This window comes from Streptomyces sp. KL109B (assembly GCF_030766935.1).
Taxonomy (GTDB): Bacteria; Actinomycetota; Actinomycetes; order Streptomycetales; family Streptomycetaceae; genus Streptomyces.
In genome coordinates, this window is the sequence record NZ_JASERL010000003.1 from 620,756 (window position 1) to 675,587 (window position 54,832).

General features: G+C 70.2%; 53 protein-coding genes, 8 tRNA genes and 2 pseudogenes (2 of these 63 cut by a window edge). 33 read left to right on the forward strand and 30 right to left on the reverse strand.

The features are described 5' to 3' along the window. Both RBJ65_RS14230 and RBJ65_RS14235 read left to right on the forward strand, forming a co-directional pair. A protein-coding gene (locus RBJ65_RS14230) for a N,N-dimethylformamidase beta subunit family domain-containing protein (protein ID WP_306324158.1) crosses the window boundary here: on the forward strand, window positions 1-769 show its end. It extends 779 nt beyond the left edge of the window; 769 of the gene's 1,548 nt are visible here — the last part of the coding sequence; the start codon falls outside the window, past its left edge; its stop codon occupies window positions 767-769. A 102-nt stretch (window positions 770-871) separates the two neighbouring features. Continuing rightward, window positions 872-1,786, forward strand: a complete 915-nt coding sequence (locus RBJ65_RS14235) for a phosphoribosylaminoimidazolesuccinocarboxamide synthase (protein ID WP_306324159.1) — start codon at window positions 872-874, stop codon at window positions 1,784-1,786. 59 nt (window positions 1,787-1,845) lie between these two features. Here the strand turns inward: RBJ65_RS14235 and RBJ65_RS14240 are convergent. The 8 genes from RBJ65_RS14240 to RBJ65_RS14275 form a co-directional block, all read right to left on the reverse strand. Beyond that, window positions 1,846-1,921 (reverse strand) — tRNA-Gly (locus RBJ65_RS14240). Window positions 1,922-1,967: 46 nt separating this feature from the next. Then, window positions 1,968-2,576: a response regulator transcription factor gene (locus RBJ65_RS14245; protein WP_306324160.1), complete on the reverse strand. Its 609-nt coding sequence runs from the start codon at window positions 2,574-2,576 to the stop codon at window positions 1,968-1,970. Then, a complete protein-coding gene (locus RBJ65_RS14250) occupies window positions 2,573-3,808 on the reverse strand; it encodes a sensor histidine kinase (protein WP_306324161.1) in 1,236 nt (411 codons plus the stop codon). Before RBJ65_RS14250 ends, RBJ65_RS14245 begins: the two co-directional genes overlap by 4 nt. An 11-nt stretch (window positions 3,809-3,819) precedes the next feature. Continuing rightward, window positions 3,820-4,629, reverse strand: coding sequence for an ABC transporter permease (locus tag RBJ65_RS14255; RefSeq protein WP_306324162.1), 810 nt, complete (start codon window positions 4,627-4,629; stop codon window positions 3,820-3,822). Next, window positions 4,626-5,603, reverse strand: coding sequence for an ABC transporter ATP-binding protein (locus tag RBJ65_RS14260; protein ID WP_306324163.1), 978 nt, complete (start codon window positions 5,601-5,603; stop codon window positions 4,626-4,628). Before RBJ65_RS14260 ends, RBJ65_RS14255 begins: the two co-directional genes overlap by 4 nt. A 129-nt stretch (window positions 5,604-5,732) precedes the next feature. Beyond that, window positions 5,733-5,805 (reverse strand) — tRNA-Gly (locus tag RBJ65_RS14265). A 52-nt stretch (window positions 5,806-5,857) separates the two neighbouring features. Next, a tRNA-Gly gene (locus RBJ65_RS14270) sits at window positions 5,858-5,929 on the reverse strand. 145 nt (window positions 5,930-6,074) lie between these two features. After that, the gene (locus RBJ65_RS14275) at window positions 6,075-6,395 is read right to left on the reverse strand and encodes an Lsr2 family protein (RefSeq protein WP_306324164.1); all 321 of its coding nucleotides are present in this window, start codon (window positions 6,393-6,395) and stop codon (window positions 6,075-6,077) included. A gap of 347 nt (window positions 6,396-6,742) precedes the next feature. On the opposite strand from RBJ65_RS14275, the gene purS reads away from it, so the two are divergent. From purS to RBJ65_RS14300, 5 genes are all read left to right on the forward strand, one after another. Then, a complete protein-coding gene (purS, locus tag RBJ65_RS14280) occupies window positions 6,743-7,021 on the forward strand; it encodes a phosphoribosylformylglycinamidine synthase subunit PurS (RefSeq protein ID WP_306324165.1) in 279 nt (92 codons plus the stop codon). Further along, a complete protein-coding gene (gene purQ, locus RBJ65_RS14285; protein ID WP_306324166.1) occupies window positions 7,018-7,701 on the forward strand; it encodes a phosphoribosylformylglycinamidine synthase subunit PurQ in 684 nt (227 codons plus the stop codon). Before purS ends, purQ begins: the two co-directional genes overlap by 4 nt. Next, window positions 7,698-9,947 (forward strand): phosphoribosylformylglycinamidine synthase subunit PurL, encoded by a 2,250-nt coding sequence (gene purL, locus RBJ65_RS14290; RefSeq protein ID WP_306324167.1) that lies wholly within the window; start codon window positions 7,698-7,700, stop codon window positions 9,945-9,947. Before purQ ends, purL begins: the two co-directional genes overlap by 4 nt. A gap of 515 nt (window positions 9,948-10,462) precedes the next feature. Next, a complete protein-coding gene (locus RBJ65_RS14295; protein ID WP_306324168.1) occupies window positions 10,463-11,260 on the forward strand; it encodes a maleylpyruvate isomerase family mycothiol-dependent enzyme in 798 nt (265 codons plus the stop codon). A gap of 58 nt (window positions 11,261-11,318) precedes the next feature. Then, complete coding sequence (locus tag RBJ65_RS14300; RefSeq protein ID WP_306324169.1) at window positions 11,319-12,161, forward strand: META domain-containing protein; 843 nt, start codon at window positions 11,319-11,321, stop codon at window positions 12,159-12,161. Window positions 12,162-12,195: 34 nt separating this feature from the next. On the opposite strand, the gene RBJ65_RS14305 is transcribed toward RBJ65_RS14300, so the two are convergent. Next, window positions 12,196-13,617, reverse strand: coding sequence for a sulfatase (locus tag RBJ65_RS14305; protein WP_306324170.1), 1,422 nt, complete (start codon window positions 13,615-13,617; stop codon window positions 12,196-12,198). A 144-nt stretch (window positions 13,618-13,761) separates the two neighbouring features. Next, window positions 13,762-13,854, reverse strand: coding sequence for a putative leader peptide (locus RBJ65_RS42090; RefSeq protein WP_372341466.1), 93 nt, complete (start codon window positions 13,852-13,854; stop codon window positions 13,762-13,764). 177 nt (window positions 13,855-14,031) lie between these two features. On the opposite strand from RBJ65_RS42090, the gene purF reads away from it, so the two are divergent. Beyond that, window positions 14,032-15,558 carry an amidophosphoribosyltransferase gene (gene purF / locus RBJ65_RS14310; RefSeq protein WP_306324171.1) on the forward strand — a complete coding sequence of 509 codons (1,527 nt, stop codon included), beginning with the start codon at window positions 14,032-14,034 and terminating at the stop codon, window positions 15,556-15,558. A gap of 35 nt (window positions 15,559-15,593) precedes the next feature. Beyond that, the gene (purM, locus tag RBJ65_RS14315; protein WP_306324172.1) at window positions 15,594-16,664 is read left to right on the forward strand and encodes a phosphoribosylformylglycinamidine cyclo-ligase; all 1,071 of its coding nucleotides are present in this window, start codon (window positions 15,594-15,596) and stop codon (window positions 16,662-16,664) included. Window positions 16,665-16,778: 114 nt separating this feature from the next. Here purM and RBJ65_RS14320 read toward each other — a convergent pair whose 3' ends face one another. After that, window positions 16,779-17,042 carry a DUF3073 domain-containing protein gene (locus tag RBJ65_RS14320; protein WP_306324173.1) on the reverse strand — a complete coding sequence of 88 codons (264 nt, stop codon included), beginning with the start codon at window positions 17,040-17,042 and terminating at the stop codon, window positions 16,779-16,781. Between the two features lie 262 nt (window positions 17,043-17,304). Beyond that, on the reverse strand, window positions 17,305-18,390 hold the full coding sequence (locus RBJ65_RS14325; RefSeq protein WP_306324174.1) for a Glu/Leu/Phe/Val dehydrogenase: 1,086 nt from the start codon (window positions 18,388-18,390) through the stop codon (window positions 17,305-17,307). 212 nt (window positions 18,391-18,602) lie between these two features. Here RBJ65_RS14325 and RBJ65_RS14330 point away from each other — a divergent pair, with 212 nt between their 5' ends. Continuing rightward, on the forward strand, window positions 18,603-19,472 hold the full coding sequence (locus tag RBJ65_RS14330; RefSeq protein WP_306324175.1) for a hypothetical protein: 870 nt from the start codon (window positions 18,603-18,605) through the stop codon (window positions 19,470-19,472). 475 nt (window positions 19,473-19,947) lie between these two features. Next, window positions 19,948-20,154 (forward strand): developmental transcriptional regulator BldC, encoded by a 207-nt coding sequence (gene bldC, locus RBJ65_RS14335; RefSeq protein ID WP_003949541.1) that lies wholly within the window; start codon window positions 19,948-19,950, stop codon window positions 20,152-20,154. 513 nt (window positions 20,155-20,667) lie between these two features. On the opposite strand, the gene RBJ65_RS14340 is transcribed toward bldC, so the two are convergent. From RBJ65_RS14340 to hrpA, 3 genes are all read right to left on the reverse strand, one after another. Further along, complete coding sequence (locus RBJ65_RS14340) at window positions 20,668-20,838, reverse strand: DUF6274 family protein (protein WP_306324176.1); 171 nt, start codon at window positions 20,836-20,838, stop codon at window positions 20,668-20,670. A gap of 125 nt (window positions 20,839-20,963) precedes the next feature. Next, window positions 20,964-21,038: transfer RNA gene (locus RBJ65_RS14345), tRNA-Asp, on the reverse strand. 94 nt (window positions 21,039-21,132) lie between these two features. After that, entirely contained in the window at window positions 21,133-25,170 is a 4,038-nt protein-coding gene (gene hrpA / locus RBJ65_RS14350) for an ATP-dependent RNA helicase HrpA (protein ID WP_306324177.1), read from the reverse strand. Window positions 25,171-25,317: 147 nt separating this feature from the next. Here hrpA and RBJ65_RS14355 point away from each other — a divergent pair, with 147 nt between their 5' ends. Continuing rightward, complete coding sequence (locus RBJ65_RS14355; RefSeq protein WP_306324178.1) at window positions 25,318-26,415, forward strand: ABC transporter permease; 1,098 nt, start codon at window positions 25,318-25,320, stop codon at window positions 26,413-26,415. 11 nt (window positions 26,416-26,426) lie between these two features. Here the strand turns inward: RBJ65_RS14355 and RBJ65_RS14360 are convergent, their stop codons facing one another. Next, window positions 26,427-26,768, reverse strand: coding sequence for a helix-turn-helix transcriptional regulator (locus RBJ65_RS14360; RefSeq protein WP_306324179.1), 342 nt, complete (start codon window positions 26,766-26,768; stop codon window positions 26,427-26,429). A gap of 96 nt (window positions 26,769-26,864) precedes the next feature. On the opposite strand from RBJ65_RS14360, the gene RBJ65_RS14365 reads away from it, so the two are divergent. After that, complete coding sequence (locus tag RBJ65_RS14365) at window positions 26,865-27,599, forward strand: SDR family oxidoreductase (protein WP_306324180.1); 735 nt, start codon at window positions 26,865-26,867, stop codon at window positions 27,597-27,599. Window positions 27,600-27,683: 84 nt separating this feature from the next. On the opposite strand, the gene RBJ65_RS14370 is transcribed toward RBJ65_RS14365, so the two are convergent. The 4 genes from RBJ65_RS14370 to RBJ65_RS14385 form a co-directional block, all read right to left on the reverse strand. Then, window positions 27,684-27,757: transfer RNA gene (locus RBJ65_RS14370), tRNA-Phe, on the reverse strand. A gap of 23 nt (window positions 27,758-27,780) precedes the next feature. After that, window positions 27,781-27,855: transfer RNA gene (locus RBJ65_RS14375), tRNA-Asp, on the reverse strand. Between the two features lie 49 nt (window positions 27,856-27,904). Continuing rightward, window positions 27,905-27,977: transfer RNA gene (locus RBJ65_RS14380), tRNA-Glu, on the reverse strand. 80 nt (window positions 27,978-28,057) lie between these two features. Next, window positions 28,058-29,659 (reverse strand): metallophosphoesterase, encoded by a 1,602-nt coding sequence (locus RBJ65_RS14385; RefSeq protein ID WP_306324181.1) that lies wholly within the window; start codon window positions 29,657-29,659, stop codon window positions 28,058-28,060. A gap of 58 nt (window positions 29,660-29,717) precedes the next feature. On the opposite strand from RBJ65_RS14385, the gene RBJ65_RS14390 reads away from it, so the two are divergent. The 7 genes from RBJ65_RS14390 (at window position 29,718) to RBJ65_RS14420 (ending at window position 38,932) form a co-directional block, all read left to right on the forward strand. Further along, on the forward strand, window positions 29,718-30,068 hold the full coding sequence (locus RBJ65_RS14390) for a metallopeptidase family protein (protein ID WP_306324182.1): 351 nt from the start codon (window positions 29,718-29,720) through the stop codon (window positions 30,066-30,068). 178 nt (window positions 30,069-30,246) lie between these two features. Next, complete coding sequence (locus RBJ65_RS14395; protein ID WP_306332136.1) at window positions 30,247-30,801, forward strand: hypothetical protein; 555 nt, start codon at window positions 30,247-30,249, stop codon at window positions 30,799-30,801. A 234-nt stretch (window positions 30,802-31,035) separates the two neighbouring features. Continuing rightward, complete coding sequence (locus RBJ65_RS14400; RefSeq protein ID WP_306323733.1) at window positions 31,036-33,312, forward strand: DEAD/DEAH box helicase; 2,277 nt, start codon at window positions 31,036-31,038, stop codon at window positions 33,310-33,312. A gap of 243 nt (window positions 33,313-33,555) precedes the next feature. Further along, window positions 33,556-36,600, forward strand: coding sequence for an FG-GAP-like repeat-containing protein (locus RBJ65_RS14405; RefSeq protein ID WP_306332137.1), 3,045 nt, complete (start codon window positions 33,556-33,558; stop codon window positions 36,598-36,600). A gap of 70 nt (window positions 36,601-36,670) precedes the next feature. Continuing rightward, the gene (locus RBJ65_RS14410) at window positions 36,671-38,218 is read left to right on the forward strand and encodes an amino acid permease (protein WP_306323731.1); all 1,548 of its coding nucleotides are present in this window, start codon (window positions 36,671-36,673) and stop codon (window positions 38,216-38,218) included. Between the two features lie 121 nt (window positions 38,219-38,339). Beyond that, window positions 38,340-38,412, forward strand: a tRNA-Lys gene (locus tag RBJ65_RS14415). Between the two features lie 286 nt (window positions 38,413-38,698). Continuing rightward, complete coding sequence (locus RBJ65_RS14420; protein ID WP_306323730.1) at window positions 38,699-38,932, forward strand: helix-turn-helix transcriptional regulator; 234 nt, start codon at window positions 38,699-38,701, stop codon at window positions 38,930-38,932. Window positions 38,933-39,288: 356 nt separating this feature from the next. Here RBJ65_RS14420 and RBJ65_RS14425 read toward each other — a convergent pair whose 3' ends face one another. Next, on the reverse strand, window positions 39,289-39,633 hold the full coding sequence (locus tag RBJ65_RS14425; RefSeq protein ID WP_306323729.1) for a DUF6415 family natural product biosynthesis protein: 345 nt from the start codon (window positions 39,631-39,633) through the stop codon (window positions 39,289-39,291). A 217-nt stretch (window positions 39,634-39,850) separates the two neighbouring features. Here RBJ65_RS14425 and RBJ65_RS14430 point away from each other — a divergent pair, with 217 nt between their 5' ends. From RBJ65_RS14430 to RBJ65_RS14440, 3 genes are read left to right on the forward strand one after another with little or no spacing between them, the layout of a single operon-like run. Next, window positions 39,851-40,114: a hypothetical protein gene (locus tag RBJ65_RS14430; protein ID WP_306323728.1), complete on the forward strand. Its 264-nt coding sequence runs from the start codon at window positions 39,851-39,853 to the stop codon at window positions 40,112-40,114. Then, entirely contained in the window at window positions 40,083-40,613 is a 531-nt protein-coding gene (locus tag RBJ65_RS14435; protein WP_306323727.1) for a DUF6879 family protein, read from the forward strand. Before RBJ65_RS14430 ends, RBJ65_RS14435 begins: the two co-directional genes overlap by 32 nt. Before the next feature lie 24 nt (window positions 40,614-40,637). Then, entirely contained in the window at window positions 40,638-41,504 is an 867-nt protein-coding gene (locus RBJ65_RS14440; protein ID WP_306323726.1) for a helix-turn-helix transcriptional regulator, read from the forward strand. A gap of 40 nt (window positions 41,505-41,544) precedes the next feature. Here RBJ65_RS14440 and RBJ65_RS14445 read toward each other — a convergent pair whose 3' ends face one another. After that, window positions 41,545-41,817 (reverse strand): hypothetical protein, encoded by a 273-nt coding sequence (locus RBJ65_RS14445; protein WP_306323725.1) that lies wholly within the window; start codon window positions 41,815-41,817, stop codon window positions 41,545-41,547. 152 nt (window positions 41,818-41,969) lie between these two features. Continuing rightward, window positions 41,970-42,696 (reverse strand): annotated as a pseudogene (locus tag RBJ65_RS14450) (helix-turn-helix domain-containing protein); the annotation flags it as partial. Window positions 42,697-42,833: 137 nt separating this feature from the next. Between RBJ65_RS14450 and RBJ65_RS14455 the strand changes: the two are divergent. The 3 genes from RBJ65_RS14455 (at window position 42,834) to RBJ65_RS14465 (ending at window position 45,262) form a co-directional block, all read left to right on the forward strand. After that, window positions 42,834-43,373 carry a flavoprotein gene (locus RBJ65_RS14455; RefSeq protein WP_306323724.1) on the forward strand — a complete coding sequence of 180 codons (540 nt, stop codon included), beginning with the start codon at window positions 42,834-42,836 and terminating at the stop codon, window positions 43,371-43,373. Window positions 43,374-43,869: 496 nt separating this feature from the next. Further along, complete coding sequence (locus RBJ65_RS14460; protein WP_306323723.1) at window positions 43,870-44,577, forward strand: hypothetical protein; 708 nt, start codon at window positions 43,870-43,872, stop codon at window positions 44,575-44,577. Between the two features lie 205 nt (window positions 44,578-44,782). Further along, a complete protein-coding gene (locus RBJ65_RS14465) occupies window positions 44,783-45,262 on the forward strand; it encodes a hypothetical protein (RefSeq protein ID WP_306323722.1) in 480 nt (159 codons plus the stop codon). Between the two features lie 206 nt (window positions 45,263-45,468). Here RBJ65_RS14465 and RBJ65_RS14470 read toward each other — a convergent pair whose 3' ends face one another. The 3 genes from RBJ65_RS14470 to RBJ65_RS14480 all read right to left on the reverse strand — a co-directional run bounded on the left by RBJ65_RS14470 (window position 45,469) and on the right by RBJ65_RS14480 (window position 47,445). After that, entirely contained in the window at window positions 45,469-46,260 is a 792-nt protein-coding gene (locus tag RBJ65_RS14470; protein WP_306323721.1) for a hypothetical protein, read from the reverse strand. A 107-nt stretch (window positions 46,261-46,367) separates the two neighbouring features. Beyond that, a complete protein-coding gene (locus tag RBJ65_RS14475; RefSeq protein ID WP_306323720.1) occupies window positions 46,368-46,697 on the reverse strand; it encodes a branched-chain amino acid transporter permease in 330 nt (109 codons plus the stop codon). Beyond that, window positions 46,690-47,445, reverse strand: a complete 756-nt coding sequence (locus RBJ65_RS14480) for an AzlC family ABC transporter permease (protein ID WP_306323719.1) — start codon at window positions 47,443-47,445, stop codon at window positions 46,690-46,692. The genes RBJ65_RS14475 and RBJ65_RS14480 overlap by 8 nt, the downstream gene beginning before the upstream one ends. A 75-nt stretch (window positions 47,446-47,520) precedes the next feature. On the opposite strand from RBJ65_RS14480, the gene RBJ65_RS14485 reads away from it, so the two are divergent. Continuing rightward, window positions 47,521-47,967 carry an Lrp/AsnC family transcriptional regulator gene (locus RBJ65_RS14485; protein WP_306323739.1) on the forward strand — a complete coding sequence of 149 codons (447 nt, stop codon included), beginning with the start codon at window positions 47,521-47,523 and terminating at the stop codon, window positions 47,965-47,967. A gap of 28 nt (window positions 47,968-47,995) precedes the next feature. Here the strand turns inward: RBJ65_RS14485 and RBJ65_RS14490 are convergent. After that, a pseudogene (locus RBJ65_RS14490) lies at window positions 47,996-48,340 on the reverse strand (hypothetical protein); the annotation flags it as partial. On the opposite strand from RBJ65_RS14490, the gene RBJ65_RS14495 reads away from it, so the two are divergent. After that, window positions 48,304-48,771: an ANTAR domain-containing protein gene (locus RBJ65_RS14495; RefSeq protein ID WP_306323718.1), complete on the forward strand. Its 468-nt coding sequence runs from the start codon at window positions 48,304-48,306 to the stop codon at window positions 48,769-48,771. The pseudogene RBJ65_RS14490 and the gene RBJ65_RS14495 overlap by 37 nt on opposite strands. A gap of 96 nt (window positions 48,772-48,867) precedes the next feature. On the opposite strand, the gene RBJ65_RS14500 is transcribed toward RBJ65_RS14495, so the two are convergent. Both RBJ65_RS14500 and RBJ65_RS14505 read right to left on the reverse strand, forming a co-directional pair. Next, window positions 48,868-49,308 carry a hypothetical protein gene (locus RBJ65_RS14500; RefSeq protein ID WP_306323717.1) on the reverse strand — a complete coding sequence of 147 codons (441 nt, stop codon included), beginning with the start codon at window positions 49,306-49,308 and terminating at the stop codon, window positions 48,868-48,870. Window positions 49,309-49,372: 64 nt separating this feature from the next. Beyond that, a complete protein-coding gene (locus tag RBJ65_RS14505; RefSeq protein WP_306323716.1) occupies window positions 49,373-49,792 on the reverse strand; it encodes a hypothetical protein in 420 nt (139 codons plus the stop codon). Window positions 49,793-50,046: 254 nt separating this feature from the next. Here RBJ65_RS14505 and RBJ65_RS14510 point away from each other — a divergent pair, with 254 nt between their 5' ends. Both RBJ65_RS14510 and RBJ65_RS14515 read left to right on the forward strand, forming a co-directional pair. Then, window positions 50,047-50,691 (forward strand): Chromate resistance protein ChrB, encoded by a 645-nt coding sequence (locus RBJ65_RS14510; RefSeq protein ID WP_306323715.1) that lies wholly within the window; start codon window positions 50,047-50,049, stop codon window positions 50,689-50,691. A 23-nt stretch (window positions 50,692-50,714) separates the two neighbouring features. After that, entirely contained in the window at window positions 50,715-51,125 is a 411-nt protein-coding gene (locus tag RBJ65_RS14515; RefSeq protein WP_306323714.1) for a YkvA family protein, read from the forward strand. A gap of 95 nt (window positions 51,126-51,220) precedes the next feature. On the opposite strand, the gene RBJ65_RS14520 is transcribed toward RBJ65_RS14515, so the two are convergent. Beyond that, window positions 51,221-51,571, reverse strand: coding sequence for a hypothetical protein (locus tag RBJ65_RS14520; RefSeq protein WP_306323713.1), 351 nt, complete (start codon window positions 51,569-51,571; stop codon window positions 51,221-51,223). Window positions 51,572-51,607: 36 nt separating this feature from the next. On the opposite strand from RBJ65_RS14520, the gene RBJ65_RS14525 reads away from it, so the two are divergent. From RBJ65_RS14525 to RBJ65_RS14535, 3 genes are all read left to right on the forward strand, one after another. Beyond that, on the forward strand, window positions 51,608-52,492 hold the full coding sequence (locus RBJ65_RS14525; RefSeq protein WP_306323712.1) for a helix-turn-helix transcriptional regulator: 885 nt from the start codon (window positions 51,608-51,610) through the stop codon (window positions 52,490-52,492). Window positions 52,493-52,584: 92 nt separating this feature from the next. Next, window positions 52,585-53,343, forward strand: coding sequence for an SDR family NAD(P)-dependent oxidoreductase (locus RBJ65_RS14530; RefSeq protein WP_306323711.1), 759 nt, complete (start codon window positions 52,585-52,587; stop codon window positions 53,341-53,343). 113 nt (window positions 53,344-53,456) lie between these two features. After that, window positions 53,457-54,832, forward strand: partial view of an MFS transporter gene (locus tag RBJ65_RS14535; RefSeq protein ID WP_306323709.1) — the 5' portion only. It continues 151 nt past the right edge of the window; only the first 1,376 of its 1,527 coding nucleotides appear in the window; its start codon is at window positions 53,457-53,459; its stop codon lies off the right edge, out of view.

The window sequence follows — 54,832 nt, forward strand, 5'->3', positions numbered from 1 at the left end:
CGACCGCCCGTACGCGGGCGCGGGCCTGCCCCTGCATGTCGGCCACGCCTACGACTTCATCCGCTGGGCGGAGCGGTACGGCTACGACCTCGCGTACGCCGACGCCCGCGATCTGCACGCCGGCCGCATCGACCCGACCCGCTACCGGGGCCTCGTCTTCCCCGGGCACGACGAGTACTGGTCGGCGAACATGCGCCGCACGACGGAGCTCGCGCGCGAGAACGGGACGTCACTCGTCTTCCTCTCCGCCAACACCATGTACTGGCAAGTGGAGTTGGGCCCGGCCCCCTCCGGCGTACCGGACCGGCTGCTGACCTGCCGCAAGCGCAGAGGCCCCGGAAGGCCCACGCTGTGGCGGGAGATCGACAAGCCGGAGCAGCAGCTCATGGGCATCCAGTACGCGGGCCGCGTCCCCGAGCCGCACCCCCTGATCGTGCGGAACGCGAAGCACTGGCTGTGGGAGGCGACCGGGGCGCACGAGGGGGACGAGATAGAAGGGCTGGTCGCCGGAGAGGCCGACCGCTACTTCCCACGCACCTCGCTGCCCGAGCACCAGGACCGCATCCTGCTCGCGCACTCCCCGTACCGCGACAGCGACAAGACCCGCCGCCACCAGGAGACCTCCCTGTACCGCTCCCCGTCCGGAGCGCTGGTCTTCGCTTCCGGGACGTTCGCCTGGTCCCCGGCCCTGGACCGCCCCGGCCACGTAGACCCCCGCATCCAGCGCGCGACGGCGAACCTCCTCGACCGCATCTGCAAACGAGACTGACAACGAGACCGAGCACACAGCCGCGTACGACACCCGTGGCGAAAACCCGCCCCCATGTACGGGAGAATCGAAGGTACTCGTACAGAACCACGGGGAGGAACCGTGTCCGGATTCGTCGAAAAGCCCGAGCCGGTGCAGGTGCCGGGCCTGGTGCACCTGCACACAGGCAAGGTGCGCGACCTGTACCGCAGTGAGTCGGGGGACCTGATCATGGTCGCCACCGACCGCATCTCGGCCTACGACTGGGTGCTGCCCACGCCGATCCCGGACAAGGGCAAGGTCCTCACACAGCTCTCCCTGTGGTGGTTCGACCAGCTCCAGGACCTGATCCCGAACCACGTGATCTCCCAGGACCTCCCCGAGGGCGTCCCCGCCGACTGGGCGGGCCGCACCCTCGTCTGCAAGAACCTCGACATGGTCCCGGTCGAGGCCGTGGCCCGCGGCTACCTCACCGGCTCCGGACTCGTCGAGTACAACGAGACCCGTACGGTCTGCGGCCTCGCCCTCCCCGAGGGCCTGGAGGACGGCTCCGAGCTCCCGGCGCCCATCTTCACCCCGGCCACCAAGGCCGAGGTCGGCGAGCATGACGAGAACGTCAGCTACGAGGAGATGGCCCGCCAGGTCGGCGCCGACACGGCCGCCCAGCTGCGCCAGGCCACCCTCGCCGTCTACAGCCGGGCCCGGGACATCGCGCGCGAGCGCGGCATCATCCTGGCCGACACGAAGTTCGAGTTCGGCTTCGACAAGGCGGGCGACGGTGAGCCCACGCTGGTCCTCGCTGACGAGGTCCTGACCCCGGACTCCTCGCGCTTCTGGCCGGCCGAACAGTGGCAGCCGGGCCGCGCCCAGCCGTCGTACGACAAGCAGTACGTGCGGGACTGGCTGACCTCGCCTGCCTCCGGCTGGGACCGTAAGAGCGAGCAGCCGCCGCCGGCGCTCCCGGAGGAGGTCGTGGCCGCGACCCGCGCCAAGTACATCGAGGCGTACGAACTGCTGACCGGCACCCCCTGGTCGTAGCCGCAAGAGAAGCCGCAAGAGAAAAGGCCCCCGGTCCGAGGACCGGGGGCCTTTCCTTCTGGAGCGAACGACGAGGTTCGAACTCGCGACCTCAACCTTGGCAAGGTTGCGCTCTACCAACTGAGCTACGTTCGCGGGGCGCCGCTTGCGCGGTGCTCGCTGCGCCGTGGCGCGACGCCAACTATACCCAACCTCGTTCGCGCGCGAGACGCACCGCCGTGTGCCGGTTCTCGGCGCCGAGCTTCGATACGGCCGACGACAGATAGTTCCGGACCGTGCCCTGGGACAGCGCGGCCCGCTCGGCGATCTCCGCGACGGGCGCGCCGTCGGCCGCGAGTTCGAGCACCTCGGCCTCGCGCGCGGTCAGCGGCGAGTCCCCGGAGGAGATCGCGTCGGCGGCCAACTCCGGGTCCACATAACGGTTTCCGGCGTGCACGGTGCGGATGATCTCGGCGAGCCGCTGCGCGCTCACTGTCTTCGGTACGAAGCCGCGCACGCCCGCGGCGAGGGCCCGTTTCAGGTGCCCGGGGCGACCGTGACTGGTCACGATCATGGTGCGGCAGCCGGGCAGTTCGTCCCGGATCGATGTGGCCACACTCACACCGTCGGCGCCCGGCATCTGCAGGTCGAGCACGGCGACGTCCGGCTTGTGCGCCCGCGCCATGGCCAGCGCCTCGGGCCCGCTCGCCGCCTCGGCGACGACCACGAGATCGTCCTCCAGCGCGAGCAGCGCGGCGAGCGCGCCACGGATGAGGTGCTCGTCGTCGGCGAGCAGTACGCGCACGGTCACCGGACGACCTCCGCCGACTCCCGTACGTCCGCCGGCGCCACCGGCACCTTCGCCACCACCCGGAACACTCCCGCCCGCACCTCTCCAGCCTCCAACGTCCCCGCCACGGCGGCCAGTCGTTCCCGCAGCCCGGTCAGGCCAGAGCCCTGCCCGCCGCCGGTCCCGGCGCCCGCCCCGTCGTTCTCCACCGTCAGTACGACCTCCTCCGCCCCGGTCACCAGCTCCACCCGGCAGGCCTTCGCGTCGCCGTGCCGCAGCACGTTCGTCGAGGCCTCCCGCACCACCCAGCCGAGCGCCGACTGCGCCTCGTCCGGAAGCCCGGCCGCGGACCCGGTGACCGTGCACTCGATCCCGGCGGCGCCCAACACGCCCTTTGCCCCGGCGAGTTCGGCGCCGAGGTCGGCCTCCCGGTATCCGCGTACGACCTCCCGGACCTCCCGCTGCGACTCCTGCGCGATCCGCTGTACCTCCGTCATCTGCGCCACCGCGTCCTCGGTCCGCCCGCGCCGCGCCAGCTGCACCGCGAGCTCGCTCTTGAGCGCGACGACGGACAGGTTGCGCCCCATCACATCGTGCAGGTCGCGCCCGAACCGCAGCCGCTCCTCGGCGACGGCGAGCCGGGCCTCGACCTCCCGGGAGTGCTCGGAGTCCCACATGACGGAGAGCGACCAGGCGGAGCAACGGAAGGTCAGCAGCGCGAGCACGGTGGACAGCGTCAGGAGCAGCGCCACCACCACGAGCCCACCGGGCGAGGTCCCGACGGCCGCGGCGACGGCGACGGCGACCACGATCGCGACGGCGGCCTGCCGCACGAACGCCCGCAGCGGCACCGTCAGCGCGTACGCGCAGCCGAACGGCATCGGCGCGAACACCAGCGGCATCGCGATCAGCCCGTCCCGCACGCTGTCGGTGACGGTCAGCAGGGCGAGCACCCCGAGTGCGACGAGGGCCAGCGCGCCGCTCGCGACCGTCAGGCTCCGGGGCACCCGGCCGCGGCCCAGGTACTGGTCGAGGGCGCTCAGCGCGTGCCGGTTGCCGACCAGGCACTGCACCAGGTTCACGGCGAGCAGCGAGCCCCCGAGGACGTACGGGACGGTGCTGTGCAGCAGGCTCCCGGCCAGGCCGGAGACCGACCAGGCCAGGAAGAACATCCAGTTGACGGCGCGCAGCGTGACCCGGGTCTGCCACTCGACCCGCTCGACCTTGCTCCGGTCGCGCCAGCGAACCCGCACGTCGTCCCCTCTCAGCGCCGCGGCTCCCAGCGGAACCACCGTCGTACAGCAAACACCGCGAGCACCAGCCAGGCCACCGCGGTGACCAGAGCCTGCGCCGTGTCGCCGCCGGACAGGTTGCCGCTCCAGCCGCCCCTGATCAGGGTGAGCACGGGCGTCAGCGGCAGCGCCTCGCACACGGAGGCCAGCGTGTCCGGCAGCACTTCCAGCGGCACGATGGTGCCCGACCCGAGCATCGTGACGAGCAGCAGCGGCATCGCGGCGACCTGCGCGCTCTCCACGCTACGGCTGAACACGGTGGTCAGCGCGGCGAGCGCGACACACAGCGGAATCGCCAACACAAGCCCTGCCAGGGCGAGTTGGGGCGCCTCGGGGGCGCCCGCGTCGAGCAGGAACGCGCAGGCCGTCGCCAGGACGACGATCTGTACGAGGCCGAGCAGCACGGACGGCATCGCGGCGCCCGCCAGGATCTCGGTGTCGCGCAGCTCCCCGGTGCGCAGCCGCTTGAGGACGAGTTCCTCGCGCCGCGCCGCGTACACGCTGACCAGGGCGCTGTAGATCGCGAACAGCAGCGAGAAGGAGATCGCGGAGGACAGCACGACGGTGCCCGAGCTGAGGCCGGTCCCCGCCAGGCGGTCCTCGGTCGCCGAGGCCTTGACGCTGAACGGCAGCACCAGCGGCACGAACATCGCCGTGAACAGGACGCCCTTGCTCCGCCCGATGAGCGTCAGCTCGGCCCGCGCGAGCGCCCGCAGCCGCCCCAGGGACGTGGTCGTGCCCCCGGTCGCCGGGGCCGGTGCGGCCATGGTCGTCGTACTCATACCGCCATCTCCTTCGCCCGCTCCGGCTCCCTGGCGGAACCCTTCGCCTCCTGCGCGATCCGCAGGAACGCCTCCTCCAGCGACGCGCCCCGCACATCGAGCCGCCGCAGTTCGACGCCCGCGTCCCGCGCCCACACGAGCAGCCCCGTGGCGGCCCGCTGCAGATCTCCGGTACGCAGCCGGACAAGCCGGCCCTCGACCTCGTGCCCGTCGACGCCGAGCGCGCCCAGCGGCGGCAGGTCCCCGACGAAGTAGCCGTCGGGCAGCTCGAAGGAGACCTGCGCGGGCTGCGCGGCGACGACCTCGTCGACGGTGCCCTCGGCCGCGATCCGCCCCTCGTGCAGGATCGCGAGCCGGTCGGCGAGCGACTCGGCCTCTTCCAGGTAGTGCGTGGTCAGCAGCACGGTGGTGCCCTCGGCGCGCAGCCGGCGCACCAACTCCCAGGTGTCGCGGCGCCCTTCGGCGTCGAGCCCGGTGGTCGGTTCGTCGAGGAAGAGCACCTCGGGCCGTCCGAGCAGCGCGAGCGCGAGGTCGAGCCGCCGCTTCTCGCCGCCGGACAGCTGCTTGACCCGCACCTTCCCGCGCCGCTGGAGCCCGACGGCCTCAAGGGCCTCCCCGACGGGCCGGGCCCCGCTGGTGCACCCGGCCCACATTCGTACGGTCTCGGTGACGGTCAGCTCGTTCGGGAAGCCGCCGTCCTGCAGCATCACCCCGATCCGCGGCCGCACCCGGTCCCGCTCGGTGTACGGGTCGTGCCCGAGCACCCGCACTCGACCACCGGCCGGGGCCGCGAGTCCTTCGATGACTTCGACGGTGGAGGTCTTTCCGGCGCCGTTCGTGCCGAGGAGGGCGAAGAGCTCGCCGCGGCCCACGGAGAAGCCGACTCCGCGCACCGCCTCGTAGGACCCTTTTGTGCCGTCCCCGTACACGCGGCGCAGATCAGTGACGTCGATCACGCGCTCGTTGCTGGTCATACGTCCAGCCTTCCGCCCGGGAAGGGAGGCGGGCAGTGCGCGCTGTCATCGGCCCGCATGACAAATGTCAGAAGGCCCGCAGCAACGACGAAGGCCCCGGTCCAGGAGGACCGGGGCCTTCGTTCTCTGAGCGAACGACGAGGTTCGAACTCGCGACCTCAACCTTGGCAAGGTTGCGCTCTACCAACTGAGCTACGTTCGCACTGCTTGCATCAGCCTACCGCACTCACCGAAGCGATCGGTACGCGATGCAGAGCGGGTGACAGGAATTGCACACTGCGCCTTCCCCCTGGAAGGGGGATGTTCTGCTACTGAACTACACCCGCATGTACTCCGTGAGGTCCGGCCCGTCGGCCTCGCCCCTCGGCGTGCTCCAGACTTTAGCCGACCGCTGGGGGTGCAACGCAAGTCGGTTGCCGAGGGGGCTTCCTGACGCGGGGGCCGGCACGGCTCAGTCGGCCGCGGGCGCGCTCAGTTGGCTTCCGCGAAAGCTTCGTAGACCCGCTTCGGGATGCGGCCGCGCGGCGGTACGTCGAAGTGGTTCGAGCGGGCCCAGGCGCGGACGGCGGCCGGGTCGGGGCTCAGGTCGGTGCGCTTGTACGCCTTGCCGGTCTTGATCGACCGCTTGCGGCCCGCCTCCAGGTACGGGGCCAGGGCCTCGCGGAGCTGATGGGCGTTGGCCTTATTGAGGTCGATCTCGTACGACGAGCCGTCGAGACCGAATGCGACCGTTTCCGTCGCTTCCCCGCCGTCGATGTCGTCAAAGAGGGTGACCACGACACGCTGCGCCACGAATATCGGTCCCTTCGTCCGGCACCCCGCTTTGACGTGCGGTGATGCAGACTGTCCAGCTGTTGTCAGGCAATGCTCGGGCAATGCGGCAACCCGAGTTCAGGCCGAGTGCCTGTATCTGCCAATTCCTTTTTACCCTGTCCGGCAATGCAGTGGGAAGACCAGTTAAAAGCCTCGGTGTGTCTCGCGGGGCGGATATCCGGAGTCTTTCCCTTAATTTTCCGTGGGGATCTCATGTCGTTGCCATAACGTGATCCGCATCTCGTAGCTTCCTACTGTCTACGCGAGTAGAAAATTTGGGCAGGTACGCTGAACGGACCAGCTCAACCCACACACCGGGAGTGCCAGTGGCACGCGTCGTAGTCGACGTCATGCTCAAGCCGGAGATCCTCGACCCCCAGGGCCAGGCGGTGCAGCGTGCGCTGCCGCGCCTCGGTTTCGACGGCATCTCCGACGTACGTCAGGGAAAGCGTTTCGAGCTCGAAGTGGACGGGCCGGTGGATGACGCCGCCCTCGCCCGTATCCAGGAGCTGGCGGAAACCTTCCTCGCCAACACCGTGATCGAAAACTTCACCGTCAAGGTGGAAGAGCCTGCGCAAGAGTCCGCGGTGGGGGCCGAAAAGTGACCGCTCGTATTGGCGTCGTCACCTTTCCCGGTTCCCTCGATGATCGCGACACTCAGCGCGCGATCCGGCTTGCCGGTGCCGAGCCCGTCGCGCTCTGGCACAAGGACAAGGACCTGAAGCAGGTCGACGCGGTTGTCCTGCCCGGCGGTTTCTCCTACGGCGATTACCTGCGCGCGGGCGCCATTTCGCGCTTTTCGCCGGTCATGGGGACGCTGATCGAGCAGGCGAAGGCGGGCCTCCCGGTCCTCGGGATCTGCAACGGATTCCAGGTCCTCACCGAGGCCCACCTCCTCCCCGGCGCGATGCTCGGCAACGACCATCTGCACTTCATCTGCCGCGACCAGAAGCTGCGGGTGGAGAACGCGGACACCGCCTGGACCGCCGACTACGAGGCGGGCCAGGAGATCCACATCCCGCTGAAGAACATGGACGGCCGCTACGTCGCCGACGAGCGCACGCTCGACATGTTGGAGGCGGAGGGCCGGGTCGCCTTCCGGTATGTGGACTTCAACCCCAACGGCAGCCTCCGTGACATCGCGGGCATCACCAACGAGGCGGGCAACGTCGTCGGTCTGATGCCGCACCCGGAGCACGCCGTCGAGCCCCTCATCGGGTCCGGCCGCACCGACGGCCTCCCGTTCTTCACCTCGATCCTCAAGAAGCTGGTCGCCGCGTCATGAGCCTCGACACCGTAGAGAACGCCGGAAAGACTCCCGACGTCGAGCTGCCCTGGGCCGAACTCGGCCTGAAGAAGGACGAGTACGAGCGCGTCGTGGAGATCCTCGGCCGCCGGCCCACCGGCGCCGAGCTCGCCATGTACTCGGTCATGTGGTCCGAGCACTGCTCGTACAAGTCGTCCAAGGTCCACCTGCGCCAGTTCGGCGAGAAGGCGCCGCAGAGCGACGCGCTGCTCGTCGGCATCGGCGAGAACGCGGGCGTCGTCGACGTCGGCAACGGCTACGCCGTCACCTTCAAGGTCGAGTCGCACAACCACCCGTCGTACGTCGAGCCCTACCAGGGCGCGGCCACGGGCGTCGGCGGCATCGTCCGCGACATCATCGCGATGGGCGCGCGGCCGGTCGCCGTCGTCGACCCGCTGCGGATGGGCGCGGCCGACCACCCCGACACCAAGCGCGTGCTCCCGGGCGTCGTCGCCGGCATCGGCGGCTACGGCAACTGCCTCGGCCTGCCGAACATCGGCGGCGAGGTCGTCTTCGACGCCTGCTACCAGGGCAACCCGCTGGTCAACGCCGGTGCCATCGGCGTCATGCGGCACGAGGACATCCACCTCGCCAAGGCGGCGGGCACGGGCAACAAGGTCATCATGTACGGCGCCCGGACGGGCGGCGACGGCATCGGTGGCGCCTCCATCCTGGCGTCCGAGACCTTCGACGACGCGAAGCCGTCGAAGCGTCCGGCCGTCCAGGTCGGCGACCCCTTCCAGGAGAAGCTCCTCATCGAGTGCACCCTGGAGGCCTTCGCCGAGCAGCTCGTCGTCGGCATCCAGGACCTCGGCGCCGCCGGAATCTCCTGCGCCACCAGCGAGTTGGCGTCCAACGGCTCGGGCGGTATGCGCGTCGAGCTGGACGACGTACCGCTGCGCGACTCGACGCTCTCCCCCGAGGAGATCCTGATGTCGGAGTCGCAGGAACGCATGTGCGCCGTGGTGGAGCCGGGGAAGGTCGACCGGTTCCTGGAGATCTGCGAGAAGTGGGACGTCATCGCCACCGTCATCGGTGAGGTGACCGACGGCGACCGGCTTGAGATCTTCTGGCACGGCGAGAAGATCGTCGACGTCGACCCGCGCACGGTCGCGCACGACGGCCCGGTCTACGAGCGCCCGCTGGCCCGCCCGGACTGGCAGGACGCGCTGCAGGCCGACGACGCGGGCAAGCTGCCGCGGCCTTCGACGGGTGACGAGCTCAAGGACCAGGTCCTCAAGGTCGTCGCGTCGCCGAACCAGGCGTCGAAGAAGTGGATCACTCAGCAGTACGACCACTTCGTGCAGGGCAACACGGTCCTCGCGCAGCCCGAGGACAGCGGAATGATCCGCATCGACGAGGAGACCGGCCTCGGCGTCGCCATCGCGACGGACGGCAACGGCCGGTTCGCCAAGCTCGACCCGTACACGGGCGCGCAGTTGGCGCTCGCGGAGGCGTACCGGAATGTGGCCACGACGGGTGCGAAGCCCCTCGCGGTCTCCGACTGCCTGAACTTCGGTTCGCCGGAGGACCCGGCCGTGATGTGGCAGTTCGCCGAGGCCATCCGTGGCCTGGCCGACGGCTGCCAGCAGCTCGGCACCCCGGTGACCGGTGGCAATGTCTCGCTCTACAACCAGACGGGCGAGGCGGCGATCCACCCGACGCCGGTCGTGGCGGTCCTCGGTGTGATCGACGACGTGGCGCGCCGCACGCCGGTCGCCTTCCAGGAAGAGGGCCAGCTCCTCTACCTGCTGGGTGACACGCGTGAGGAGTTCGGCGGTTCGGCCTGGTCGCAGGTCGTGCACGAGCACCTCGGTGGGCTGCCGCCGGCCGTGGACCTGGAGCGCGAGCGGCTGCTCGGCGAGATCCTCATCTCGGCGAGCCGTGACGGCATGATCGACGCCGCGCACGACCTGTCCGACGGTGGGCTCATCCAGGCCGTGGTCGAGTCGGCGCTGCTCGGTGGCAAGGGTGCGCGGCTGGTCGTTCCGGACGGCCTCGACGCGTTTACGTTCCTCTTCTCGGAGTCGGCGGGCCGTGCGGTCGTCGCGGTTCCGCGCAGCGAGGAGCTCCGCTTCAACGACATGTGCGGGGCGCGGGGGCTGCCCGTCACCCGTATCGGTGTCGTGGACGGTGAATCGGTCGATGTCCAGGGCGAGTTCGCGCTGCCGCTCGACGAGCTGCGCGAGGCGCACGAGAACACGATTCCGGCGCTCTTGGCGTAAGCCGTACGAGGGTGGGCCCCACCTCTCCGCCACGCGGACCGGGGCCCACCGTCCCCCCCCACGCCCCGGGGCTCCGCCCCGGACCCCGCGCCTCAAACGCCGGCGGGGCTGGGAGGTCGGGGCTCGGCTCTGGCGTCCGTGCCTCGATGGCCGGCGGGGCTGGGAGATCGGGGCTCTGCTCTGGCGTCCGTGCCTCGATGGTTGGCGGGGCTGGGAGATCGGGGCTCGGCCCCGGACCTCGCGGGCTATCGTCCGATGGCGGGGCTTTAGTTGCCCACCGCCCGCCTTGAGCACCGCCCACCCGTGGCGACCAAGCGCCACCCCGCCCATCTCCCACCACCCGCCCCCTCCTGGGGCGTCGGCCCCACGGGGACCCCACCCGCCTTGGGCAATCTGCCGTCTTGGGCGGCAGGGTGGGCAAGGCGGCCCCCGGTGCGGCGGGGTCATGACCATGGGGGTGCCCCGGTGCGGCCGAGGGACACGGGGGCGTGAGGCGTGGTCGTAGGCTCACTCCCATGCCGCCCGCCAAGAAGAAGCGCCCTCGCGCCTACGACTTCGTCAAGACCCGCGCCGCCGTGCTGGCCCAGTTCGACGCCGTGCGCACCGGCGTCGATTCGCTCACCCCGGCGCAGCTCGACGGCCCGACCCGGCTCGGCGCGTGGAACGTACGGGAGCTCGCCGCGCACATCACGATGGCGGCGAGCGCCGTCGCCCGAGGGCTCGCCGCCGCCGACGCGGCCAAGGCCGAACTCACGCCGCAGGACTGGCCGATGACCTCCGCCCAGCACGCCGAGGACATCGACGCGTACGTGACCGAACTCGCGGCGGGCAACGATCTCGCCGCGCTCTACGACGAGGCCGGGAAGGGCGTCGAACAGGCCCTCGCGGACCACCCCGCCGACGCCCTCGTCGCCAACCGCACCGGCCACCTGACCCTCGCCGACTACCTCCCCACCCGCTGCGTCGAACTCGTCGTCCACACCGACGACCTCAACGCCGCCGTGCCCGGCCTCGACATCCCGTACGACCGCCAGGCCCTCGCCACCTGCACCCGCGTCCTCGCCGACGCCCTCGCTACGAAGGCGCCGGGCGCCTCCACCGAGGTACGGATCCCGCCGTACGCCGTCGTGCAGTGCGTGGAGGGCCCCCGGCACACCCGCGGCACCCCGCCGAACGTCGTCGAGACCGACCCGCTCACCTGGATCCGGCTCGCCACGGGCCGGCTCCCGTGGACCACGGCGCTGGACGACGCGTTGGTGAGCGCCAGCGGGGAGCGCGCCGACCTGTCGGGACTGCTGCCGATCATGGCGTGATGCGTACGGGCCCCGTGGCGGGCCGGAACCGGAACACCGCCCGCCACGTCCCATTGCCATGCTCACGCTACGTACATCCCGTACCCGTGCTCTGACCAGCGGTGTCGGCCTGCCGCTCGCCGCGCTCACCGCCCTCGCCACCGTCACCGCCTGCGGCGACCAGAAGGCCTCCGGCGCGATGACGGTCGGCGGCGCCCCCATCGCCGGCGTCCACTGGACCGTGCAGAGCGTGACGGTGGACGGACACACCACCAAGAGCCCCGGCGGCGCGTACGTCGAGTTCGTCTCGGACGAGCGGGTGCGCGGCAACTACGGCTGCAACCACTTCGACGCCCGGGCCGAAGTCACCGACGACAGCGTCGACCTGGGCAAGGCGAAGCGGACCATGATGCTCTGCGAGGGCAAGGGCGTCAGCGCCTTCGAGGACACCCTCGCCCGCGCCCTCGCCGAGAAGAACACGGTGAAGGCGGCGGCGGGCGACCAGGGCCTCGTCCTCACCCGCGCCAACGGCGACACCGTCACCCTCGCCAAACAGCGCGACGCCAAGCTCGTCGGCACCAAGTGGAACGTCACGAGCCTGAGCGCCGACGGCACCACCGGCTCCCTGCCGAAGGCCGCCCAGGGCAGGGCCCGCCTCGTCTTCGAGAAGGACGGCCACATCAGCGCCCGCCTCGGCTGCAACAGCGGCCGCGCCAAGGCCACCGTGCAGGGCGACCACATCACCTTCGGACCGCTGACCAGCACTCGTATGGGGTGCATCGGGGCGGCCGGAGAGGTCGAGAAGACGATGCTCGATGTCCTGAAGAACAAGGTGAGTTACGACATTCAGGGCAACACCCTCACGCTGAAGCAGCCCGACGGCAGCGACAGCGGCATCGGCCTCACCGCCGCCGACGGGTGACAAGTCGGGTGACCCGGTCACGGCCGACGGGACATCAGGACGGATACGGCAGCAACTCCGCGTCCGTCCTCTCCCACGCCGCCCTCAACTCGGCCAGCAGCCCCGGCGCGTCGGCCGCCCGGTCGGCCTGTTCGCGGCGGTCGGCCGCGAGGTTGAACAGCTGGTCGTCTCCGCCGCTGCCCCGGTAGTACTTCCAGTCGCCGCGCCGCACGGCCCGCTCCCCGCGCACCCGCCAGAACAGCTCGCGCTCCGTCAACTCCTCGCCGCGCAACAGATAGCCCGCGAGGCTGGTGCCGTCCAGCGGGTACGCGGGGTCGGGGCGTGCCCCGCCGAGCTCCAGCAGCGTCGCCGTCCAGTCGGGGGTGAACACCGGCTCGTGGCTGACCTGCCCGCCGTCGATCCGGGCGGGCCAGCGCAGCACCGTCGGGACGCGGATGCCGCCCTCCTGGAGGGACGACTTGTTGCCGGACAGCGGCCAGTTGTAGGAGAAGCGCTCACCGCCGTTGTCCGAGGCGAAGAAGACGAGCGTGTCCTGTTCCTGACCGGACTCCTTCAGGGCCCTCAGCACCTGACCGATCGAGCGGTCGAGGTCCTGGACCATCTCCGTGTACTTCTCCACCGATCCACCGTCGTTGTGGAAGAGGGCTCGCTTGTCCCCGGCCCTGATCCGCCGTACGACCCCGGCGCTCGCCTCCTCGTCCCCGTCGGCGATCCACGGCCAGTGCGGGGTCGTGAAGTTGAGGTTGAGCAGCCACGGCCGCTCGCCGTGGTCCCGCTTCACGTACTCGCTCGCCCGCTCTGTCAGGATCCGCGTGTAGTAGCGCAGATCCTTGTACGTGGCGTCGCCCTCCCGCACCCGGCCCTCGTAGAGGTCGTACTCGCCGCCGAGGCCGAGCTTCGAGTAGTACTCCAGGGCCCCGCCGAAGTTCCCGAAGAACTCGTCCCAACCCGACTTCGTGGGCGAGTGGTCCGGCAGATACCCGCAGTGCCACTTGCCGATCAGGGCGGTCGCGTAGCCGGCGCCGCGCAGCAGTGAGGCGAGCGTGGGGTGGTTCGGGTCGAGGCCGACGGACCGGTCGGCGATCGGCTCGGCGAGACCGCCCTTCGTACGGCCCGGATAGCGGCCGGTGTAGAGGCTGAAACGGGTGGGGGAGCAGGTCGCGGAGCCGCTGTAGGCGTCGGTGAACCGGACGCCCTGGCGGGCGAGTCGGTCCAGGTTCGGGGTCTTGATGTGGGGCGAGCCGTAGGAGGAGAGGTCGGCCCAGCCGAGGTCGTCGCCCAGGATGAACAGGATGTTGGGCCGCCGCGATCCGCGTCCGGCGGCGGCACGGAAGGGCGTCTCACGGGGTTCGGCCGCACGGGCGGCGGGGCCCGTGGACCCGACTCCGGCGGCGACGGTGGCGACGGCCGCCCCGCCGAGGGCGCGACGGGACAGGCCGGTGGCATGCGAAGGCATGGGGTCTCCGAGGTGATGGTGGCCGCGGTGACGGCACACGAAGTACGCGCCTCAGGGGGCGCGGAAGCTGCGTTGACGGACGGCTCCGGCACAGCGGCGGGGGCCGACGACCGACGTCAGACGGACGTCAGGTGCAGGGGAAGATCACGCACAGAGACAGATCGCGCTCGCGACACGGACCAGGTCGACGTGGCGGCGCTCCACAAGGGTGACCACACGGTCACGGAGTGGCTGCATGGCTCGGGACTCTGCCGAGAATGACGCACACCTGTCAACTACTGGTCCGTAGTACGGACATCGCGATGAGTCGAGTGATGAGTCGAGTGATGAGTTGAGTCACATCCGCCCCGGTCAACCCGCGTAGCCACTGTCCCCAATTCGGACCACTGGGGGATCACGTCTACACTCGGTGCCGTGCCACGTGGTGACGGTCGACTCAATCACGACCTGCTTCCCGGCGAGAAGGGCCCCCAGGACGCTTGCGGCGTCTTCGGTGTCTGGGCGCCGGGTGAAGAGGTCGCAAAGCTCACTTACTTCGGGCTGTATGCCCTCCAACACCGGGGTCAGGAATCCGCGGGAATCGCGGTCAGCAATGGCTCCCAGATCCTCGTCTTCAAGGACATGGGACTCGTATCCCAGGTCTTCGACGAAACCTCTCTAGGTTCGCTCCAAGGTCATATCGCGGTCGGTCACGCCCGCTACTCGACCACCGGGGCCTCCGTATGGGAGAACGCCCAGCCGACGTTCCGCGCGACCGCGCACGGTTCGATCGCGCTCGGGCACAACGGCAACCTGGTCAACACGGCGCAGCTCGCCGAGCTTGTCGCCGAACTCCCCAAGGAGAACGGCCGCGCGACCCAGGTCGCGGCCACCAACGACACCGACCTGATCACCGCGCTGCTCGCGGGCCAGGTCGACGACGACGGCAAGCCGCTGACCGTGGAAGAGGCGGCCCTCAAGGTGCTGCCCGAGGTCAAGGGCGCCTTCTCGCTCGTCTTCATGGACGAGAACACGCTGTACGCGGGCCGTGACCCGCAGGGCATCCGCCCGCTGGTGCTCGGCCGCCTGGAGCGCGGCTGGGTGGTCGCCTCCGAGAGCGCCGCGCTCGACATCTGCGGCGCCAGCTTCGTCCGCGAGATCGAGCCGGGCGAGTTCGTCGCCATCGACGAGAACGGCCTGCGAAGCTCCCGATTCGCCGAAGCAAAGCCCAAGGGCTGTGTCTTCGAGTACGTGTACCTGGCCCGCCCGGACACGGACATCGCGGGCCGGAACGTGTACCTCTCCCGCGTGGAGATGGGCCGCAAGCTCGCCAAGGAAGCGCCGGTCGAGGCCGATCTGGTCATAGCGACGCCGGAGTCCGGAACGCCGGCCGCGATCGGCTACGCCGAGGCCTCCGGCATCCCGTTCGGAAACGGCCTGGTGAAGAACGCCTACGTCGGGCGCACCTTCATCCAGCCCTCCCAGACGATCCGCCAGCTCGGCATCCGTCTGAAGCTGAACCCCCTCAAGGAAGTCATCAAGGGCAAGCGCCTGGTCGTCGTCGACGACTCGATCGTGCGCGGCAACACCCAGCGCGCCCTGGTCCGCATGCTCCGCGAGGCCGGCGCGGCCGAGATCCACGTCCGGATCTCCTCGCCGCCCATCAAGTGGCCCTGCTTCTTCGGCATCGACTTCGCGACCCGCGCGGAGCTGATCGCCAACGGCATGACGGTCGACGAGATCGGCACCTCGCTCGGGGTCGACTCGCTCTCGTACATCTCCATCGACGGCATGATCGAGGCGACCACCATCGCCAAGCCGAACCTGTGCCGCGCCTGCTTCGACGGCGAGTACCCGATGGACCTCCCGGACCCGGAGCTCCTCGGCAAGCAGCTCCTGGAGACGGAACTGGCCGCAGGTCCTGCGTCCACGGCTGCGTCCGACGCGATCCGTCGTCCGTAGACCCCTCGTATCACCCAAGCGAAAGATCCCAGGCAATGTCTGAGACCAATACCGGTGCTTCTTACGCGTCCGCGGGCGTCGACATCGAAGCCGGTGACCGCGCCGTCGAGCTGATGAAGGAGTGGGTGAAGAAGACGCAGCGCCCCGAGGTCCTCGGCGGCCTCGGCGGCTTCGCCGGCCTCTTCGACGCCTCCGCCCTGAAGAAGTACGAGCGCCCACTGCTCGCCTCCGCGACCGACGGCGTCGGCACGAAGGTCGACATCGCCCGGCAGCTGGGCCGCTACGACACGATCGGCCACGACCTCGTCGCGATGGTCATGGACGACATCGTGGTGTGCGGCGCCGAACCGCTCTTCATGACGGACTACATCTGCGTGGGCAAGGTCCACCCGGAGCGGGTCGCGGGCATCGTGAAGGGCATCGCCGAGGGCTGCGTCCTCGCGGGCTGCGCCCTCGTCGGCGGCGAGACGGCGGAGCACCCGGGCCTGCTGGGCCCGGACGACTTCGACGTCGCGGGCGCCGGTACGGGCGTCGTGGAGCACGACAACCTGCTGGGCCCGGATCGCATCCGCAAGGGTGACGCGGTGATCGCCATGGCCTCGTCGGGCCTTCACTCGAACGGGTACTCGCTGGTCCGCCACGTCCTCCTGGAGCGCGCGGGGATGGACCTGGAGGCACACGTCGAGGAACTCGGCCGCACGCTCGGCGAGGAGCTCCTGGAGCCGACGAAGATCTACTCCCTGGACTGTCTCTCGCTCATCAGCACCACCGAGGTCCACGCCTTCAGCCACATCACCGGCGGCGGCCTCGCGGCGAACCTGGCCCGCGTGATCCCGGACGGCCTGCACGCCACGGTCGACCGCTCGACGTGGACCCCGGACCCGATCTTCGACCTCGTCGGTACGAAGGGTCAGGTCGAGCTCCTGGAGCTGGAGAAGACGCTGAACATGGGCGTCGGCATGATGGCGATCGTCCCGCAGGAGTCGGTCGAGGTCGCCCTCGCGACCCTGGCCGACCGCGGCGTGGACTCCTGGGTGGCCGGCGAGATCGTCGACCGCGGCGAGCACGCCACGGGCGCCGAGCTCACCGGTGACTACGCGAGCTGAGCCCCTCGGGGCCCTGCGGGGCCCCTCTGGGCAGCACAAAACCCGGTCCGGCGTGGTGACCACCCCGGACCGGGTGAAGTGCAGCGGCGATGACGTCGCTGACGTGCTACGAGGTCAAGCGCCTCGGCGTTGCGACGAAGGACCGGACTCGTCGTCCTCGTCCTCGTCGTCGTTGTACATATCCGCGTAGCGGGCGTACGGGTCGTCTTCCTCGTCGTCGTCCTCGAAAGGCTCGCCGTTCGGCGGCTGATTCGATACTGGATCCGACGTGGATGCGCCTAGCTCGTTGGCCAGACGCGACAGGTCAGTCCCGCCGCTGTTGTACTTCAGCTGGCGGGCGACCTTCGTCTGCTTGGCCTTGGCCCGGCCGCGCCCCATGGCTCGACCCCCTCGGTGATGGGGCTTCATGGCCCCAGAGTCTTGACACGCGTTCATGATCTGGAACGGACTCCCCGCAGGGAGACCGGTCCGTAGGGCTCCCACGGTACCTGAGCCCACGCCCATACGGTACGTCGCCCGCAGGACGCGCCTGGGCGCAGGACCAGCGAGAAGCCCTTTCCTCGCTGGTCAGCTGCGATTTTAACCTCTTCTTGGCGGGCGACCCGCCGGGAGCGTGACGCTCGTTACGCAAGCCGGGGACTCAGCCCCTGCCGCGCGCCTCCGCCATCCGCTGTTCGGCGATCCGGTCGGCCGCCGCAGCGGGCGGAATCCCATCGGACTTCGCACGAGCAAAGATGGAAAGTGTCGTGTCGAAGATCTTCGCGGCCTTCTCCTTGCACCGGTCGAAGTCGAAGCCGTGCAGCTCGTCGGCGACCTGGATCACGCCGCCCGCGTTCACCACGTAGTCCGGCGCGTAGAGGATCCCGCGGTCGGCGAGGTCCTTCTCGACGCCCGGGTGCGCGAGCTGGTTGTTGGCCGCGCCGCACACCACCTTCGCGGTCAGTACCGGCACGGAGTCGTCGTTCAGGGCGCCGCCCAGGGCGCAGGGCGCGTAGATGTCGAGGCCCTCCACCTGGATCAGCGCGTCGGTGTCAGCGACGATCCCGACCTCCGGGTGCCGCTCGGCGATCTGCCGCACGGACTCCTCGCGGACATCGGTGATCACGACCTCGGCGCCGTCCTCCAGGAGGTGCTCGACGAGGTGGTGGCCCACCTTGCCGACGCCCGCGATGCCGACCGTGCGGCCGCGCAGCGTCGGGTCGCCCCACAGGTGCTGGGCGCTGGCCCGCATGCCCTGGAAGACGCCGAAGGCGGTGAGGACCGAGGAGTCGCCGGCGCCGCCGTTCTCGGGCGAGCGTCCCGTGGTCCAGCGGCACTCGCGCGCGACGACGTCCATGTCGGCGACGTACGTACCGACGTCGCACGCGGTCACGTACCGGCCGCCGAGCGAGGCCACGAACCGGCCGTAGGCGAGCAGCAGCTCCTCGCTCTTGATCTTGTGCGGGTCGCCGACGATCACGGCCTTGCCGCCGCCGTGGTCGAGCCCGGCCATGGCGTTCTTGTACGACATCCCGCGCGCGAGGTTCAGCGCGTCGGCGACGGCCTCTTCCTCGGTGGCGTACGGGTAGAAGCGGGTGCCGCCGAGGGCGGGGCCCAGGGCGGTGCTGTGGAGGGCGATGACGGCCTTGAGGCCGCTGGCCCGGTCCTGGCAGAGGACGACCTGCTCATGGCCCCCTTGTTCCGAGTGGAAGAGGGTGTGCAGGACATCGCCGGTCACATTGGTCACTGTGGTGACTCCCCAGTACGTAGCGGCGGTTGAACGGAATCCCGTGCGGGTGGCGGGCGTCCGAGGTGGTGCGTGAGCAAGAGATTAGAGCGTGGACGGGACCGCCACGGCCGCAGTGCCGAGGATCACTCTCTCGCGCCGCGTCACAGGCCGGTGACCGAGTGGGACGATGGGCAGTGTTTTCCAGCCGGTGGGCGGGGGAGGGAGCAGCCGTGTCCAAGGTGTCTTCGGTGACCGTCCCGTACACGGCCTATCTGCGTGTGTACGAGCCCCTCGCGGCTTTCCCGCAGCCCGAGCGCGGCCATTGGGAGCGCTACGCGAAGCGCGAGCGGCTCCCCTCCTATCAGGACGAATTGCGCCGTTCTTTGGCCGATCTGCTGCCCACGCCGCCGGTGCCCGTTCCGGTGCACGAGAGCGACGACGCGTTTGTGATCGCGATCGACGGGGTGGTGTGCGTCTGCCCGTGGCGCACCCGGCTGCGCGGCTGGCAGGCCCTGGACGAGCTGCCGGGCGAGCTGCCGCCCACGGTCCTGGACGCGGCGATCCCCCCGGTGCTGCGCCGGCAGTCCACCGCCGACTACGAGCGCTGGCTGGAGCGCAATCCGGACGCCCGGCCCTGGATCCGTACGTCGACGTGGCAGGTGCCGATCAACTGGTTCGTGCTCGTCTCGGACGAGGAGCGGGAGTACGAGCAGAAGAGCGACGACGAGGACGAGGCGGCCGGCGCGGGCGTCGGCGTCCCGCGGCTTCGCTATCGCACGCCCATGGTGCAGGCCAGGCGCCGGGTCGCGCGCGGCCTCAAGGCGCTGAAGGACACGATCGAGGAAGGCCCGCTGATCGACGGCCTGGTAGATGTGGGGCGTTGGCTCGAGGAGTTCCACCCTCGTTCGTACGTCGAGCTCGACTACGGCGGACTCGTGCACACGCTGCCGCAGGACTTCCTGGAGGAGGACCACTCCGCGGCGGACGTCGCCGAGGGAATCGCGGCGCTGCGCTCCGGTGACGGGGACGGCGCGGGCGAGGCGTACGCGAGGCTTGTGGAACGCTGGCGGTCGGCTCGGGACCGGCAGTTCGCCAACTGAACGCCCTCATCCATCCCTTAGGGACCTACGTCCCGATCCGGGCGTTTGCCTCAAGCGTGATGGACGGCACTTAACTGGACCTTGCGCCCATCACCCCTCCTCGTGGCAAAATAGGACAAGGAGCCCGGGGAGGGCTCCTTCCGTCCAACTAAGTCCAACCAAGGGCGGATTACTCAGCATTGCACTGCCGCTGGGGGGTCTGATGGCTCCTGATCGCTCTGTGACTGATCGTCACTGTGGCGTGACTGTCCGCTATGGCACGGTCCATCGGCATCCGTCGCTGATGAACACCTGGGAGGGCAATTCCATCGGTTTGGCCGACGAGGCTGGACGGATGGTGTAGTTGTAGTGCCGAGGACAAGCCGTTCGTCCTATAACCGACTCGACTCGCGTCCGCCATTTCGGGCAACGCGGGTCAAGGTGCAGAATTTAGAGGAATGAACCGAGAAGGTTCGGTTCTCCGAGGAGGCCGCTCATGACCGCTCGCACCCCTGATGCCGAGCCGCTGCTGACCCCGGCTGAGGTCGCCACGATGTTCCGCGTCGACCCCAAGACGGTCACGCGCTGGGCGAAGGCTGGCAAGCTCACGTCGATTCGTACGCTCGGCGGACACCGCCGCTACCGCGAGGCCGAGGTCCGCGCTCTGCTTGCGGGCATTCCGCAGCAGCGCAGCGAGGCCTGAGGCACCGCATTACGCAGCAATACGGGCGTTTTCGGGCCCCCCAACCCGTGACTCGCCCACCCCTAGCTCCACTCGACGCGGGTCCTGCCCCAACAGGCCCCCTTCTTCCGAAGGTCCGCTGAGGCGTCATCTCAACAGCATCACGGAAGCGTCATCGATCGCGCTGGACTCCGCCGGGTCCAGCGCGATCTTTTTTGTGCGCGCGGGCCGCTGTGCGGTGGGGGTTCGTGTGTGCCCCTGTTGTGTCCCTGTTGTGCCCCTGCGGGTAGTGCAATTGCACATATTAAATTGAGCCGTTGTAGGGCGGGGGTAAGAAACGGTGTTTCCAAAACAAGTTCGGTGACACCCGTCACACGCCCCGTCACTTGTTGCAGGTGACGCCCTTGCGCTAATGGGCGCCGGCGTTGGCCGCAGCTCCTGCCGCGCGGTCGACTCTCCCCAGGCTGCCACCAGTTGAGGGCGCGCAGGGTCGGCTTTGGTCACGCCTTCGGGGGTCTTTCGTCCCCACTGTGCTCACGGGCGCTTCCACGGCGCTCCAGGGGCCTTCATGGCGGGCTCCATGGCGAGGCGCAGGAGTTGATGGCAGATGGGGCAGTGCCGGGTGAGGTGCCGGTAGCCGCTGGCGGCCGCGAGATGGGCGCGCAGCAGCGCGCGGGTTTCGTGCCGTCGCATCGGTGCCGTCATACGTCCGCCTCCGCCTCTCCGGCCGGTTCCTCGTTCCGGGGTACCGACCGGGCGCGGGGGAGTCAAGACACGTACACAAGACAGCAAGAAGGCCCGCACCGTTCGGTGCGGGCCTTCTTCTGCTGCGGTCCTGACGGGATTTGAACCCGCGGCCTCCACCTTGACAGGGTGGCGAGCACTCCAAACTGCTCCACAGGACCTTGATTTCGCCGCGCTGTACTGCGTTGCGCTGCGAGACAGGACTCTACAGCAGCGCAGGCCGTGCGGTCGAACTCACCGTATGCGGTCGACCGGTCACGGAACCTGCGCGTCGATCGCCTTCACGATCCGCTTGTCCGAGACGGGGTACGCGGTGCCCAGCGCGTGCGCGAAGTAGCTGACCCGCAGCTCCTCGATCATCCACCGGATGTCGAGCACCTCCTGCGGCACCGGACGCCCCTGGGGCATCTGCTCCAGCAGCCACAGGTACTCGTCCCGCATCTCGTGGACCTTCTCCATGCGGGTGGTGTCCCGCTGGACGTTGGTCGGCATCTGCTGGAGGCGGCGGTCGGCCGCGACGAGATAGCGCATCAGGTCGGAAAGCCGCCGCGTGCCGGTCGCGGTGACGAAGCCCGGCTTCACCAGTTCGTTCAACTGGCCGCGCACGTCCTGGAGGTTGGCGAGCAGCGTCGGGCTCTTCGTGGACTTCAGGCGCCGCTCACAGGCCTGCCAGGCCGCGAGCACCTGCTGCACCTGGCCGACCGTCCGCACGGTCGTGTCGACGATCTCCGCGCGCACCTTGTCGTAGAGCTTCCGGTACGACTCCTCGTCCCAGGCGGGGCCGCCGAAGTCGCCGATGAGCTTGTCCGCGGCCGCCATCGCGCAGTCGTCGAAGAGGGCCTGGACGGAGCCGTGCGGGTTGGCGGACAGGGCGAGCTTCTGCGGGTTGGTCAGCTTGTCCGAGGCGAACTTGCCAGGATTCACCGGGATGTTGCGCAGGATCAGCCGGCGCGTGCCCTTCCACATGGCCTGTGCCTGCTCGGCCTCGCTGTCGAAGAGGCGAACTGAGACGGTGCCGCCGGTGTCGCCGTCGTCGACGAGCGCCGGGTAGGCCTTCACCGGCTGGCCGGCCCGCCGGGTCTCGAAGACCTTCGACAGCGTGCCGACGGTCCAGTCGGTGAGGCCCTTCTGCTCGACCGAGGGGCCGCCCGCGCGCTCGGCCGTCGCCGCGGCCGCCTTGGAGATGGCCTGCCGGGCCTTCGGCTTCAGCTGGAGCTTCAGCGCCTCCAGGTCCTTGTCCTCGGCGAGCCCCCGGCGCCGCTCGTCGACGATCCGGAAGGTGATCTTCAGGTGGTCGGGTACGCGGGTGAGGTCGAAGTCGTCCGGCTGCACCGGGACGCCGACCATGCGCTGGAGCTCGCGCGCGAGCGTGACCGGCAGCGGCTCCTGGAGGGGGACCGCCCGGTTCAGGAACTCCTTGGCGTAGTTCGGCGCCGGTACGTAGTTCCGGCGGATCGGCTTCGGCAGGGATCGGATCAACTCGACGACCACGTCCTCGCGCAGGCCCGGGATCTGCCAGTCGAAGCCCTCGTCGGTGACCTGGTTGAGCACCTGGAGCGGGATGTGGACCGTGACGCCGTCCGCGTCCGCGCCCGGCTCGAACTGGTACGTCACCCGGAACTTGAGCCCGCCCTGGCGCCAGGAGTCCGGGTAGTCGTCCTTGGTGATCGCCTCGGCCGACTCCCGGATCAGCATCGAGCGCTCGAAGTCGAGGAGTTCGGGCTCCTCGCGCTTCTTGTGCTTCCACCAGGAGTCGAAGTGGGCGCCGGACACGACGTGTTCGGGGACCCGCTGGTCGTAGAAGTCGAAGAGGGTCTCGTCGTCGACGACGATGTCGCGGCGGCGGGCCCGGTGCTCCAACTCCTCGACCTCGGTGAGGAGTCTGCGGTTGTCCGCGTAGAACTTGTGGTGCGTGCGCCAGTCGCCCTCGACCAGGGCGTTGCGGATGAACAGCTCGCGGCTGACCTCGGGGTCGATGCGGCCGTAGTTCACCTTGCGCTGCGCGACGAGCGGGACGCCGTACAGGGTCACCTTCTCGTACGCCATCACCGCCGCCTGGTCCTTCTCCCAGTGCGGCTCGCTGTAGGTGCGCTTGAGGAGGTGCTCGGCGAGCGGCTCGACCCACTCGGGCTCGATCTTCGCGTTCACGCGCGCCCACAGGCGCGAGGTCTCCACCAGCTCCGCCGACATCACGAAGCGCGGCGGCTTCTTGAAGAGGGCCGAGCCCGGGAAGATCGCGAACTTGGCGCCCCGGGCGCCGAGGTACTCGTTGCGGCCGCGATCCCGGCCCGCCTGCTTGGGGTCCTTCTGCGTGGATTCCTTGCCCGCGGCGGAGCCGCTATTGGACACAGCCTTCACGTCCTTCATGCCGATGTGCGAGAGCAGACCGGACAGGAGGGAGACGTGGACGGAGTCGCCGGCCGCGTCCTGGTCGTTGAGATGGATGCCCATCTGCTTCGCGACCGTTCGCAACTGCGTATAGATGTCCTGCCACTCACGGATGCGCAGGAAGTTCAGATACTCGCGCTTGCACATCCGGCGGAAGGCCGATGAGCCGAGCTCGCGCTGCTGTTCGCGTACGTAGCGCCACAGGTTCAGGAAGGCGAGGAAGTCGCTCGTCTCGTCCTTGAAGCGGGCGTGCTGCTGGTCGGCCTGCGCCTGCTTCTCCTGCGGGCGCTCGCGCGGGTCCTGGATGGACAGGGCCGCGGCGATCACCATGACCTCGCGTACGCAGCCGTTCTTGTCGGCCTCCAGGACCATGCGGGCCAGGCGCGGGTCCACGGGGAGCTGGGCGAGCTTGCGGCCCTGCTGCGTGAGCCGTTTGCGTACGTCCTTCTGCTTCGGGTCCAACGCGCCCAGTTCCTGGAGCAGTTGGACGCCGTCGCGGATGTTGCGGTGGTCCGGCGGGTCGATGAAGGGGAACTTCTCGATGTCGCCGAGGCCCGCCGAGGTCATCTGGAGGATGACGGAGGCCAGGTTCGTACGGAGGATCTCCGCGTCCGTGAACTCGGGGCGGGCGAGGAAGTCGTCCTCCGAGTACAGGCGGATGCAGATGCCGTCGGACGTACGGCCGCAGCGGCCCTTGCGCTGGTTGGCGCTGGCCTGGCTGACCGGCTCGATGGGCAGGCGCTGCACCTTGGTGCGGTGGCTGTAGCGGGAGATGCGGGCCGTGCCGGGATCGATGACGTACTTGATGCCGGGGACCGTCAGGGACGTCTCCGCGACGTTCGTGGCGAGGACGATCCGTCTGCCCGTGTGGCGCTGGAAGACGCGGTGCTGTTCGGCGTGCGAAAGCCGCGCGTAGAGGGGGAGGACTTCCGTGAACTTGTACTTCTTCTTCTCCAGCGCGTCCGCCGTGTCGCGGATCTCGCGCTCGCCGGAGAGGAAGACGAGGATGTCGCCCTCGCCCTCGCGCTGCAGTTCCTCCACCGCGTCCGTGATCGCGGTGATCTGGTCGCGGTCGGCGTCGTCCGAGTCCTCTTCCAGGAGCGGCCGGTAGCGCACCTCCACCGGGTACGTACGGCCGCTGACCTCGACGATCGGGGCGTCCCCGAAGTGCCGGGAGAAGCGCTCCGGGTCGATGGTCGCGGAGGTGATGACGACCTTGAGGTCCGGGCGCTTGGGCAGCAGTTGAGCGAGATAGCCGAGCAGGAAGTCGATGTTCAGCGACCGCTCGTGGGCCTCGTCGATGATGATCGTGTCGTACGCGCGCAGCTCGCGGTCCGTCTGGATCTCGGCGAGCAGGATGCCGTCCGTCATCAGCTTCACGAACGTCGAGTCCTGGTCGACCTGGTCCGTGAACCGGACCTTCCAGCCGACCGCCTCGCCCAGCGGCGTGTGCAGCTCGTCGGCGACGCGCTCGGCGACCGTACGGGCCGCGATCCGGCGGGGCTGGGTGTGGCCGATCATGCCGCGCACGCCGCGGCCGAGGTCGAGGCAGATCTTCGGGATCTGCGTGGTCTTTCCCGATCCGGTCTCACCGGCGACGATCACGACCTGGTGGTCGCGGATCGCGTCGGCGATCTCGTCCTTCTTCTGGCTGACCGGGAGCTGCTCGGGGTACGTGACGTCGAGGGCGGCGCGGCGCTCGCGACGGACGTCGGTGCGCGCGGCGGACTTCTCGGCCTCCGCGTCGATCTCGGCGAGGACGGCGGCGCGGGCCTCCGGCTTGCGGATCTTGCGGGCACCTTCGAGCCTGCGCCCGAGCCGGTGCTCGTCGCGCAGGGACAGCTCGGACAGCCGCCGCGCTACGGCGGCGAACTGATCGGCGGCGGGGGCAGGCTGCGTAGACATACGTCCCCAAGGATCTCACCTCGACGAAACGCGTGGCGACCGGTTTTGCGGGCGGTGCGGCGGGCCCGCCCGGAGGCGTGGGCCCGGTGGACGAGTCGGGACCTTCGTCCGGATGTAGTCCGCTTATGTGTGGCTTAACGTGCGGATATGTCGCAGACGCCCGATGGGTCCGGATCACACGACGCGCACCCGCCGCACGGCGCGCACGGGCGCCCGCTGAGCGGGGCCGAGCGCTGGGCCGGCTTCAAGCGGTCGCCGTTCCTTCCGGCGTGTGTGCTCGTCCTCATCCTGGCCGCGGCGGCGGCCCTCTTCGCCGGTTCGTACACGTACTCCATGGCGAACCCGACGCCGCACCACATCCCGACCGGGGTCACCGGGGAGCACGACGCCGCGCGGCGCAGCGCGTTCGTCGGGGCGATGGAGAAGGCGCTCGACGCCCAGCTCGACCTCAAGGTGTACGACTCCCCGCAGGCGGCCCGCGACGCCCTCGACGCCCAGAAGATCTACGCGGTCTTCGACGTGCGGGACAACGGCGCCCGGGTCCGCCTCGACGTCTCCGGAGCCTCCGGCGTCACCGTCGCCCAGGTCTTCGCCGAGGCGGCGCCCCCGGTGAGCAAGGCGACCGGCATCCCGGTGTCGGTGAAGGACGTGAACCCGCTGCAGGGCGGGGATCCGCGCGGCCTGACGATCTTCTACATCACGCTCGCCGCCGTGATCATCGGCTTCGTCGGCGCGATCCAGCTCAGCGTGCACGCGCGCGGCCTCAACCCGGCCGAGCGGATCGCCTTCACGATCGCGTACGCGCTGCTCGGCGGGTTCGCGGTAGCGGCGGTCGCGGACTGGGGCCTGGGGGCGGTGGATCTGCCCTTCGCCGAGTCGTGGCTGATCCTGGCGCTGACGATGTTCACCTGCGGCATGGTCTTCACGATGTTCAACACGTTCTTCCACCGCTGGGCGATGATCCCGACGTGGGGCCTGCTGGTGCTGCTCGGCAACCCGGCCTCCGGCGGCGCGGTGGCGCCTCCGCTGCTGCCCACGGTCATCGGCCGCCTCGGCCAGTGGCTGCCGCCGGGCGCCTCGTACAACGCCCAGCACACGGCGGTCTACTTCCAGGGCAACCAGCACGCCTTCCCGTTCCTGGTCCTGGCCGGCTGGTCCGTGGTGTCGTGCGCCCTGTTCTGGTTCTGGCGGCACAGGCATCCGGGCGGGCGGGGCACCGGGCCGTTGCACGCGGCGGCGGTGTGAGGCGGGGCTGATCAGGGCGTGCCGATGCGCTCCGGAGCGGTGGCGAGTACCGCGTCGAGGAGTCCGGGGAAACAGGCGTCGAGTTCATCGCGTCGCAGGCTGAGCATGCGGCGCGCCCCCTCCACCCGGACCTTGAGGATTCCTGCCTCGCGCAGCACCCGCTGGTGATGGGAGAAGGTCGACCGGCTGATGGCGAGCCCCGCGGCCTCCTGCAGCCGCGTGCACGGCGATTCCTTCATCGAGGCCAGGGTTCGCACGGCGCTGAGCCGTGCGGGGTCGGCCAGCGCTGCCAGGACGGTGGCCAGCCGCAGTTCGTCCTGGGGCGGGTGCTGGGTCTCGATCCGGGTGCTCACGGTGGTGAGCGTAGCGGAGGCTTGTCCGTACGTCGATGACCATCGTAGTGTTCGACGCTCATCGACATAATGGCCATCCTGCGGAGGCGGCTGATCATGAGCATCGAGAGAGTGGCACTGGTGACCGGCGGATCCCGCGGTATCGGCGCCGCCATTGCCCGGCGCCTGGCAGCCGACGGCCTGTCGGTCGCGCTGACCTACTCGGCTTCGCCGGGGCGTGCGGATGAGGTGGTGCGCGAGATCGAGCGCGCCGGTGGGCGGGCGCTGGCTCTGCGGGCCGATGTCGCGGAACCGGGTGCGGTCGCGGCGGCGGTCGAACGCACGGCCGCTGATTTCGGGAGCTTGGACGTTCTCGTCAGCAACGCCGGTATCGCCGACGCGGGCTCGGTGGAAGCGCTCGGCCCCGAGCGGATCGACCGGATGATCGATGTGAACGTGCGCGGCGTCCTGCACACCATCAGGGCGGCGCTTCCCCATCTCGGCCAGGGCGGCCGAATCGTCACCGTGGGCAGCATGATCGCCGAACGCGTGCCGTTCGCCGGCGGCGCTGTCTATGCCATGACCAAAGCGGCCGTTGCCGGTCTGGTGCGTGGCCTGGCAAGGGACTTGGGCCCCCGAGGGGTCACCGTGAACAACATCCAGCCCGGACCCACCGCCAACGACAGCATGCCGGCGGACGGCCCGGCCGCGGACGCCATGCTCCCGTGGCTCGCGCTGTCCCGCATCGCGAGCCCGGACGAGATCGCGGGACTGGTTTCCTATCTGGCCGGCCCCGAGTCCGGTTACATCACAGGGGCGAGCCTGACCATCGACGGCGGATTCACCGCCTGACCCGGGGTGCCGGTGTCGGGTACGCGGCACGAAAACGCCCCCTCCGGGAGACCCGGAGGGGGCGAAAGCCCTGATGGGCTGCGGTGGCTGGGGCCGGGGTCGAACCGGCGACCTTCCGCTTTTCAGGCGGACGCTCGTACCAACTGAGCTACCCAGCCACGAAGTTCACGAGGAACTTCAGCGGTCCTGACGGGATTTGAACCCGCGGCCTCCACCTTGACAGGGTGGCGAGCACTCCAAACTGCTCCACAGGACCTTGCTGTTGTGCGAGACAAGCGAGAGCAAGTGTCTCACACGGTTGTGCGTGCCCCCAACGGGATTCGAACCCGTGCTACCGCCTTGAAAGGGCGGCGTCCTAGGCCGCTAGACGATGAGGGCTATCGGCCCGCCTGCGCGCTTTGCAGCGCGTCGGGGACGTGAGAAGCATATGGGATGCGGGGAGCTATCGCCAAAACGGTTTACGGGGAGCTCTCCGCGGGGCTCGACGGGGTGCTCGGCGACGGGGTCGCTCCGGGCTGGTTCTCCTTGGGGAGGTGGCGGCTGACCTCGGCCTTCGTGAGGCCCAGGCCGCCGAGGCGGATCTCGTCCCAGGCCTGCAGACGCCTGGTGTCCCGGTCCATGTAGAGGACCGAGGCCTCGACCGGGTCGGGGTGGCCGTTCTTGTTGTCGACGGCGCGCAGGCCGCTGCCGCCGGTGGAGCCCTCGATACGGAGCCGGGTGCCGAGGGGGAGCTGTTCCATCTCCTGGTGGTGGACGTGGCCGGCCAGGACGAGCGGCACCGTGCCGTCCACCTCGCGGGCCGCGACCGGCTCGTGGGCCATCGCGATGTCGACCGGGGTGCCCGCCGCGGCCTGGTCGCGCAGCGCCGAGGCGAGCCGGATGCCGGACAGCTTCTCGGCGGGGTCGCCCTGCGCCTTCACCGCGCGGTCCGGGGTGTACTGCGGGTCGCCCATCCCGGCGAAGCGCAGGCCCGCGACCGAGACCGCCTTGCCGTCGTCGAGGACGTGGACGTTCTTGAAGCGGTCGCGGGAGGAGAGGTACTTCTGCGTCGCGTTCTTCGAGTCGTGGTTGCCGCGGATCCAGACGTAGGGCACGCCGAGGTCCTTGATCGGGTCGAGGAAGGCGTTCTCGGCCTTGGAGCCGTGGTCCATCGTGTCGCCGGTGTCGACGATCGCGGAGATCTTGTACTGCTCCACGAGCGAGGCGATGATCTTCCACGAGGCCGGGTTGAGGTGGATGTCCGAGACGTGCAGGACGCGGATCGTCGAGGGGTCCGGCTGGTACGTGGGGAGCGTGGACGTCGCGTCGTAGAGCTTGGTGACGTTGGTGACCAGGAGGGCCAATTCCTTTTGGTACGCGTCGAATTCGGTGACGATCGAGCGGGCGCTGCCGACCACGGAGGGGGCCGAGGAGAGCAGGCCGGAGAACTTCGGTTCCAGGACCGACTCCGGGTTCCACGTCGCGTACGCCGTGCCGCCGGACGCCGCGAGGAGCGTGAGGGCGAGGCCGCCGGCCGCCAGGGCGCGGCGCGGGCGGCGGTAGACCACGAGGCCGAGCGTCGTGGCGCCCGCGACCACCGCCACGCAGGAGCGCACGGCCAGGTCGACCGTGCCGTGCTCGACGTCGCGCGCCACCTCGTCCTGGAGCCCGGAGAGGCGCTCGGGGTGGTCGACGAGGGCCTGGGAGCGGACCGGGTCGAGGCGGTCCACGTCGACGTCGAGGCGGATGGGGGCGGTGTGGGAGCGCAGTTCCAGGGCGCCGAGCGGCGACACGTTGATCTTCGTACCGCCCGTGAAGGACGGGCGCAGCGTCATCTTCGTGTCCATGGGCCCCACCGGCGTACGGACACTGCCGACGATCAGCAGGCCGAGCCAGGCGCCGAGCAGGACGACGGAGACCAGGCCCAGGGCGCGTACGTAGGGGTGCGGGGGGTGGACCAGTTCGAGGACCGGGTGGGGGTGGCGGTCGCGGTAGTGGCGCAGCAGGGCCGAAGGCGCGCCGCGTACGCCCCGCATGCGGCGGCGGAGTCCACGTATGGCGGCGGCTGGCGAGCGGGCCATTGCTCCCGTATGCCCAAGTGCGCGGGTGGATATGCGGGTTGTCACGGACAATGGCCGTGTGCTGGAGATGACGCGCGAGACGTTCGAGGAACTGGTCGCCGAGGCGCTCGACCGGATCCCGCCCGAGCTGACCCGACTGATGGACAACGTGGCCGTGTTCGTGGAGGACGAGCCGCCCGCCGACGATCCCGAGCTCCTCGGGCTCTACGAAGGGACCCCGCTCACCGAGCGGGGCGAGTGGTACGCGGGGGTGCTGCCGGACCGGATCACGATCTACCGGGGGCCGACGCTGCGGATGTGCGAGTCGAGGGAGGACGTGGTCGCGGAGACCGAGGTGACCGTGGTGCACGAGATCGCGCACCACTTCGGGATCGACGACGCGCGGCTGCACGCGCTCGGGTACGGGTGAGGGGGGGGCAGGTCACGCGGACGGTGCGGGTGAGGTCCGCGTGCTGTTTGTGGGGGCTTTGTGCGGTGCCCGCGTGGCGCGTGTCCTCGTACGGGTGACGGGAGTTGGGAACGGTACCGCCCACCCGTGATCCCCCACCCGCGGTGGTCCCGTTCCCGTGCACCGGAGGTGCTCGACCGTGCGCCAACTGTCCGTATCGCAACGCGCCCTGTCGCGCCGTGCGCTCCGCCTGGGCCGGCTGGCCGCGACCACGATGGCCGTCGCGGCGGCCGCCGGATGCATGAGCGTGGGCGCGGACGGCGGCGGAGCGAACGACCACCACTCCCCGCCGCAGCGCGGCTCGGGCGCCGCGCCCGACGGCGGCACCGAGGTCTCCGACGGCGACGGCGGCGGGGCGGGCGTCGGCGCGCGGGCGGGGCAGGCGTCGGCGACGCCGAGCGCGCCCGCCCCGCCCGCCGAGACGGCGCCGCCCTCGTCGTCGGCCCCGCCCACGCCCACCGAGGCGTCCACCCCGCCCTCGCGGTCCGCCTCGCCGTCCCGGAGCAGCGCGTCGGCGACGCCGCCCACGCAGCGGCCCGGCTCGCCCAGCGCGACGGCCTCCCCCTCGCCCACGAAGTCCTCCGCCGCGCCCTCGTCGTCCCCGCCGACCGCCGAGCCCTCGTCGTCGGCGCACGAGGGGGCGGCGACGGAAGGGGGCGGGGAACCGCGGCCGCAGGCGGGGGACCCCGCCTGACCGGGAACGCAGTGTGATCCGGGTCTCAGGGATCTGGTTTGCCTCGGGGGGTGGTGGGTGCGTATGGTGGTAGATCGTTTGATCCCATTTGCCCGGCGCCGCTGAAGACGAGCGCCCCGTGGCGCGTACTCTCCCTTGCCGTGGCTGGACCGCATTGAGGCGGTCGATTTGCTGAATTGCGAATACACGGAGTTGCGGGCGCGTGCCGAGACTCCGGAAGGTTTCGCATTTCGCATGTCCATTTCCACTGAGAACTTCGCCGACCAGGCTGTCGACCAGGCCGCTGACCAGGCCGTCGAGAACGACACCGTCGACGTCATCGAGAACGACGAGCCCACCGTCACCTTCGCCGACCTCGGTCTCCCCGAGGGCGTCGTGCGCAAGCTCGCCCAGAACGGTGTGACCACGCCGTTCCCGATCCAGGCCGCGACCATCCCGGACGCCCTGGCCGGCAAGGACATCCTCGGCCGTGGCCGCACCGGCTCCGGCAAGACGCTGTCGTTCGGCCTGCCGACGATCGCCCGCCTCGCCGGTGCCCGCAGCGAGAAGCACAAGCCGCGCGCCGTCATCCTCACCCCGACCCGTGAGCTCGCGATGCAGGTCGCGGACGCGCTGCAGCCGTACGGCGACCAGGTCGGCCTGAAGATGAAGGTCGTCTGCGGCGGTACGTCGATGGGCAACCAGATCTACGCCCTGGAGCGCGGCGTCGACATCCTCGTCGCCACCCCGGGCCGCCTGCGCGACATCATCAACCGCGGCGCCTGCTCCCTGGAGAACATCGAGGTCGCCGTCCTCGACGAGGCCGACCAGATGTCCGACCTGGGCTTCCTGCCCGAGGTCACCGAGCTGCTCGACCAGGTTCCGGCCGGCGGCCAGCGGATGCTGTTCTCCGCCACCATGGAGAACGAGATCAAGACGCTCGTCACCCGCTACCTGAACGACCCGGTCTCGCACGAGGTCGACGCCGCGCAGGGCGCCGTGACGACCATGTCGCACCACATCCTCATCGTGAAGCCCAAGGACAAGGCGCCGGTCACCGCGGCCATCGCCTCCCGCAAGGGCCGCACGATCATCTTCGTACGTACGCAGCTGGGTGCCGACCGCATCGCCGAGCAGCTCCGCGACTCCGGTGTGAAGGCGGACGCGCTGCACGGCGGCATGACGCAGGGCGCGCGTACCCGAGTCCTCGACGACTTCAAGAAGGGCTACGTCAACTCCCTCGTCGCCACCGACGTCGCCGCCCGCGGCATCCACGTCGACGACATCGACCTGGTCCTGAACGTGGACCCGGCCGGTGACCACAAGGACTACCTGCACCGCTCCGGCCGCACCGCGCGTGCGGGCCGCTCCGGCACGGTCGTCTCCCTGTCGCTGCCGCACCAGCGCCGCCAGATCTTCCGCCTCATGGAGGACGCGGGCGTCGACGCCGGCCGGCACATCATCCAGGGCGGCGCCGCCTTCGACCCGGAGGTCGCCGAGATCACCGGCGCCCGGTCCATGACCGAGGTGCAGGCCGAGTCCGCGGGCAGCTCCGCGCAGCAGGCCGAGCGCGAGGTCACCGACCTCACCAAGCAGCTGGAGCGCGCGACCCGTCGCGCCGCCGAGCTGCGCGAGGAGGCCGACCGCCTCACCGCCCGCGCCGCCCGTGAGCGCGGCGAGGACGAGGAGGGCGTGGCCGCCGCCGTCACCGCCGCGCAGGAGGCCGCCGCCGAGCAGGCCGCACAGGCCGCCGCTGCCGCCGAGGAGGCGCAGCGCAAGGAGCGCGCCGAGCGTTCCGACCGCGGTGACCGTGGCGACCGTTCGTCTTCGTACGAGCCGCGTCAGCGCCGTGACGAGCGGGGCAACTACGAGCGTCGTGACCGTCGCGACGACCGGGGTGGCGACCGTGGCGGGTTCCGCCGCGACAACGACCGCGGTGGCGACCGGGGTGGCTTCCGCCGGGACAACGACCGCGGTGGTGACCGTGGTGGGTTCCGCCGTGACGACCGTCGCGACGACCGTGGTGGCGACCGTGGCGGTTTCCGTCGCGACGACCGCGGTGGTGACCGTGGTGGGTTCCGTCGTGACGACCGTCGGGACAACGACCGGGGCGGCGACCGTGGCGGTGACCGCGGTGGGTTCCGTCGGGACAACGACCGCGGTGGCGACCGTGGCGGTGACCGCGGTGGCTTCCGTCGCGACGACCGTCGGGACAACGACCGGGGCGGCGACCGGGGTGGCTTCCGTCGGGACAACGACCGCGGTGGCTTCAACCGTGACCGCGGCTTCAACCGCGACGACCGCGGCGGCCGTTCCTTCGAGCGCCGCGACGACCACCGGGGTGGCGACCGTGGCGGCTTCCGCCGCGACGACCGTCCCTCGGGCCACCGGGGCAGCGACCGCCCGTTCAACCGCGACCGCCAGGGCGACCGCCCCTCCGGCGGGCACCGTCCCTACGGCCGCCGTGACGACCACCGTGGCGGCTCCTTCGGGCGCCGTGACGACAAGCCGCGTTGGAAGCGCAACGGCTGACACTGACGTGTGAGGGAGAAACCCGAGAGACGCTCTGCGTCTCTCGGGTTTTTCATGTCCGTGGCGCCTGAGGCGCTGTTAAGCTCCGGACGCCCTGTGCACAGGGCAGCCTTTCGAGGGGCCCCACCCCCTCCGCCATGGATGCGTGCCGAACCGGGTCACGCCATGCCCAGGAGGGGACAGTTGGGGCGTCACGCCTTACTTCGCAGGGGAGCCGTCGCGCGGACGGCCGCGGCCGTCGCCGTGCTGGCCGCGTGTGCGACGGCCGTCGTCGCGCTGGAGCCGGACGCCGAGGCCGCCGGCAGCACCGAGGCCGTCGTACCGGCCACGTTGCGGGCCACGCCACGGGCCGACCGGGTCGTGTTCGCGGGCGACTCCGGGTTTCTGCACCAGCGCGAGGGCGACGGGGTGCTGTGGACGCCGTACGCCACCCCGGACGGGTCGACGCAGGTCGGTTCGCTCACCGGCGACAGCAGCAGGTACGCGAACAACGGCTTCGCCTCGGACGTGGTGGCGAGGCCCGCAACGCTCGGCTCCACCACCACGGTGACCTTGCACGACATGCGTGACGGCAGTGAGCGGAAGCTGGTGCTGCCCGCCGGCCAGCACTACGCGGGCAGCTACGGCTCCACCGTGCTCAGCGTGACGTACAGCGGAGCGAACGTGGTGTCCTGGCACCTGCTGCGGCTGGTGAACGGCACGGTCGAGGACCGACAGGTGACCGGGTTCCCGGCGGGTTCCACACTGCGGCAGTGGGCCTCGGCGGCGAACGGGAAGGGCCTGTACACCTCCTACACCGTGGACGGTGTCACGCACGCCGCCTGGGTCGATCTGGCCGGGGCAAGAGCCACCACCGTCCTGGAGGACCAGCGGCGCAGCGGCTCCCGCTCGGCGCTGCTCGGGGACCGGCTGACCGTCTGGCACACGGACGGCTCCGTCGCCGTCTTCGACACCGCCGACTTCGCGAAGCCGGTGCGTACGTTCACCGTCCCGTACGAGACGAACGCGCGGCTGCTCGGCGCGGCCGGGGACGCGCTGCTCGTCGCCCGCTACGACGCCCCGGCCGACGGTTCGACGGTCGCCGCGGACGCCCGCGTACACCGCATCGTCGCCGTGCCCGCGGCCGGTGGCGCCGAGCGGACCCTGCTCACGCAGGCGAGCGCGGACGTCGACGTGGCGCGGGACGGCAGCGTGGTCGTCGTCGCCGGCAGTGCCCCCGAGGCCGCGACCCTCCAGCGCCTCACCGTCGTCGACGGATCGCCCCGGGCGACCGGACTGGGTGCCATCGCGCCGGTGCGCTCCCAGTCCGTGGCGCCGGCCGTCGCGAACGGGCGGCTGCTCACGGCCGACAGCATGCTCGGTACCGGCGTGACGCTCAACCGCCGTACGGTGTCCGTCACTTCGCCGCCCGCCTTCTCGGCGCCCACCGCGCAGGAGGGCGGCGCGGGGCTGAACTGGTCCGGCTGCTTCGAAGAGTTCCCGTGCCCGGACGTGCGGGCCACCGGCGACGGCCGGATGGTCGTCGAGGACACCTACACCGACCCGGCGCGGCTCGTGCCCGCCGACGGCTCACCGAGCACGGAGCTGGGCACCACCCTCCACCAGGCCCAACTGGACGACGCGTCCGGCCGGTTCGCCGTGGTGCGCGGCTGGAAGGAGGCGGAGGGCGAGCACTTCGTCCAGGTCGTCGACCTCGACAAGAACGCGCCGCTGCGCACGCTCCCCGACGGCGACTACGCGCTGTGGGGCCGCACCCTGTGGCAGAAGGGCAGCACGGCGGGCACCTTCGTCCCCATGGACGTCGTCACCGGGGCCAAGGGCACGGCCGTGAGTGTCGGCTCCGGCTGCACCAATCCGTTCGGGGTCCGGGCCGTCGGGAACTGGCTGTACTGGGACTGCGCCTCGGGCACCGCGAAGGCGGGCCTGAAGAACCTCGCCACCGGGCGGACGACCGCGCTCGGCCGTCGCGCGCGCGAGCTCGGTGACGGCTGGATCGCGTCCACCGTCGGCGACGCGGTCGTCGTGGACGACGTCACCTCCGGCACCCCGGCCGAGGTCACCCGCTTCACGCCCAAGGGCCTCAACCCGGGCAAGGAGTGGTCGGCGGACCACTACGGCGGCCCGCTCGCCTGGGTCGACGCCAAGGAGAACGTCCACGTGGTCCGGGTCTCCACGGTCGCGTCGCCGCTCGCCCAGACCGATGCGGACACCCCGGCCACCGCCGCCGTGCGGGGCGGCGCCGCTGCGTGGACGGCGCGCTGGTGGCTGTCCAAACCCGCCGCGTCCTGGAAGCTCACGCTGAAGAACAAGGCGACCGGAGCAACCGTCCGTACGCTCACCGGCGGCGAGACCCGCGGTGCGGTCTCCGCGTCCTGGAGCGGCACGACCGCGACCGGCGCGCTGGTGGCCAACGGCACGTACACCTGGACGCTGACCGCCCAGCCCGCCGACGGGCAGGGCGCCGCGCTGGTGCGCACCGGCACCACGAAGGTGTCCGGGGCGGCCGCGGTGCGCCGCGACCACGCGGGCGCGAGCGCCACCCCCGACGGCATCGGCGACCTCCTCACCCTGAACTCCGGCGGCGCCTTCACCTTCCAACAGGGCGACGGCAAGGGCGCGTTGAGCGGGAAGACCTCGGCGTCCGGGTGGGCCACCTCGGCCCTCGCCGTACCCTTCGGGGACCTGGACGGCGACCGCTGCAACGACGTGCTGGTCCGCCTCGGCAACGGCGAACTGCGCGGATACCGGCCCGGCTGCGGCGCGGCGCTCAGCACGGCCACCAAGTACACGAAGCTCGGCACCGGCTGGACCGCGTACAACGTCCTCACCTCGCCCGGCGACCTGACCGGCGACGGCCGCGCCGACCTGCTCGCCCGTAAGTCCTCCACCGGCGACATCTACGTGTTCGCCGCCAGGAGCGACGGCACGCTGGCCGCCGCGAAGAAGATCCGCTCGGCCTGGACGACGTACACCCACATCGTCGGCGCCGGAGACCTGAACGGGGACGGCATCGGCGACGTCCTCGCCCGCCGCAAGGACGGCACGCTGTTCCGCTACGACGGGGCGGGCGACGGCACGCTCAAGGACCGGGTCACGGTGTTCACCGACTGGGGGTCGACGTACAAGACGCTCGTCGGCGCCGGGGACCTCACCGGGGACGGCAAGGCGGACCTGGTGGTGCTGGACACGTCCGGGAATCTGTACCGCAACGACGGCAAGGGGAACGGTTCGTTCACGGCGCGGACGAAGATCGCGACGGGGTGGAGCGGCTACAAGGGCGTCTACTGACCCTTCTCGTACGGCAGTTGGGCCTTGATCGGCCGCATGTCGGGCCCCCGGCGAGGGAATCGCTGGGGGCATGACAAGTGATTCCAGCGGAGCCGATGTCGGCAGAGTCACTGACGCGCGGCAGCCGGCCGGGGCCGGGGCCGGGACCGGGGCGGGGGCTGGGGCTGGGGCCGCGGGTTCGGACGAGGAACGCCTCGCCCAACTCGGCTACACGCAGGTCCTCGCCCGCCGCATGTCGGCGTTCTCCAACTACGCCGTCTCCTTCACCATCATCTCGGTCCTCTCCGGCTGCCTGACCCTGTACCTGTTCGGCATGAACACCGGCGGCCCGGTCCTGATCACCTGGGGCTGGGTCGGGGTCGGCCTGATGACGCTCTTCGTGGGGCTCGCGATGGCCGAGATCTGCTCGGCGTACCCGACGTCGGCGGGGCTCTACTTCTGGGCGCACCGGCTGGCTCCGGAGCGGAGTGCGGCGGCGTGGGCGTGGTTCACGGGGTGGTTCAACGTGCTCGGTCAGGTGGCGGTGACGGCCGGCATCGACTTCGGGGCGGCGTCGTTCCTGGGCGCGTACCTGAACCTGCAGTTCGGCTTCGAGGTGACGCCGGGCCGCACGATCCTGCTGTTCGCGGGGATCCTGCTGCTGCACGGGCTGCTCAACACCTTCGGCGTACGCATCGTCGCGTTCCTCAACAGCGTCAGCGTGTGGTGGCACGTGCTGGGGGTCGCGGTGATCGTCGGCGCGCTCGCCCTCGCGCCGGACAGCCACCAGTCGGCGTCCTTCGTCTTCGGCGAGTTCGTGAACAACACGGGCTGGGGCAGCGGGCTCTACGTCGCGCTGATCGGGCTGCTGATGGCGCAGTACACCTTCACCGGCTACGACGCCTCCGCCCATATGACGGAGGAGACGCACGACGCGTCCACGGCCGGGCCCAAGGGCATCGTCCGCTCGATCTGGACGTCGTGGATCGCCGGTTTCGTGCTGCTCCTGGGCTTCACCTTCGCGATCCAGTCCTACGACGGCGCCCTGAACTCGCCCACGGGCGCGCCCCCGGCCCAGATCCTCCTGGACGCGCTGGGCGCGACGGCGGGCAAGCTGCTGCTCCTCGTCGTGATCGGCGCCCAGCTGTTCTGCGGCATGGCGTCCGTGACCGCGAACTCCCGCATGATCTACGCCTTCTCGCGCGACGGCGCCCTGCCGTTCTCCCGCGTGTGGCACACGGTGAGCGCGCGGACGCGGACCCCGGTCGCGGCGGTCTGGCTGGCGGCGGCGGGCGCCCTCGTCCTCGGCCTGCCGTACCTGATCAACGTCACGGCGTACGCGGCCGTGACCTCGATCGCCGTCATCGGCCTCTACATCGCGTACGTCATCCCGACCCTGCTGCGGCTGCGCAAGGGGGAGGCGTTCGAGCGGGGGCCGTGGCACCTGGGGCGCTGGTCGACGGTGATCGGGGTGATCGCGGTGGCCTGGGTGGTCGTCATCACGGTGCTGTTCATGCTGCCGCAGGTGTCCCCGGTCACCTGGGAGACCTTCAACTACGCCCCGGTCGCGGTCCTCGCGGTCCTCGGATTCTCGGGTACGTGGTGGTTCGTCTCGGCCCGCCACTGGTTCCTGCGCTGACGCTCACCGGTCCCTCGGCTGACGCTCCGTCGGGCGGGAGATCCCCGGTATGCCGATACCCGATCGGTCTCCCGGCCTCGTCGGGCTATGCTCAGGGGTGCGTCGGCTCAGGTCGGCGTGTGGACCCTTAGCTCAATTGGCAGAGCAGTGGACTTTTAATCCATTGGTTGTGGGTTCGAGTCCCACAGGGTCTACAGAGAAAGCCCAGCTCAGGCGACCGCCTGACTGGGCTTTCGGCATTGAAGGAGGCACTTGCGTGAGCATGCTCGCCCGTCGCTCGCCCGAGTGGCTAACGATCATGCTGAAGCGAGGGCTGCCCCGACCGGATGTTCGACCGGCCGAGGGCAGTTGATGACGCCGGGGGTACGGCGTCATCCCCTCTCCCGCCGCACCGCCTCTCAAGCTGGCGGCGAGAGCTTCACCCGCAGATGTAGGCGTACCCCTACAGATATTCGATCATGGACCGATGAACGTGGGCGCGTGCCCTCTGCCTATCCGCCGCCCGACTGGGTTCTCGCCCGACGGCGTGAGGTGGGCGAGCTCATCAGGGCAGCTCGGCTCTCGGTCCGGATGACCCAAGAGGCCCTCGCCCTCGAGGCCGGCATCGACCGGCCCTCGGTCGTACGGATCGAGGCGGGCCAGCAGTCCCCGACGCTGGACACGCTGATCCGAATTGCTGACGCGCTCGACGTCCCGCTCCGCGACCTCGTCTGATCGGGCGGCGGCACTCCTCCGCTGTCGTGCCGCCGCCGACCCCGCACTCGGGGTCCGGGGGGGGGCGGGAGATTGAAGCGGCCACCCGGCGCACGGGCACCAGGTGGCCGCACATCCCGCTGCCGAGGGATCCGCGGAGGCGCCGGTGGCGGGGGTCTATCAGTCGAACTGCGAATCGCCCGGCCGAGTCGGCCACGTTGTTCCGGGCCGGATCCCGGCCGAGTTCGTCTGTCCGGTGTAGTAGTCGTGGTGGTCTCCGCTGTGTCCCGGCGGGCGGGTGCACCGCAGTTCGGTGCCCGGCTTGCGGACGTAGCAGTAGCACGGGATCAAGACCCGCTCGCGCTTCGGTGTACCTGTCACGACTCGCCGCCGGCGAACTCGTCGAGGGTGCGAACCGAGCGGGCGAGCGCGCCTATCCGCAGGCACCCGGCGAGAGGGCTCGGGCTGAGGCCCCGCTTCAGTTCCTCGCTGGCGTCGTAGAGGGCTTTGTCGCGGGAGTACCAGGCGCGGGTGCCGTGATTGATGCGGTCGGCCTGGGCCTGGACGAGGGGAATCAGGCGGCGCAGTTCCGTGCGCAGCCTGATGTCGAGCTCGGTGCGGCGCTGGAGGTCGGGCCGGGTGCGTGGTGCGGCGGACGCTTCGTCGAGTATCCCGGGGAGGGGCTTCGACGCGGCCGTGGCTGGATCTTGTGTGGTGGGCATGGTGTCTCCGCAGAGCTATGCCGCTCGTGGTCGAGCGGTGGTCGATGCTGCGTGACACCGACGCTAGGACTCCGGATTGCACGCTCACCAGCGTGTTGCAGATCGTTGCATGAACTCACCATCACGTGGCACTTCATCGCGAAGGTGGTCTTGACCGACTGCCCCATGAGACTGGCGGTGGTGCAACGAACTGCAACTACGAGTGCAGGAGTTTGCCATGTCGCTACGGTTCATCGGGATCGACCCTCCCACCGGGGATGAAGAGAGTCCCACTGTGTGGGTGGACGAGGAGCAGAGCGAGATCGTCATCCAGGGGTGGAAACCGGGCCCGGAACTCGCAGCACAGTGTGCTGCGTTCGAGGTCCCAGGGCATGCAGTCGGCATCCCAGAGCATGAGCAAGTCGTGCGGATTCCCGCCCGGATGGCACAGATCCTGAGGGAGGCCTGCAATGCCGTCGAGCAGCGTGCCGACGTTCCCTGAACTGCTGCGCAGCGCGGTCGAGTCAGCGGTGCACTTGGAGATGCGCGACAGCTACAACGTAGACAAGGAGAAGGGGCCGTTCGCCGAGTGGAAGAAGGGGTTCCGTCACGACCCTGACGACCGCGAATCGTGGTGGCGTCCCTGGCTCGACCTGATCCAAGAGACCGTTGACCGCGGGGTCGTTGTGCGGCGAGCCCGCATCGTCTCCGAGCCAGTGAGCGAGTACATCCGATACGAGCACTCCGGCACGTTCACCAACGTGGCCGCAGGGGAGAAGGTGCGATGGCTGCCGCGCCGGAACGCCTCTGAGTTCGCCCTTCCGGGCAATGACTTCTGGCTCTTCGACGGTCGGGTGATCCGGTGGAACCACTTCACCGGAGACGGCTCCTCGGCCGGAGGGGAGATCAGCACCGATCCGGCCGCCGCCAAACTGTGTGCTGAGGCATTCGAGGCGGTCTGGGAACGAGCCATCCCCCACGAGCAGTACGAGATCCACTGATCCTCTGAGTGCGAGCAGAAACACATGCCACAGTCCCCGTCGTCGTCTGCGCAAGCTGCCCGCGAAGCTGTCGCCGCGCGGCTGCGGAACCTTCGGAAAACGGCGGGGCTGACGGTAGCTGAGCACGGGGGCCGGTGCGGCTGGAGTGGCGGGAAGACGTCCCGTATCGAGAACGCTGTCACTGCTCCGTCGGCCAGGGACATCCGTTTGTGGTGCGAAATGACCGGGGCGGCGGACCAGATCGATGGCCTCGTGACGATGTCCCTCACCGCTGAGTCGATGTACACCGAGTGGCGACAGCGTGCACGCGCCACCCTCAAGGAGGCACAGCAGTCCGTCGGCCGGCTCTTCTCCGAGTCCCGGCTGTTCCGCGTCTACTCGGCCGCTCTCGTTCCTGGGCTGCTCCAGTCCGTCGGGTACGCGACCGGCGTTCTGCACATCGTGGCGGGGATGCGCGGCCTGGAGGTCGACGACAGCCCGGAGGCAGCACGGGCACGGGTCGACCGAGCGAGAATTCTGCACGAGCAGGGGCGAAGGTTTCTGTTCGTGATCGAGGAAGCAGCGCTGTACTACCAGCTCGGCAACACCGACGCGATGGCAGCCCAGCTCGGGCACCTACTCAGCGTGGGGGCATTGCCGGGTGTCTCGCTCGGGGTCATCCCTGCGGCCACCGTCGACCGGTGCCAATGGCCACGGGAAACGTTCCACGTGTACGACGACAAGCTGGTGTCGGTCGAGTTGGTGACGGCACGGGTGCGGATCAAGCAACAGTCGGAGATCGACCAGTACGTCGAGGTGTTCGGGCAGTTGCGCAGCATGGCCGTGTACGGGGCTGACGCCCGTGCGCTCATCACGCGGGCCATCGACGCCCTCGACCAGGCCGAGGCATGACGATAGGGCCCCGCTCTCCCGGAGGAGAGCGGGGCCCTGTTCAGCGGATGAAGAGTGCGATGGCGCCGGTAACGGCGCCGCCGACGCCGGCGAGGACGCCGAGGGTGGGCAGCGGCCAGCGGCTCCTTTCCAGGATGCGGAGTCGGCTCTCGTGGTCGCCGAGCTGTTGCACGAGATCGTGCACCGGCAGCGCGTCCAACTTGCTGGACACCGACTTCACCTCGTCGTGGGTCGCCCGCACCTCCGCGTAGACCTCGGTGGGGGTGATGATGACCGAGCCGTCTGGGATCGGGGTGGACTGCGATGGGGTCATTCGATCTGTCCCCCGCCCTGGCCCTGCTTGTTGGGTACGGCCCGCGTGACGCCGAGCGCGGCGAGCAGTGCGAGCGCGGCCGTTATGCCCTCCTGCGTGGTGATCGTGCCGTCGTCGAGGGCGGCGCGGACGAAACAGTCCTTCGCCTCCAGCAGTTGCCCCTCGACAGCGAGGGACTCGACGCTCGGCTCGGCCTGGCCCAGGACATGGTGACCGGCGGAGACCAGGCGCAGACCGATGGTGTGCTCGCCCTCTCGGAAATACACGAGCCCGCGCATGTACTGCCGTACGGCGGACAGCAGCGGATCCGAGGCGTGCTGTGCAGCCCAGTCCATCCGGTCCAGGGCGATCGTCGACAGGTCGAGGAACCCCAGCTTCACGGCGACGTCGTGAGCAGTTCGGTAGGCCGACGCGAGGGCACGCCACAGTTCAGTAGACGGGCGTCGATGTACTGCGGCTGTGAGTTCGGTGATCAGGTGAGGCAGCCCCTCGGCCGCGGAGTTGAGCTGGGCCGCGCGCACGAACTGGCACAACTCGTCGGCAGCCTGCATGAGTTCAGCCGGGCCACGTGTGATGAGACCGGGATCGACTTCCAGGTCATACAGGTCAAGTGACTCCCGGATCGGGCGGATCAGTCCGGCGAGTCGGTCTTGTTGGAGCTCGGTCATGTAGGGCTGTCCAGTCAAGGCCGTGACGTCTATGCGCAGAGCCTTGGCGCACGCCGCAATGAAGTCGGGGGGTGGCCGACTTGTGCCCGCTCTCGACTTGGTGCAGATAGCTGTAGGAGTACGGAATCCGCAGCGCGAACCCGTGCTGTGTGAGTCCTGCGAGCTTGCGCTGCTCCGCGATTCGGGCTCCTGCGCGGTCGTCTCTGGGCATACTGGAACTCCGTTCCTGGCTCACCACTTGGAACGGTACTCGCGCTCCGTGGCGCTGAACCGGCGATCGCCCCCACTCCGTACTCCGTAGGAACGGGGGCGGTTGCGTGAGATCAACCGCGTGGGTTGAGTGAAGGCATGACGTCGACCCTGTACCTGTTCGCTTCGGCAGCACCACCCGTGTTCGACATCGCCAGGGTCATCGAGGACGCGCAGGCCGACGGCTGGGACGTCTGCCTCGGATTGACACCCACGGCTGCACACTGGCTCGATGACCGCCTGGAGGGTCTTGCAGCCCTCACGGGGCACCCGGTACGCAGTGAGTACAAGCTGCCCGGCGAACCCGACGTCTGGCCGAAGGCGGATGTGATCCTGTTCGCGCCGGCCACCTTCAACTCGATCAACTGCTGGGCGCTCGGGGTCACGTCGTCGTTCGTCGTGGGGGTCGTCGCCGAGGGCATCGGCAAGGGCATCCCGACCGTGGCGATGCCGTGCGTGAACGCGGCCTATGCCCAGCACAGAGCCCTTGGCCGAAGCAATACGGAACTGCGCGAGCACGGCGTCACGATGCTGTACGGGGAGGGTGGGTTCCAGCCGAACCCACCAGGGTCCGGCAAACCGAAGGCATACCCCTGGGACACCGCCCTGGGAGTGGCGAGACAGCTTCACAGGGCATGACGAAAGGGCCCGGCCTCCCGGACGCGCGCCCTCCCAGCGCCGCCACATACGCGCGGACACCGTGAAGTGGCGGTCGTCGAGAAGCTGTTGGCCGTGCACGACCAGTGCGGCGGCGGCCCACACGCCCAGTCTGAAGTGCCATCGCGCCCGCTTCCGGCCATGTCCGGCTTCTGCTCCGCGTACCGCGTGCTGAGCTCGCCCAGGAACCCGACGGTGCTCGACAGCGACTACGTCGCCTACACCCACGCAATGAACCTCGCACGCTCCGCCGTTGCACTGAATGATCGCCAGCCCGTTCCTCGGCACCCCGGCGGGTGAGGGCGAGCTTCTGGTGCGCCACCGACCAGCCGTCGGGTCCAGTCGGCGATGGTGAGCTGTCCGACCGTTTTGATCCCTGCGGCAGATCGCCAGGTGGACCGGCCCCATGTCGGCTTTGAGGATGTGGCTCAGCAAGGCGTCCTTAAGGTGTCCTTGCTGAAAGGTGTCCTTGCTGGCTGTGATCGATCCGCCCGTCACCGGGGGCGGGCAATGGGGGGATGGAACCATGGGGCGTTTTGACCGGCGAAGTCGGCGTAAGGGCATACCGGACGATCCGGCGCTGCGGGCTGCGGCCGCTGAGAATCCCGGGGGCAGCGTCGCCGAGATCGATCCGACGTATATCGACGATCCGAACGGCTACGTACCTCCCGAGGCGATCCGCGGCGCGTGGTTGGTGGACAGCAGCGGGAAGCTGACGGGTGAATACCAGCGGAATCCTCGACACGGAGTGCCACAGGACGACTTCAGTAAGCTCACTGATCCTGATCACTGGCTTGGCTGGCTCGGTGACGACCCCGCGACCGCTGTCCGGAAGGGCATCGAAGGGTCCCTGCGCGCCCAGGTGGCGGGCGCGGTGGTCGAGTGGGTCAAGATTCGTGAGACGCCGCGTTTTCTCACGAGTGGCCGCCGGCACTCCGCGGACAAGGAACTCATGCTGGTCACCCGCGCGGCACTTGCCGCGCCGTTTGCCCTGTCCGTGCGCACGACGCGGCACGGGCGTTCCGTCCTCCTGGGGGTGTTCTCCTGGGCGGCGGTGAACCTCTCACCGCCCGAGGTCCGCAAGGATCGGCACTGGTTAGACCTGGGCGTCGGGTTGGACTGGGCCGGTGAACGGCTGCAAGAGCGCATCTACGAGATTGATGGTGCGGACGGCGCCCCTTTGTGACGGGTGACGACACGCCGCTGGATGTTTTCGGTATATCAACGGGCTCGCGTGCCATTAGGGGAACAAGGCCTGCGTGAGGGCGATTTGGTGACCTTGATCGCAACCGTGCCGCTCATGATCATTCGCAGATCGACGCGCACCATGTCCTGGTCCGCGCGCCCTCACCCTCGCTCTCTCCGTCGGAACCGCCCTGGCCGGGCTGCCGTTGACGACCGCGGCGCCCGCCTGGGCGGTCAGCGGCTACACCTGCGACTCGGGCAGCGTGCCGGGTGCCTCGGCCTCGGACAACGCCTGCTTCCAGGTGTGCAACGAGACCGTCTCCTACGTCGTGCCGAAGGGCGTGACGAGCATGCGGGTCAGTCTCGACGGAGCCGGTGGCGGCGCGCACAACGGTGCCGCGGGCGGCCGGACCGTCGCCACGGTCGCCGTGACGCCCGGTGGGACGCTGAGCCTGACCGCCGGCGCTGCCGGGGTGCTGGGCGCCAAGCGGTGGAACGTCGGGGGCGGCGGTCCGGGCAGCAACGGCAGCCGGGACGGCGGCGGCAAGGGTGGCGGCAGCACCTGCCAGCGCACCACGGGTGGCCAGGACTCCGACTACGGCGGTGGCGGCGGCTCCGGCTACGTGGGCGGCCCCGGCGTCACCGACGCCACCACCAGCCATGGCAACGGCAGCGCGCGTGGGTAGCACGGCACCCTGAAGCTCTCCTTCGAGCTGCCGAGCCCGACATCCATCCCACCGGCGGCACCCGCCTCCTCGGCAGGGGAACCCCCGGCACCGACGTCACCATCCGTACGGCGGACGGCACGGAGATGTGCACGACCCGGGTCCCGGCCAACGACATCTGAAACCGACGACGGCCTCGCGTGAACCCGCGCGGGGCCGTCGCGGCTTCAACCGGAGGCGGCGGTCGTGGGGTTGTCGGCCGGGATCGCGAACACCGTCCCGGCCTGGGTGGCGAGCGCCGCGAGCGCGGCCACGGCGAAGGCCGGCAGGCCCAGGGGCGGCAGCGCGAGGGCCAGGGCGAGGAAGAAGACGGCGGGGGCGGCCAGGCCCATGATCAGTCCGTCGAGGACGGAGACGGCGGCGGTCGGGCCGTGGGTGCGGTGGGTGAAGACGGCCATCACGACGCCGAACACCGGGAACGGGGACAGCAGCCCGGCCAGGTGCGGGCCGATGGCGGGGGCGAGCGCGATGATGCCCATGACGACGCCGGTGGCGACGGTCATGCGCAGGGGAAGGTCCCAGCCGGGCGGGTTCGCTGCCTTCACGGGGTCGGCGGAGGTGCGGCCGGTGCGGCGGGTGATCGCGAATCCGGCGATCAGAGCGGCCAGGACGAGCAGGAACGTGGGGACGGCCGGCCAGTTCAGCGCGGCCAGGGCGGTGGTGGCGGCGGCGAACGCGAGGCAGCCGGTGGCGAAGGCGGCGGGTATGCCGCGGTGGGCGAGGGCCCGGTAGGCGAGGGCGAAGACGAGTTGGGAGATGGTGCCGGCGAGCATGCCGACGGCGGCGTGTCCGGCGAAGGCGTTGCCGTGGTCGGTGGCGAGGAAGAACGCGACGGGTCCGGAGGTCAGCGGGAGGGCGACGAGCCAGCCGCCGACCTGATGGCCCCAGCGGCGCCCGGCCAGGCTGGCACCACCGATCAGCAGCGGGGTGACCACGACCTTGACCGCGACGTTCTGCACGGGAAATCTCTCCTGGTTCTGGCGCGGGCCCGGCGGGTGTCCGCGTGAGGTGTGGGGTGTGGGGTTCTGGCAACGTAACAAGCCCGCTGGAGCGCGGTCCTGGCAGGTCAGGGTGCGAAGAAGGTGCTCGACAGGGCGACGCAGACGGCGGTGCCGGCGAAGACGCTGAGCAGGGCGTTGCGGCGCCACAGGTGCAGGCCGACGGTGACCGCGAGCCCGGCGAGCGGGGCGATCGCGCGCGCCTCGGTCACCGGGAGGGTGCGCAGGGTGTAGAGGCTGAGGATGACCATTACGCCGGCGGGCATGCGGGTGCTGAGGTAGTGGACGGCCTTGTTGGCGCGCAGGGGTTCCAGGGCGGTGAAGGGCAGGGCGCGCAGGGCCCAGGTGATCGCGCAGCAGACGGCGGCGACGGCGATCAGGTAGCCGGCGTCAGGCATGGGCGGGCTCCCGGCGTGCGGTGCAGTGGCGGGCCAGCAGGGCGGCGGTGAACAGGCAGAACGCGGTCAGGAGGAGCTGTCCGGGGGTGATCAGTCGGGCGATGAGCGCGGCGAGCGCGGCCAGCAGCGGGGTCGGCAGGTCGTGGCGGCGCTCCCGGATCGCATCGAGGGCAAGCACCACGAGCAGGGCGGTCATGGCGAAGTCCAGGCCGTTCACGCGCGGCGGGATCAGCGAGCCGACCAGGGCGCCGGTGAGTGAACCGGCCACGCAGTAGCCGTGGTTGAACGCCTGGAACGCCACCATGCGCGCGCTCGACCAGTCGTGGGCCTGCCCGCCGGTGGTCATGGCGTACGCCTCGTCGCTGAGCGCGAAGGTGCTGTAGAGCCGGGCCCACCGGCCGCGCACGCGGTGCAGCGGGAAGGACAGCGCGTAGAAGGCGTGCCGCCCGTTGACGAGGACGGTGGTCAGGGCGACCGTGAGCAGCGGTGTGACGGCCAGCAGCATCGGTACGAGCAGGAACTCCAGCGTGCCGGTGTACATGACGGCGGAGTACATCGGCGCCGACCACCACGGCAGTCCGGAGTGCGTGACCAGCATCCCGAAGGCGAGACCCATCGGGACCAGGCCGAGTCCGACCGAGGCGGAGTCCTTGAGCGCGGCGAGCAGGTCGGAGCGGAGCCGGTGCGGTGTGCGGGCAGGCCGCCGGGTGGGGTCGGCGGCGGCGACGGTGGCCGGGGGTATTGCCATGGATGCAATTTTAGGAAGGAATCCTTCTTATTTGGTTGCCGATTGTGGCCGTAGTCTGGTCCTGTGCGCAATGAAATGAAGCTTGATGCCATCGACCGTCAAATTTTGCTGCATCTGCGTCAGGACGGTCGGCTGACGAACGTCGAGGTCGCCAAGCGGGTGGGCCTCACGCCGCCGTCGTGCCTGCGTCGCGTGAAGCGTCTGGAGGAGGCCGGAGTCATCGCCGGCTACCGGGCCGTGATCGACCCCGAAGCCCTCGGCCGCGGCCTGGAAGTCCTCGTAGACATCGAGATATACGCCCAGGACCGTACGACCATCGAGGAGTTCGAGGCCACCCTCGCCTCCTACGACGAGGTGATCGAGCTGCGCCGCATGTACGGCAGCCCGCACTATTTCGCGCGCATCGCCATCGCGGACAACACCGCCTACGAGGCTTTCGTGATGGACAAGTTGACCGGCCACCCCGCCGTGCGCGGCCTGGAGTCCCGCCTCACCATGAAGACGGTCAAGAGCGGTTTCTGAACGCCTCGGGCCCAGAAGAGTTTGCTCATTACGCCACTGCCGACGTACTTGGTAGCTGTGTCAGACCGGCGGCCCAGGTGACCACCGCTAGGAGGTGCTCAGGGAGCAGGCCGGTGTGAGGTTCGGGCTGCACGAGCAGGATCGGCGCACCCGCTGCGGTGCGCTCGGCGGCCCACTCGTGGTCGAGCGCGGTGAAGTCGTCGTCGATCCAGGCGGCCGGGGAGTCACCGAGCAGGGCGTCGATGTGGTCGCGTTTCCAGAGGTAGCCGTTGGGGTGGCTGGTGGCGATGTTCGGCCGGGGGAGGTCGATGTACGGCAGTGGGGGCAGGCCGAGGAGTGGCCCGATCAGCGTGGTCGCGTCCTGACGCCAGCTGGCCGGGCCTGCTCGCCGCCGTCGAGGCGCTCGACGTCCGCGCCGTGTTCGCCTTTCCCGTACGCGTCGGGATCATCGGCCTGGGCGCCCTCACCGGTCATCGCAGCCGCCCGGGAGAGATGTCGATCGCCCAGCTGACCGACGCGTTCCATCTGGCCGACACCCTCGCCCAGCTCACCATCGCCACCGCCGCGCACGCCGACCGGCCGGGCACCACGCTCCTCGACGAGCCCGGCCTGCACTTCGCCGAGGTCCACCAGGCCACCGGCATGCTCGCCGCCCAGCTCGACACCGGCTGCGACCACGCCCTGGTCCGGCTTCGCGGCCACGCCTTCAGCCACGGCCGCCCGCTCCTGGAGGTCGCCCGGGACGTCCTCACCCGCCGACTGCGCCTTGATCTCGACGGGGACGCCGGGGACGCCCCGTGCTGAGCGAGAGGGACAGCCGCCCTGATCCTGGATGTCGCGCGGGGGCGGGCTGGACGAGTGGTTCGGTGTTCGGTGTTCGGCCGGTGGTGGGGCGGGGCGTCAGGCGATGCTGAAGTAGAAGGGGATGTTGGCGTAGCGGCCGTGGCCGTCGGTGGTGATGACGGTGATGGTGTCGGGGTCGTCGCCGCACCAGGAGTGCGGGTCCGTGCGGATCATGAGGGTGCTGCCGTTGGGCGTCGGCGTGGTGTTGTCGGTGCCGTCGCCGGTGGCGCCGATCGTGGCCTGGGGGACGACCTTCTGCGGGTCGACGCGGGGGTCGGTGAACGTCAGGCAGTAGGCGCCGAGCGAGGGGTTGTCGACGTTGGCGACGCCCTTGTTCTGGGAAAGGGAGCCGTCGGCTTCGACCAGCGCCGCGACCTGCGAGTGCGGCGCCCGCGCGGGGCCGGGCGTGGAGGCGACGGCGGCGGTGGCGCCGACGGCGGCGCTGGCCGCGAGGGTGGCCGCGATGACGACCTTGGCGCGGGTGGACAGGTGCTTCATGGGGTTCCTCGTCTTCTGGTGATTCCGGTGATTCCGGTGACGTGTCTGCTGGTGGGGCGTGGGGTCAGGGGATGACCACGTGGAACGGCTGGTTGGAGGCGGCGCCGTTGCGGCCGGTGATCACGCGAACCGAGTTGGCGGGGTTGGGACAGCCGCTGCCGGAACGGGTGACGTAGATTTCGCTGCCCCAGTTGGCGCGTTCCTGGAGGGTGGCCATGGGCATGGACTCGGCGACGTCGATCGTGGGGTCGACCTCGATGCAGTACTTGCCGGTGGCGACGCGCTGCACGGCCACCACGGTGGCGGTCTTCTTGGCGATCGAGCCGCTCGCGTTCACCTGGGCGGCGGCCTGGGAGTAGGGGACATCGGCGTCGGCGTGCGCGGCGCCGGCCCCGGTGAGCAGCGAGGCGGCCGCGGCGGCTGCGGTGAGGGCGACGGTCAGCGCCCTGGAGCGCGGCATGGAGAGCGGCGTGGAAAACGGCATGGGAGCTCCTTGGTGGAGTAGGGGGTGGCAAGGCCGGCGTCGGGTCCCGGGGGATCGTGAGCGCGGCCGAAGCGATCTTGGTGAGTCGGTCACTCGCTGCGCCCCTCCCAGGTCAAGCGCCGGTTGACCGGTGTGGCTGGATTGCGGCGCTATGGGGTGCGGTTTCCGGCTTCCTGTCTGGGGGCGCGGCGGCGGGCTTTTGTCCGGGAATCGTTCGCCCATGTGCCGGAACGCGTACGTGTTACGGTCGTTACATGGCAAAGGAAACGGCGGCGGAGGCGGTGGCCGGGCTCGACCGCTTTCTGCTGATCACGACGAGCACCGCGGGGGCGCCGGAGGCGACCCGGGTGCGGGTGTGGCGGAAGCTGCGGTCCCTCGGGGCCTTGTACCTGCAGAACTCCGTGTGTCTGCTGCCGGATCTGCCCGTGGTGCGACGTCAGGTGCAGCGGCTGCTCGTATCCGTACGCAAGGACGGCGGGACCGGTCGTACGCTCACCGTCGTCCTCGGCGAGGAGGGTGAACTCGCCGAGGTGGTCGGGGAGTTCAATGCCGCGCGGGACCAGGAGTACGGCGAGGTCGTCGAGCGGGCGCCGCAGCTCCTCGCCGAGCTGGAGCGGGAGACCGCGCGGGGCCGGGCGACGTATGCCGAGGTCGAGGAGTCGGAGGCGGACCTCGAACGGTTCGACAAGTGGCTGACGAAGATCGCCGCCCGTGACTACTTCGCCGCGCCGGGCGGTGCGGCCGCCCGCGAGGCCGTCGAGCGCTGCCGCGCCGCGCTCGCCGACTTCGAGGACGCCGCCCTCGCCGCCGAGACCGCGGGCCCCGCCGCTCCTGCCGCCTCCGCTGCCGCCGCCGGGTCCGACGCGGTGCGACGGCCACGGCCGCGTCCCGTCGACTGATTCATCGAGAGCGAGGCCCCGACATGTGGTGGGAGATTCTGATCGGTGCCGCGGCCGGTCTGCTGGTGGCCTGGCTCGCGCTGCTGGCCGCCCTGATCCTCGTACGTCCCAAGGGAGCCCTGTTCGGTGAGGCCGTGCGGCTGCTGCCCGACCTGTTGCGGCTGCTCAAGCGGCTGGCCGGGGACCGGGGGCTGCCGCGCGGGGTCCGGGTCCGGCTCGCGCTGCTCATGGTCTATCTGGCCAGCCCCATCGACCTGATCCCCGACTTCCTGCCGGTCATCGGGTACGCGGACGACGCGATCGTCGTCGCCTTCGTCCTGCGGGGCGTCGTACGCCGGGCGGGCATCGACGCCGTGCGCGCGCACTGGACCGGCACCGACGACGGTTTCGCCGCGCTCGCCCGGCTCGCGGGGCTGGAGCGGGCCGGCCGCTGATTCGCCCCTGCCGGTTCACGGGCCCGGCCCCGCCGGTTCGCGGCTCAGAGGGTTCGGCGGCGGGCCTGTTCGGCCCCTTCGCGGCCAGGCGCCCGTCAGTCCCCCTGGGACCAGGCCGCGCACGGCAGTGAGAGGTAGATGCCGAAGTCGTCGAGGCCGGTCGTGGTGTGGAGGGAGGCGTGCAGGGTGTCCACGCGGTCTTGGCGGTTGGCCTGTCGGGTGGGGGTCCACTTCGACTTGATCTCGATGACCACGGGGAGGCCGCAGCGGTCCAGGGGGCTCTGCGGGCGGAAGCGGATCTCGACGTCGCCGGGTTGGAGGTCGCCGTCGTACGGCTCCTCGGGGCATTCGACGGCCAGGGACACCAAGTGGGGGAGTACGGAGCGGAGTTCGCGCAGTTGGGGTTCGGGGACCGAGGGGGCGTAGGTCACTTCGACGAGAGGCATTCACGGCACGTTACCGGGGGCTTCTAGCATGGCCCGATGGATGTCTCACGGCTTCCCGCGGAGGCGCGGCAGCGGCGTAGTGCGGAGGTGCGGGCGTTTCTGCGTTCGCGGCGGGCGAGGGTCACGCCGGAGGACGTGGGGATGGCGGCCGGGAAGGGGCGGCGTACGCCGGGGCTGCGGCGCGAGGAGGTCGCCGTGCTCGCCGGGGTCGGGGTGTCCTGGTACACGTGGCTGGAGCAGGGGCGGGACATCAATGTGTCGCCGGAGGTGCTGGACGCCGTCGGGCGGGTGCTGCGGCTGGACGCGGCCGAGCGTGAACACCTGTACCTGTTGGCCGGGTTGAATCCGCCGCGGGCCGTGCCCGTGGACCGGGGCGGCGGAGCGTCGGCCGGGGTGCGGCGGGTCGTCGACGGGTGGATGCCGCGGCCCGCGTACGTCATCGACCGGCACTGGGAGTTCGTCGCGGCCAATCACGCCGCGCGGCTGGTGTTCGGGTACGGGGAGCTGGATCACAGCTGTCTCGTGAGTTTCTTTACGAGTGCCAGGTTCCAGGCCTCGTTGGTGGGGTGGGAGGACGCGGCGCGGCAGATCGTCGGGCAGTTCCGCGCGGACGCGGCGCGGTACCCCGACGACGAGGAGTTCGGGCGGATCGCGGACGACATGTGCGCCGCGAGCCCGGCCTTCGCCACCGTCTGGGCGGAGCATCCCGTGGGCTCCGCGAGCGAGGGCGTGAAGTCGCTGGTCCATCCCGAGGCCGGCGAGTTGTCGTTCGAGTACGTGACGTTGCCGGTGCCCGATCTGCCGGGCGCGCGGCTGCTGTTGTACAGCCCGTCGGAGGGGACGGGGACCGGGGCGCGGGTGGAGGAGCTGGTGAGAGGGCGCTGTTCCGGGCCGGTGGTCGGCTCCGCGCTGAACGGGTAGCCACGTCACGCCGAGCCCTGGTGGGTGGTGGTGGCAGACCCAGGTTCAGCCGGCACTGCCGCGCCCGCCCCGGTCGCCACAGGATCGTCGGCATGAAGCGATTCACGAACAAGACGGTTCTGATCACCGGCGGCAGCAGCGGCATGGGGCTCGCGACCGCGCGGCGGCTGCTCGACGAAGGGGCGTACGTCGCCATCAGCGGCCGCGACCAGGCCCGACTCGACGCGGCGCGCAAGGAGTTGGACGTGGTGGACGACCGGGTGCTCGCGGTGCGCGCCGACGTCGCCTCGACGGCCGACCTGGACATGCTGATGCGCCGCGTCGAGACCTGGCGCGGCACGCTGGACGCGGTCTTCGCCAACGCCGGTGTCGGCGTCTTCAAGCCGAGCGCCGAGATCACCGAGGCCGACTTCGACCACGTCGTGGACACCAACCTCAAGGGCGTGTTCTTCACCGTGCAGAAGGCGGTGCCGCTGATGCGCAGCGGTGGCGCCGTCGTCATCAACGCCTCCTGGACCCTGCACCGCGGCCTGCCCGTCGCCTCGCTGTACTCCGCGACCAAGGCCGCCGCCCACAACCTCGCCCGCACCCTGGGCTCCGACCTGGCCCGCTGCGGCATCCGCGTCAACTCCGTCAGCCCCGGCTACATCGACACCCGGATGTGGCGGGAGAACAACACCGACTCCGGCGCGGAGGCCCGCGACTCCGCCGAGGTCGCCCTCGGTTCCCTCGGCCACCCGGCCGAGATCGCCTCGGCCGTCGCCTTCCTCGCCTCCGACGACGCCGCCTACATCACCGGGCAGGACCTCGTCGTCGACGGCGGGCTCGTCGGGTCGGTGCCGGCTGCATGAGTGCGAGTGCGAGTGCGAGTGCGAGTACGAGTACCAAGACGGGGACCGGTGAGGGTGAAGGCGCGGGTGACGTACGAGATGTACGGGGCGTACGAGGTGTGCGGCGTGGGGCGGTGGCGGTGGCCGGGGGTGTGCTGCTGGCCCTGCTGATTCTGCCGACTTCCGTGACGGGATCGGGGGTCGCGCTGCCCGCCATCGGGCGGGAGACCGGGGCGCCGCTGGCCACGTTGCAGTGGGTGGTGCACGGCTACAACCTGGCCTTCGCCAGCTTTCTGCTGGCCTGCGGCTCGTTGGCCGATCTGTGGGGCAGGCGGCGGGTGTTCGCCGTCGGCGCCGTCGTCTTCACCGCGGCGTCGGCGGTGAGCGCGCTGGCCGAGGACATTCTGGTGCTCGACGCGGCGCGGGCGCTGGCGGGGCTCGGCGCCGCGGCGCTGCTCACCAGCGGGAGTTCGCTGATCGGGGAGGTCTTCCGGGGCCGGGCGCGGGCGCGGGCGTTCGGCGCGGTCGGCATCGTGACCGGGGCCGGGCTCGCGCTGGGGGCGCTGGCGGCCGGGGCGGTCACGGACACGTTCGGCTGGCGGGCCTTCTTCTGGCTGCATGCCGGGCTCATGGTGGTGGTGTGTTGCGCGGTGCCGCTGTTTCCTCGGGGGTGGGAGTCGGCGTCCGGCCGGGCGGGGGTGGACTGGGCCGGGACGGGGGCGTTCTCCGGCGGGCTCTTCCTGCTGATGCTCGGCACGGTCGAGGGGCCGCAGTGGGGCTGGGGCAGCGGTGGTGTGCTCGGTCTGTTCGGCGGGTCCGCGCTGCTGCTCGCGGCGTTCGTGGTGGTCGAGCGGCGCGCCCGGCACCCCATGCTGGACCTCGGTCTGCTGCGCAACGGCCGGTTCATGGCGCTGTGCCTGATCCCCGTCGTGGCCACGCTGTCGTTCGTCATTCTGCTGCCGCTGCTGCCCAACTACCTTCTGGTGGCGGACGGTTATACGTCGCGGGACGCCGGTGGGGTCATGCTGTTGATGACGCTGCCGATCCTGGTGACCCCGTTGCTGGCGACGCGGCTGCTGCGGTGGGGTGTGACCCCGCGAGGTGTGTTCGCGCTGAGTCTGCTGTGCCTGACGGCCGGCGTGGGGTGGCTCGCCGGGGTGCTGGAACCCGGCGTGACCCCGGCGGCCCTGGCCGCTCCGCTGGTCACCTTGGGCGTCGGTCTCGGGCTGAACTTCGGGCTTGTGGACGGGGCGGTCCTGGAGGCGGTCGAGCCCTCGGCGACCGGAACCGCCGCCGGATTCCTGAACACGATGCGGCTGGGCAGCGAGGCGCTGGCCATCGCCGCCGCGAGCGCCGCGCTCGTCGATCTCGTACGGAACCGGCTCGCGGACGGGCTGGCGCGGTTCCCCTCGTACGAGGGTGGCGCAGGCGGCCTCGCCAACAGCCTCGGCGCCGGGGACCTCACCGGCCCCCGGTCGGCGCTGCCCGCCGCCGTGCGCCCCGACTTCAC

What these genes read in the sequence shown, in the direction of transcription:
- RBJ65_RS14255 (WP_306324162.1), bottom strand. Translation starts at nt 4,629, where the DNA reads ATGAGTACGACGACCATGGCCGCACCGGCCCCGGCGACCGGGGGCACG.
- RBJ65_RS14260 (WP_306324163.1), bottom strand. Translation starts at nt 5,603, where the DNA reads ATGACCAGCAACGAGCGCGTGATCGACGTCACTGATCTGCGCCGCGTG.
- purL (WP_306324167.1), top strand. Translation starts at nt 7,698, where the DNA reads ATGAGCCTCGACACCGTAGAGAACGCCGGAAAGACTCCCGACGTCGAG.
- RBJ65_RS14295 (WP_306324168.1), top strand. Translation starts at nt 10,463, where the DNA reads ATGCCGCCCGCCAAGAAGAAGCGCCCTCGCGCCTACGACTTCGTCAAG.
- RBJ65_RS14300 (WP_306324169.1), top strand. Translation starts at nt 11,319, where the DNA reads ATGCTCACGCTACGTACATCCCGTACCCGTGCTCTGACCAGCGGTGTC.
- RBJ65_RS14305 (WP_306324170.1), bottom strand. Translation starts at nt 13,617, where the DNA reads ATGCCTTCGCATGCCACCGGCCTGTCCCGTCGCGCCCTCGGCGGGGCG.
- RBJ65_RS42090 (WP_372341466.1), bottom strand. Translation starts at nt 13,854, where the DNA reads ATGCAGCCACTCCGTGACCGTGTGGTCACCCTTGTGGAGCGCCGCCAC.
- purM (WP_306324172.1), top strand. Translation starts at nt 15,594, where the DNA reads ATGTCTGAGACCAATACCGGTGCTTCTTACGCGTCCGCGGGCGTCGAC.
- RBJ65_RS14320 (WP_306324173.1), bottom strand. Translation starts at nt 17,042, where the DNA reads ATGGGGCGCGGCCGGGCCAAGGCCAAGCAGACGAAGGTCGCCCGCCAG.
- bldC (WP_003949541.1), top strand. Translation starts at nt 19,948, where the DNA reads ATGACCGCTCGCACCCCTGATGCCGAGCCGCTGCTGACCCCGGCTGAG.
- RBJ65_RS14340 (WP_306324176.1), bottom strand. Translation starts at nt 20,838, where the DNA reads ATGACGGCACCGATGCGACGGCACGAAACCCGCGCGCTGCTGCGCGCC.
- hrpA (WP_306324177.1), bottom strand. Translation starts at nt 25,170, where the DNA reads ATGTCTACGCAGCCTGCCCCCGCCGCCGATCAGTTCGCCGCCGTAGCG.
- RBJ65_RS14355 (WP_306324178.1), top strand. Translation starts at nt 25,318, where the DNA reads ATGTCGCAGACGCCCGATGGGTCCGGATCACACGACGCGCACCCGCCG.
- RBJ65_RS14365 (WP_306324180.1), top strand. Translation starts at nt 26,865, where the DNA reads ATGAGCATCGAGAGAGTGGCACTGGTGACCGGCGGATCCCGCGGTATC.
- RBJ65_RS14385 (WP_306324181.1), bottom strand. Translation starts at nt 29,659, where the DNA reads ATGGCCCGCTCGCCAGCCGCCGCCATACGTGGACTCCGCCGCCGCATG.
- RBJ65_RS14400 (WP_306323733.1), top strand. Translation starts at nt 31,036, where the DNA reads ATGTCCATTTCCACTGAGAACTTCGCCGACCAGGCTGTCGACCAGGCC.
- RBJ65_RS14410 (WP_306323731.1), top strand. Translation starts at nt 36,671, where the DNA reads ATGACAAGTGATTCCAGCGGAGCCGATGTCGGCAGAGTCACTGACGCG.
- RBJ65_RS14425 (WP_306323729.1), bottom strand. Translation starts at nt 39,633, where the DNA reads ATGCCCACCACACAAGATCCAGCCACGGCCGCGTCGAAGCCCCTCCCC.
- RBJ65_RS14430 (WP_306323728.1), top strand. Translation starts at nt 39,851, where the DNA reads ATGTCGCTACGGTTCATCGGGATCGACCCTCCCACCGGGGATGAAGAG.
- RBJ65_RS14435 (WP_306323727.1), top strand. Translation starts at nt 40,083, where the DNA reads ATGCCGTCGAGCAGCGTGCCGACGTTCCCTGAACTGCTGCGCAGCGCG.
- RBJ65_RS14440 (WP_306323726.1), top strand. Translation starts at nt 40,638, where the DNA reads ATGCCACAGTCCCCGTCGTCGTCTGCGCAAGCTGCCCGCGAAGCTGTC.
- RBJ65_RS14445 (WP_306323725.1), bottom strand. Translation starts at nt 41,817, where the DNA reads ATGACCCCATCGCAGTCCACCCCGATCCCAGACGGCTCGGTCATCATC.
- RBJ65_RS14455 (WP_306323724.1), top strand. Translation starts at nt 42,834, where the DNA reads ATGACGTCGACCCTGTACCTGTTCGCTTCGGCAGCACCACCCGTGTTC.
- RBJ65_RS14475 (WP_306323720.1), bottom strand. Translation starts at nt 46,697, where the DNA reads ATGCCTGACGCCGGCTACCTGATCGCCGTCGCCGCCGTCTGCTGCGCG.
- RBJ65_RS14480 (WP_306323719.1), bottom strand. Translation starts at nt 47,445, where the DNA reads ATGGCAATACCCCCGGCCACCGTCGCCGCCGCCGACCCCACCCGGCGG.
- RBJ65_RS14485 (WP_306323739.1), top strand. Translation starts at nt 47,521, where the DNA reads ATGAAGCTTGATGCCATCGACCGTCAAATTTTGCTGCATCTGCGTCAG.
- RBJ65_RS14500 (WP_306323717.1), bottom strand. Translation starts at nt 49,308, where the DNA reads ATGAAGCACCTGTCCACCCGCGCCAAGGTCGTCATCGCGGCCACCCTC.
- RBJ65_RS14505 (WP_306323716.1), bottom strand. Translation starts at nt 49,792, where the DNA reads ATGCCGTTTTCCACGCCGCTCTCCATGCCGCGCTCCAGGGCGCTGACC.
- RBJ65_RS14510 (WP_306323715.1), top strand. Translation starts at nt 50,047, where the DNA reads ATGGCAAAGGAAACGGCGGCGGAGGCGGTGGCCGGGCTCGACCGCTTT.
- RBJ65_RS14515 (WP_306323714.1), top strand. Translation starts at nt 50,715, where the DNA reads ATGTGGTGGGAGATTCTGATCGGTGCCGCGGCCGGTCTGCTGGTGGCC.
- RBJ65_RS14520 (WP_306323713.1), bottom strand. Translation starts at nt 51,571, where the DNA reads ATGCCTCTCGTCGAAGTGACCTACGCCCCCTCGGTCCCCGAACCCCAA.
- RBJ65_RS14525 (WP_306323712.1), top strand. Translation starts at nt 51,608, where the DNA reads ATGGATGTCTCACGGCTTCCCGCGGAGGCGCGGCAGCGGCGTAGTGCG.
- RBJ65_RS14530 (WP_306323711.1), top strand. Translation starts at nt 52,585, where the DNA reads ATGAAGCGATTCACGAACAAGACGGTTCTGATCACCGGCGGCAGCAGC.